This is a genomic window from Clostridium uliginosum, from assembly GCF_900112485.1.
Taxonomy (GTDB): Bacteria; Bacillota; Clostridia; order Clostridiales; family Clostridiaceae; genus Clostridium; species Clostridium uliginosum.
The window spans coordinates 57,672-113,169 of the sequence record NZ_FOMG01000010.1 but is presented as its reverse complement, the minus strand read 5'-3'; the positions used below and the strand labels follow the sequence as shown (position 1 = coordinate 113,169).

Here is a 55,498-nt window from a genome sequence, read left to right as displayed (position 1 = left end):
AAAAAAGAAATAGAAATAACATTTGTGGAAGAAGCATTGAAAAATAAGCTTAGAGTTTCTTCATTTGAAGTTGTTCCATAAATGATTGTCCTAATGCATATTAGGAGCAATCTTTTATGGGTACAACTTTAAATGTTAGAAAATTTCAGGCATATTCAACAAAATAACAAGTCAGTATGTTAGTCTATTTTGAGTGATACTGCGTCAGTAATATTAGCTAATAGTCTACTATTAGCTAATATTACTTCCTTGTCTGACTCAAAATATACATCACATCTTTGACTTGTTATTTTGTTTCATATGCCTTAGCGAAATTTTTCTAGTCTTCTTTAATAAATGTTATTTCTATTTCTTTGTTATTAATTCACTTGGTAATTTTGATGCAGCCCCTTTTTCCTTATAATTCAATAGCTTCTTTAAATGAATCTATTAAATCTTTAATATCTTCAAGTCCAACAGAGACTCTAATTAATGTATCTGTAACTCCTAATTTATCTCTTTCCTTTTTTGGAATTGATGCATGACTCATCTTAACCGGATATGAAACTATTGTTTCAACCCCACCCAAACTTACTGCAACAGCTACATTTTTAACATTATTTAAAAATATTTTAGTTCTCTTTAAGCTATTAAATTTAAAAGATAATACGGCTCCTCCTCCATCTGCTTGTGATAAATGAACTTCTCTTCCTTCATGCGATTTAAGTGCTGGATAGTATACTTTTTCTACTTCTTTTCTTTTATCAAGCCAATTTGCTAATTTATCTGCATTATTTTGAGCTGCATCCATTCTAACCTTTAATGTTTTTATTCCTCTAATTATAAGCCAACAATCTTGTGGTCCAAGTATAGCTCCAAATGTATTTTGTATTTGATAAACTCTATCTCCTAATTCCTTAGTTTTTGTTACAACAAGTCCTGCTATAACATCACTATGTCCTCCTAAAAATTTAGTTGCACTATGAACAACTATATCGGCACCAAGCTCTAATGGTCTTTGAAGATATGGTGACATAAAAGTATTATCAACTATTGTAATTGTTCCATGTTCTTTAGCTAACTTACTTGCAGCTCTTAGATCAGTAACTTTTAATAATGGATTTGATGGAGTTTCTAAATAAAGACCCTTCGTATTTTCTTTAAATGCATTTTTTATTTCTTCAATATTTGATGCATCAACAAAAGTAAATTCAATATTAAATCTTGAAAATAATTGTGTTGAAGCTCTATATGTTCCACCATACACATCTCCACAAATTATAATGTGATCTCCCGCAGAAAATATTGATAGCACTGAAGAAATTGCAGCCATTCCTGATGAAAACGCAAGTCCTCTTTGTCCACTTTCAAGTTCTGCTATTAAATTCTCCAAAGCATCTCTAGTTGGATTTCCTGATCTAGAATAATCGTACTTTCCAAAGTTGTCTATATCAAATTGATGAAATGTTGATGTTTGATATATAGGTGTACTTAATGCACCTGTGTTTTTATCTATATCTCCACTTCCATGTAATAATCTAGTTCCAAAATTCATATTTTACACCCCAATCACTCTTTTTAAATCTTCTATTAAATCATATATATTCTCTACCCCAACAGATAATCTTAGTAAATATTCATCTATACCTAGTCTTTGTTTAATTTGCTCTGGAATATCAGCATGAGTTTGTGTATATGGATAAGTAATTAATGTTTCTACTCCACCTAAACTTTCTGCAAATGTTATAACTTTAACTTCTTCTAATATTTTAGGTACTAAGTTCTTATCTTTAAGCCTAAACGATAATGTTGATCCAAATCCTGTTGCTTGAGATTTATTTAATTCATATCCTTCAAAATCTTCTAATCCAACATAATATACTTTTTCTACATTAGTATTATTATTTAAAAACTGTGCTATTTTTATAGCATTTTCTTGAGCTCTATCTAATCTTATATGCAAAGTCTTAATTCCTCTTAAAATTAACCAAGAATCAAATGCAGATAAAACTGCTCCTGTAGACATATTAATATTTCTTAATCTTTCAATTAGTGATTCATCATTTGCTACTACAAATCCAGATAATACATCATTATGTCCACCTAAATATTTAGTTCCACTATGTATTACTAAATCTGCCCCTAAATCTAATGGTTTTTGATAATATGGTGTTAAAAAAGTGTTGTCTACTATTAATAACAGATTATTTTTTTTACATATTTTAGCTACAGCACTTATATCTGTTACCTTCATTGTTGGATTAGATGGAGTTTCTAAAAATATAGCCCTTGTTTTTTTAGTTAAAGCATTAAGTATATTGTTAGTATCTGTTGTATCTACAAAAGTAGAATTAACCTCAAAATTCTTAAATGTTTGATTAAATAATCTAAAACTTCCTCCATATAGATCATCTGACAATATCACATGATCTCCAAATTTAAATAAGTAAATGCATGCTGTAATAGCTGCAACCCCCGAAGAAAATGCTATTGCCCCTTTCCCATTTTCCAATAAAGCTACTGTCTTTTCCAATTCTTCTGTTGTTGGATTTTTAACTCTTGAATAGTCATATCCAGTACTGTTATTTAATCCAGCATGTTTAAATGTTGCCGTTTGATAAATTGGATAACTTATTGATCCAGTAACATTATCCCCGCAAGATGCCCCCCTAACTGCATATGTTTCAAAATATTTTTTATTGCTCATACTATTAGCCCCCTATTTAGTTTAAAATTTTCTAAAAATAAAAAAGTCACTTCTTAATTAAATAAGAAGTGACTTAAAAATTTCAATATACGTTTAATAACGTTTAAATTTCTTCTTATTTTTCAGGATAAACTCCTGCAGGAATTAGCACCAACTAAAAACATTAAATCAAAATGTTTTTTAGGTTGCCGGGTTTCAAAGGGCCAGTCCCTCCACCACTCTTAATAAGATTAAATTGTCAAAATATTAATTTGTTAAATATTATTATACACGCTTTAATATCTATGTCAATAAATAACTAGTATTTTTATCAACTTTCTTTATTTTTGTAATTTTTAGACATATTATCTTCTTAAGCACTTATTTAAACTATTATTTCTTAGGAAATATTACATCCTATTATGTAATTAAATGTTGTAATATTAAATATAAAAAGATTTATACAATAAAGGAGCTGTCTCATAATACAAATCATTTAATGATATGATGTATATTCAAAAAAAGAAATAGAAATAACATTTGTGTAAGAAGCATTGAAAAATAAGCTTAGAGTTTCTTCATTTGAAGTTGTTCCATAAATGATTGTCCTAATGCATATTAGGAGCAATCTTTTATGGGTACAATTTTAAATGTTAGAAACTATTAGCGAAATTTTTCTAGTCTTCTTTAATAAATGTTATTTCTATTTCTTTGTTATTACTTCACTTGGTAATTCTGAGACAGCCCCTTGCTAGCTACTATATTATATCTCTAAGGTAACTTCAACCCCATAGTGATCAGAGATGATTTCTTTATTCTGACCATTAAATATTACCTTTGAACTTATAACATTTACTGACTTATTTGAAAAAATCAAGTCTAATCTAAGTTCTTCTTTGTTTTTATCCCATCCATCTATTTTCCCTTTTGCAGTGATACCACAATCTACTTCTTTTGATAAATTAAAAGTATCTATTAATCCACTATTAAGTAGATAATCATATCCTTCTCCTCTAATGAATGCATTATTGTTGAAATCTCCCATAAAGAAAGTAAGTGTATTAGTATTAATCGTTTTTATAAGCTTATCAACTTGATACTTAAATGTTTCTTCTTCATCTTTCCACCAACCTAAGTGACAAGAATACAAATCCAAATTTTTTCCTTTATAGTCAATTGTAACTTTAACAACTTTTCTTGTTTTCCAATAATTTATATTATCACTTTTTGTAATAAAAAATGATTTTTTATTAATTATCTTATGCTTTGTAAATATAGCAAGACCTTCTTCATATTTATCATAACCAATATGTGAATAGTCCCAATGAAAATCATATTCATTCAAAAGATTTTTTAATATTACTGCAAAATTATCCTTTTTTAAATTTCCAGAATAAGTTTCTGAATCTATTAATTGACTTACTTCCTGTAATGCTATTACATCATATTTTTTTTCATTTATTACTTTTGCTAAATATTTAATCTTTTCTAATTGGTTATCTTCTTGCCATGAATGACAATTTAAAGTTAGTAACTTCACCTTATATTACACTCCTAATATATCTTGAATATTTGATTTTAATACATCAGCTTTAGGACCATAAATTGCTTGAACGCCCTTATCCTTAACAACTAATCCTATAGCACCATTTTTCTTCCATTCATTTACATTAGCAACTAAACTTAAGTCCTTAACCGTTACTCTTAAACGAGTCATACATGCATCAACTTCTACAATATTTTCCTTTTCCCCTAATAATGAAATAGCCTTTACTGCAACTGCATCCCCTTTAGTATCTCCACTATTATTTTTCATTTTGCTGTCTGCTGTATCATCTTCCCCTTCCATTTCAATATAATTTCCTTTACGTCCTGGAGTTGGAATATTAAATTTCTTAATTAAAAAGTTCATTACAAAGTAATTTATTAAAAAGAATACTATACATGCTATTATAAAGTTAATTAAATCCATAATTAATCCTGCTTTAATTAGTAAAGGTGTACGACTTATTAATTCTATCGCTCCAAATGCATGAACTCTTAAGTTTATAATATCTACTAATGCAAATGCTATACCAGTTAAAACTGCATGTACACCATAAAGAATTGGTGAAACAAACATAAACATAAATTCAATCGGTTCACTAACTCCAGTTAAAATTACTGCTATAGCAGCTGATAAAAACATTGATTTATATTTTTTTCTCTTATCTACATCAACGTTTCTGTACATTGCAAATGCTACACCTATTAAGGATGCTGAAGATAATATAACTTGACCTGCTTTAAATCTAGCCGGTGTAACTGTATTTAATAAGTTAGTATATGCTGCTGTATCTCCTGAATTTTTTAAATTTATTAAGTCTGTTATCCATGCTAACCATAAAGGATCTTGTCCAGCAACTGCTGTTCCTGCTGCTGTTCCTGTTATTACATGATATACTCCACCTAACTCTGTATAGTTTACTGGTATAGTAAGCATATGATGTAAGCCAAATGGCAAAAGTAAACGTTCTAATGAACCATAAACAAATGGTGCTAAAATTGGAGCTGTATCTTTAGATGTAGCTATCCATTGTCCAAATGAATTTAATGCACTTTGTGCAAAAGGCCAAAATATTGCAAGTATTATTGCTGTAATTGTTGAACCTATTATTACAACAAACGGAACAAAACGTTTACCATTAAAGAATGATAATGCATCAGGTAATTTATTGTAGTTATAATACTTATTATATAAGCATCCACCTAAGAAACCTGAAATAATTCCTATGAATACTCCCATATTTAAAGCTGGTGCTCCAAGTATTGATGTAAAGTAATTTGGTACTTGTAAAGTTCCTCCAAATAATGAAGTTACAGTAGCATTTGGATCAGTTAACATAGTTCCAGTAACACCAAATAGTGCCCCTGTAATACGATTTGTAAGAATGAATGCTATAAGTGCGGCAAATGCTCCACCTGCACGTTCTTTTGCCCATGATCCACCAATCGCAACTGCAAATAAAATATGTAAGTTACCAATTATTGCCCAACCTATGTCTTCCATGACTTTTGCAACAGTATGCATGAAGTTTGCATCAAATGACATACCTATCAGTTTTCCAAATGAGATCATTAATCCTGCTGCTGGCATTACTGCAACAACAACAAGTAAAGATTTTCCAAGTTTTTGCCAAAATTCAAATGATACTAAATTATTTTTTTTCATTACTCATCCTCCAACATTTCATTAAGTCACATGAAATAAAATAACAGACCAAATATGTGTCATATATTTAGTGTCAGACAATGAGGTAAGTTTAGTTAATAGCGAGCTATTAGCTGAACTTTCCGACGTGAGTAGATAAGTGAGAGTCCAAATTTTATATTTGGTTGCTCAAACTTTCTCTGTGAGCATTCTACATTTGATTTCTCGAACTTAGTTAACAACCAAAGGGCGTTAACCTTATTGAAAAATGATTTTGTGTGAATCACTTACTCAGCAAGTGTATACGAGTCGAGCTTCCTTATGGCGCAAAATAGACAAGCATACTGGTCTGTTATTTTTTCAAATGTGCCTAAATTTTATATAGTCTAGCTTCCCAAGGTTTTAATAAGATTTTGTTTATAATATTATGTTCTTTTACTTCATAATTTGATAATAATAAGTTAGAATAATTTAACTTTTCATCTTTATAACAATATTCAGACTCATCATCTGAAAGATTACATATAATTATGTATTTATCCCCTTCAAATTCTCTAATATATGAATAAATATGTTCATCATTTTCTAATATAAGTTTATAATTCCCATATATTAGCGTTTCACTTTGTTTTTTTATTTTTATCATTTTTTTATAAAAATTAAGTACTGAATTTGGATCATTATGTTCTGTTAAAACATTAATTTGCTTATAATTAGGATTTATTCCAATCCAAGGTTTAGCATTAGAAAATCCTGCATACTCACTATTATCCCAGTGCATTGGTGTACGTGCATTATCTCTTGATGTAGCCCATACTTGCCTCATTGCCTCTTCTTCAGATACACCGCTTCCAATTTTTTCTTTATACTCATTAATGCATTTAACATCATCATACTCATCAATATTTTTAAATTGAACATTTTTCATTCCTAATTCTTGTCCTTGATATATAAATGGTGTTCCTTGCTGCATAAAATATGTTAATGCAAATGCTTTCGCACATTCTACTCTATATTCTTTATCATTTCCCCAACTTGAAACTGCTCTTGGAATATCATGATTTTCTATAAATAATGCATTCCATCCTACCCCATTTAAATTATATTGCCACTTTGTTAATGCATCCTTAAATGCTTTAACGGAAAATTTTAAATCTGAATCATAATCCCATAATTCAAGATGTTCAAACTGAAATACCATATTAAACTTTCCATCTTCTTCTCCAACCCAAAGTTCAGCTTCTTCTGAATCAACACCATTTGCTTCTCCAACAGTCATTATGTCATAGTTCTCAAAAGTATTATCTGCAAGTTCAGCTAAAAATCTATGAATTCCAGGAAAATTCATGTGCTTATCAAATGAAGAAACATATCTTTCATTATTTGGATTTGGCATATCTTCAAAAGTTTGATCCTTTTTTATATGACTTATTGCATCAACTCTAAACCCATCAATACCTTTATCAAGCCACCAATTTATCATCTTATATACTTCATTTCTCACTTCAGAATTTTCCCAATTCAAATCCGGTTGTTTTTGGGTAAATAAATGTAAGAAATATTCTTCTGTAGTCTCATCATATTTCCAAGCTGAACCTTTAAATATGCTTTCCCAATTGTTAGGTTCTTTACCATCTTTGCCTGTTTTCCAAACATACCAATCTCTTTTAGGATTATTCTTTGAAGATTTTGATTCTATAAACCACTCATGTTCATCACTTGTATGATTAACAACCAAATCAATAATTAATTTCATTCCTCTTTGGTGAACTTGCGTTAGAAGTTCATCAAAATCATCTATGTTCCCAAGCTCGTCCATTATATCTTTATAATCACTTATGTCATATCCATTATCATCATTAGGTGATTTGTACATAGGGCATATCCAAATTACATCTATGCCTAAATCTTTTAAATAATCCAACTTAGATATTATTCCTTGTATATCTCCAATACCATCACCATTAGAATCTTTGAAACTTCTTGGATAAATTTGATATCCTACTGCTTCTTTCCACCAAATCTTTTTCATAAAACACTTCCTTTTTTCGCAACCGTTTGCATAATTTAAAAAATAAATTCAATAATATTTATATCATTGAAAGTATGTAAATAGTTTGCCTCTTTATTTGATTATACTTTACTATAATCATACTATGCTCCTATTCTTCATCTTTGCTTAAATTATAACAATTTAAATAGCTAATTACAAAACTTATATAAGCATTAATTTAAATAAATTTAAGGTTTATGCTTACGTTTTCATAGTATTTTCTTCTATTTACAAAGGATTTCACGCAATCGGTTGCGTAGATTGCATAAAACCCTAGAACACTTACTCCTGAAAAAAATATAATTCTATCTTAATGATTCTCTTTCTATTAATTTAGTATCAACTATATAATGATTAATATTTGTTTGTTTATCTTCTAAAGCATCAATTAAAATTTTGCTTGCATAATATCCTAATTCTGAAGCATTAATATCTATTGATGCCAATGGTGGTGTTTGAAATTCTGCTAATTTAGTATTATTGAATCCTATTAATGATATATTGTTAATATTTCTCTCATTAAACACTTTTAAAGCTCCAAATGCTAAAATATCATCTTCAGCTACAACTGCTGTTGGCATTACATGTTCTAATAACTCATTAGTTGCATCTACTCCTTCTTTTTCAGTAAATTCTGATTTTATTATTATATTTTTATTACTTATTAAAACTCCATTCATTTCACATGCAACTTTAAACCCATTTATTCTGTCTTTAGTCATATTCCAGTCTTGTCGTGCTCCCAAAAATGCAATGTTTCTATGCCCTTTTTCAATAAGTTTACTTACCAAGTTATAAGTAGCTTTAAAATTATCATTATCCACCCATAATACCCCTTCCGTTTTTTCTGGTCTTCCTATAATTACAAATGGAAAGTTTGTATCTTTTAAATATTTTATGCTACTATCATTTTCTTTAGCTCTTAATAAACATATCCCATCAACTAAATTACTACTTATAAAATCCTTTACATGGTTTACTTCAGTTTCCTCATCTTGGCTAAAGGCATATGCTATATAATAGTTCTTACTCTGAGCATAAAGACTCATGCCCTTCATTGCTTGAATAAAAAATTGATTTTTCACTAAATCTTGTGCTTCATTGGGTAATACTACTCCTAATATTTTTGTTTTATTATTAGCTAAACTTCTAGCTATTGCATTAGGTTTATATTTTAATTTTTTTATAGTTTCTCTTACTTTCTCTTTAGTTTCTTCACTTATCTGTGGACTATCAGATAATACCCTTGATACAGTTGATGTTGAGACATTTGCTTCTTTAGCAACCTCTTTAATTGTAACCTTCATTTTCTCCCACCCCGCAATACCTTATTTTTTGTAATTTTGGATTAACAATTGTTTTTTATTCCTGTTCAGTTGTTTTATTTCATATTCTCTCTTCATAGCTTGTGTCTTTTCTTGAAACTCTTCATAATACAAGAGTTTTACTGGTCCTCTTCCCCTTGTGTATTTTGCGCCTTTTCCCGTTGAGTGCATTTCCATCCTTTTGGTCAAATTATTTGTCCATCCAGTATAAAAAGTTCCATCAGAACACTCTACAATATAAACATAATTCATAAACTATCCCTCAAAATATCATTATATAAGGCATCTCCAAATAAATAACTAATCTTAAAAATTAATATACAATTATATTACCATAAAATTATATATTAGTACTAATACTTAATATACTAATCATTTTAAAGATGTGAGTTATTTGTCTCATTAGAATTTATAATAAGTTTATATTATTTATCCACAATTTTATAAATTTAAAGTCATCTGTTAACAAAATGTGTGAATAATATTGGGTATAAAAATGGGCTGTCTCAGAATTATCAAGTGAAGTAATAACAAAGAAATAGAAATAACATTTATTAAAGAAGACTAGAAAAATTTCGCTAAGCTTATTTTTCAATGCTTCTTCCACAAATGTTATTTCCATTTCTTTTTTTGAATATACATCATATCATTAAATGATTTGTATTATAAGACAGACCCTTTTTATATGTTAAAGCATTTATATTAGTCTACTTTAGCTGTGTCTATCCAGCTCATCATTCCTCTTAATTCCTTACCAACCTTTTCTATTGGATGTTCTGCTTCCATTCTTCTAGTTGCATTAAAATTTGGTCTTCCTACTTGGTTTTCTAATAACCAATTCTTTGCAAAAGTACCATCTTGAATTTCAGTAAGAACTTTCTTCATTTCTTTTTTTGTTTCATCTGTGATGATTCTCTTGCCAATTTGATAATCTCCATATTCAGCTGTATCTGATACTGAATATCTCATTAAGCTTAATCCACCTTGGTAAAATAAATCAACAATTAATTTCATTTCATGCATACATTCAAAGTAAGCATTCTCTGGAGCATATCCAGCTTCCACTAAAGTTTCAAATCCAGCTTTAATAAGTTCTGAAACTCCACCACAAAGTACTGCTTGTTCTCCAAATAAATCTGTTTCTGTTTCATCTTTAAAAGTAGTTTCAAGAACACCAGCTCTTGCTCCACCTACTGCATTTGCATATGCTAAAGCATATTCTTTTGCTTTTCCTGATGCATCTTGATGTACAGCTATTAAACAAGGTACTCCGGCACCTTCAGTATATGTTCTTCTTACTAAATGTCCTGGTCCCTTAGGTGCAACCATGAATACATCAACAAATGCTGGTGGAACGATTTGTCCAAAGTGAATATTGAATCCATGAGCAAATACTAATGCATTTCCTTCTTCTAAATTTGGAGCTATTTGTTCATTATAAATTTTACCTTGTTTTTCATCTGGCAATAATATCATTATGATATCTGCTGCTTTTGATGCATCTTCAACAGTTGCAACTTTTAATCCAGCCTTTTCAGCTTTTGCCCAAGATTTACTTCCATTATATAAACCAACAACAACATCTACTCCACTTTCATGAAGATTTAATGCATGAGCATGTCCTTGGCTTCCATATCCTATTATAGCAACCTTCTTTCCTTTTAATAAATTCAAATCTGTGTCTTTTTCATAATACATTTTTGGCATTTACATGACCCCCTAATTATTATTTATGTCTTCTTCGCTTATTATTTGATTAATGGGTGCACCAGGTGCAACCATAGGAAAAACTTTTTTGTCACAGTGTATTACATAATCTATTAGAACTGGTTCTTTTGATGCAATAGCTTCCTTAAGAACATCTTCAACTTGACTTCTTTTATTTAATCTAAATCCTTTAGCGCCAAAAGCTTCTGCTAACTTAACAAAATCTGTTGATCTATCAAGAGTTGTTTCAGAATATCTCCCATCATAAAAGATAGTTTGCCATTGTCTAACCATTCCCAATGCATTATTATTCATTATTATTACTATCAACGGTAGTTTATTTTTTACTACTGTAGCTAATTCATTACAGTTCATTCCAAAACTTCCATCTCCAGCAATATTAAAAACTTGTTTATTGGGTTTACCAATTTGAGCCCCAATAGCTGCTCCAAGTCCATAACCCATTGTTCCTAATCCACCTGAACTTATGAAACTTCTTCTATCTTTAAAATTAAAATATTGAGCTGACCACATTTGATGTTGACCAACCTCCGTAGTAATTATGAAACTTCCATCATTTAATTTATTTAACTTATCAAATAAAAATTCTGGAGTTAGTTCATCATCATCACTATTTATTTCAACACTTTTAATTTCTTTAAGACTATCAACTGTTTCAATCCACTCTTTGTTTTCTTTTTCTTTAACTAATGGTATTAATTTATTTAATATGATTTTTAAGTCTCCTATTATATAGGAATTAACTTTTACATTTTTGTTTATTTCAGCCGGATCAATATCTATATGAATAATTTTAGCATTTTTAATATGATTTTGATTACTTATAACCCTATCACTAAACCTAGCTCCTAGTGTTATTAATAAATCACATTTAGTTGCTGCTATATTAGATGCCTTAGTTCCATGCATTCCAATCATTCCTGTATATAATGGATGATCAAATGGGAATGCTGAAGTACACATTAATGAAGTTGATACAGGTGCATTTATCTTTTCTGCAAAATTTACAAGTTCCTGTGTAGATTCTGAAGAATTAATTCCTCCTCCTGCATATATAAACGGTCTTTCACTTTCATTTATATACTGTATTAATTCACTTAAAATATCTTCTTTAAAAGAAGTGCTATTTTTCTTTAGTTCCTTAGGAATTAGCTTCGTATAAACTGCCTTATTTGCAGTTATGTCCTTAGGAATATCTATTAGCACTGGTCCTTGACGTCCCTCTTGTGCTATAAAAAAAGCCTCTCTAATTATATTTTGTAGATCGTCTACATTCTTTACAATGTAATTATGCTTTGTAATGGGCATCGTAATTCCAGCTATATCTACTTCCTGAAAACTATCTTTACCAAGCAATGATTTAGGTACATTTCCTGTGATAGCTACCATTGGAATTGAATCCATATAAGCTGTAGCAATACCGGTTACTAAATTAGTAGCTCCTGGTCCTGAAGTTGACAAGCAAACTCCAACCTTACCTGTTGCTCTTGCATAACCATCTGCTGCATGTGCCGCCGCTTGTTCATGACAAGTTAATATATGATGAATTTCATTTTTATACTTATATAGTTCATCGTATATATTTAAAACGGCTCCTCCTGGGTATCCAAATATAGTGTCTACACCTTCATCAACTAGAGACTTTATTAATATTTCAGCCCCTGTTAATAACATTGATTTCCCTCCTTCACTTTTAAGGTTAGGCATATTAAAGAAATACTTACTTTATTATTTTATTTATAATATTTTTTTAAAATTACTTTAGTATAGCTCCTTCACTTGCAGAGCTTACTAATTTAGCATATCTAGCTAAATATCCTTCTTTAATTTTTGCTTCTACAACTTTTAGGTTTTTTCTTCTTTCTTCTAAAACTTCTTCGCTTACATTTAACTCAAGTTTTGCATTATTTATATCAATTGAAATAATGTCTTTATCTTCAACTAATCCAATAATTCCACCATCTGCAGCTTCTGGAGATACATGACCTATTGCAGCACCTCTAGTTGCCCCACTAAATCTACCATCTGTAATTAATGCAACTGATTTATCTAATCCCATTCCAGCAACTGCTGCTGTTGATGAAAGCATCTCTCTCATTCCTGGACCACCCTTAGGTCCTTCATATCTAATTACTATTACATCTCCTGAATTTATCTTCTTCCCAAAAATTGCTTCTATTGCTTCTTCTTCAGAATTAAACACCTTTGCTGGACCTTCATGCTTTAGCATTTCAGGAACTACTGCTGATCTTTTTACAACAGCTCCATCTTTAGCTAAATTACCTCTAAGTATTGCTATTCCACCAGTAGGACTGTATGGTTTATCTATTGACTTAATTACATTGTGATCTTTAGCCTCTATTCCTGCTATATTCTCCTTTTGAGTTTTTCCTGTAACTGTTATACAGTCCAAATCTAAAAGATTCTTTTTGGAAAGTTCGTTCATTACAGCTGCAACTCCACCAGCTGCATATAACTCTTCAATTGGAGTATCTGATGCAGGTGATAGTTTACATAAATTTGGAGTCTTAGATGAAATATCATTTATTATATCCAAATTCATTGGAACTTTTGCTTCATTAGAAATTGCTGTTAAATGAAGTACACTATTTGTAGAACATCCTAATGCCATATCAACTGTCAATGCATTTTTAATGCTTCGCTCATTGATTATATCCCTTGGTTTAATATCATTCTTCAATAATTCCATTACAGCCATACCAGCTTTTTTAGCAAGTCTTATTCTCTCTGAGAATACAGCTGGAATTGTTCCATTCCCAGGTAGCCCTATACCTAGTACTTCACATAAACAATTCATTGAATTTGCTGTAAACATACCTGAACATGATCCACATGATGGACATGCACTTTCTTCTAACTGGTGTAAATCTCCTTCTGACATTGAACCATTCTCATAAGCACCAACAGCTTCAAACATAGTTGAAAGTGAAATAGATTTTCCATTAAACTTACCAGCAAGCATTGGTCCACCGCTGACAATAACAGATGGAATATTAAGTCTAAGTGCTGCCATTACCATTCCTGGCACTATTTTATCGCAATTTGGTATAAATACTAATGCATCAAAAGCATGTGCTTTTGCCATACATTCTGTTGAATCTGCTATAAGTTCTCTAGTAACCAAAGAATATTTCATTCCTTCATGTCCCATAGCTATACCATCACATACTCCAATTGCAGGAAATACTAAAGGTGTTCCTCCAGACATTAATATACCCTTTTTAACGCCTTCAACAATCTTATCTAAATTAACATGCCCTGGAATAATGTCATTTTGTGAAGTAACTACACCGATTAAGGGTCTATCTATTTCTTCATCAGTTAACCCAGATGCCTTAAATAGTGATCTTTGTGGAGCCTTTGTAGGGCCTTTTTTTACTATGTCACTTCTCATATAACTACTTCCCTTCTTGTAGTTTCTTACAAACTAATTTTCCCATTTCAACTGTTCCAGTTAACTTCTTACCAGAGGTCATTATATCCCCTGTTCTATATCCCTCTTCAAGTACTTCAAGTACAGCTTTTTCAATTGATTTAGCTTCTTCTTCTAATGAAAAACTATATCTAAGCATCATTGCTGCTGAAAGAATAGTTGCAAGCGGATTTGCAATTCCTTTTCCTGCTATATCAGGTGCACTTCCATGTATTGGTTCATACATACCTAATGTTCCTTCCCCTAAAGATGCTGATGGTAGCATTCCTATTGACCCAGTAACCATACTAGCTTCATCTGATAAAATATCTCCAAAAATATTAGAAGTTACTATTACATCAAATTGGTTAGGATCTTTTACTAATTGCATTGCAGTATTATCAACATATAAATGATTTACTTCAACCTCTGGGTATTCCTTAGCCATCTTATTAACAACACTTCTCCAAAGTCTTGAACTTTCTAATATATTAGCTTTATCAACACTTGTAAGTTTCTTTTTTCTCTTCATTGCTGTTTCAAATCCAATTTTAGCAATTCTAGTTATTTCATTCACATTGTATCTTTCAGTATCATAAGCGCTTTTTATCCCATCTATAACTTCTGATCCTCTGTCTCCAAAGTAAATTCCCCCTGTTAATTCTCGTACTATGCAAATATCTATTCCATCTTTAACTATGCTATCTTTAAGTGGTGATTCATCTTTTAGTGGAGCATATAATACTGCAGGTCTTAAATTACAGTAAAGATTTAATGCCCCTCTTAATCCTAATAATGCTTGTTCTGGTCTTATCTTAGCAGTAGGGTCATCCCACTTTGGTCCTCCTACTGCACCTAATAAAACTGCATCACTTCTCTTACATACATCTAAAGTTTCCTGTGGAAGTGGTGTACCATATTTATCTATTGCACATCCACCAGCTAATAAATATTCATAATCAAATCTATGATCAAATTTTTCTCCAATTACCTTTAAAATCTTAATTGTTTCCTCTATTACTTCTGGACCTATTCCATCTCCAGGTATTACAGCTATATTATATTTCACTTTAAAGCCCCCTCTTGCTGAGTTTACAATTACAATTGTTTAACTCTCATTTATTCTGTATTGCTTATATTATTGCTACTTCTTATTTATTCCTTGCTACTTATTAGCTCTTGTTTTTTATATATCCTATTAATCCATCATTATCTATAATTTTTTGCATGAATTCTGGAAATGCTTCTCCTTGATACTCCTGATTCTTAGTTAAATTCTTAATAATACCATTTGAAAAGTTCACCTCTAATTCATCTTCTGCATCAATATGTTTTACAGCCTCATCACATTCTAAAATGGGTAATCCAATATTAATTGCATTTCTGTAAAATATTCTTGCAAAAGTTGATGCAATAACACAACTAACTCCAGCTGTCTTAATTGCTATTGGCGCATGTTCTCTTGAAGAACCACAACCAAAATTCTTGTTTGCAACTATGATATCCCCATCTTTTACATTGTTTACAAAATCCTTATCTATGTCTTCCATACAATGCAGTGCAAGTTCCTTATGATCTGATGTATTTAAATATCTTGCTGGAATTATTACATCCGTATCTACATTATCTCCATATTTAAATACCTTACCTTTTACATTCATTACTAAATACCCCCTAGACTAATTCTGGATCAGTTATTTTTCCTGTTAAAGCAGATGCTGCTGCAACTGCTGGACTTGCAAGATATACTTCTGATTCCACATGTCCCATTCTTCCTACAAAATTCCTATTTGTTGTTGATAGTGCTCTTTCTCCTTTTGCTAATATCCCCATATGTCCGCCTAAACATGGTCCACAAGTTGGTGTTGAAAATATTGCTCCAGCTTCAACTAAATCCTTGATTATCCCTTCTTCCAGAGCTTGTAAATAAATCTTTTGAGTTCCAGGAATAACTATGCATCTAAGACCTTTCTTAATATGCTTTCCTTTAATAATATCCCTAGCCACTCTTAAATCTGACATTCTACCATTTGTGCATGAACCAATTACAACTTGATCAAGTTCTATGTCCCCAACTTTATCGATTGTTCTTGTATTATCAGGTAAATGTGGAAATGAAACTGTTGATTTTAATGTACTTAAATCAATTTCAAACACTTCATCATATTCTGCATCGTCATCAGCCTCATATACTTTCCATTCTTTAGTTGTATGTTCTTTTAAATATTCAGTAGTCTTATCATCAACAGGAAAGATTCCATTCTTCCCACCAGCTTCAATAGCCATATTTGCCATTGTAAATCTATCGTCAATTGTAAGGTATTGTAATCCATCTCCTACAAATTCCATTGATTTATATAATGCCCCATCAACACCAATCATTCCAATTATGTGTAGAATTATGTCTTTTCCACTAACCCACTTAGCAGGTTTATTCTTAAGAACAAATTTTAAAGCTGACGGTACTTTAAACCAACATTTTCCTGTAGCCATTCCAGCTGCCATATCAGTTGAACCAATACCCGTTGAAAATGCTCCAAGAGCTCCATATGTGCATGTGTGTGAATCTGCTCCAATAACAACATCACCTGCAACAGCTAGTCCCTTTTCTGGAATCAAGCAATGTTCTATTCCCATTTCTCCAACTTCAAAATAATTTTCTATTTCCATATCATGAGCAAACTCCCTAATATATTTAACTTGTTCCGCTGCTTTTATATCCTTATTAGGAGTAAAGTGATCTGGAACTATTGCTATTTGGCTTTTACTAAAAACCCTATCTGTTTTAAATTTTTTGAATTCAGTTACAGCTACAGGAGTTGTAATATCATTTCCTAAAACTAAATCAAGATTAGCTTCAATTAATTGTCCAGCCTTTACATTATCTAACCCTGCATGTGCCGCTAATATTTTTTGTGTCATTGTCATTCCCATTTTGAATATTCCCCCTTAAAAATACGCTTTTACTTTTCTTTCTATATCTTTTATTAATTTATATTCTATTGAATCAACTAAAGCTATCCAACTAGCTTGAATTACATCGCGAGATACCCCAACTGTACTCCAATTTTCAATTCCATCTGTTGATTCAATCAAAACTCTAACTTTTGCTTCTGTTGCACTTTCTGAATCCAAAACTCTAACTTTATAATCTACAAGTCTTACTGCTTTAAGTTCTGGATAAAATACCTCAAGCGCCTTTCTAATTGCTTTATCTAATGCATTTACTGGTCCTTCACCTTCTGCTGCTGTCATCTCGTTCTTACCATCTACTGTAATATTTATTACTGCTGTAGAAATAAATTTTTCTGAATTATAAGGTTGTTCACCTATTATTTTAAAATGATTTAACTTAAAAAATGGTTTATACTTCCCTATCGTCTTTCTTATTACTAATTCAACAGTTCCTTCTGCACCTTCAAATTGATATCCCTCATATTCTAATTCTTTTAATTTATCTGTGATTTTTTGAACTTCATTGTTATCTTTTGAGATACTAGGAAATATCTTTTTAACTTCTTGAAATATTGTACTTTTACCACTTACTTCTGAAACTAAAAATCTTCTTCTATTTCCAACAACCTCTGGGTTAATATGTTCATATGACTTTGGTGATTTAGTTACTGCATCTATATGCATTCCACCTTTGTGTGCAAAAGATGAATTTCCTACAAAAGGACTTTGATCTTGGAGTGTGATATTGCATATTTCTGCAATATATCTTGATATTTTAGTTAAGTTTGCTAATTGTTTATCATCTATAATATCATGTCCAAGTTTCAACTTAAGTATTGGTATTATTGTACTAAGATTTGCATTTCCACATCTCTCTCCTATGCCAATAAATGTCCCTTGAACATGCTTTGCACCTACATTTACTGCCATTATTGTATTTGCTACAGCCATCCCCATATCATTATGAGTATGCACACCTACATCTATTACTAATTGATTCATAACATCTTCAGTTATGTTTTTGATTTCTTCTGGTAAAGTTCCACCATTGGTATCACATAATGTAACAACCTCTGCACCCGATTCTTGCGCAAATTTTAATGTTGATATTGCATAATCTTTATTTGATTTATATCCATCATAAAAATGTTCTGCATCAAAAATAACTTTTTTTCCTTCTTTGCAAAGATAAGCAATTGTATCTTTTATCATATTTAAATTTTCTTCTAATGATGTTTTTAAAATATCTGTCACTTGTATATCACATGACTTTCCAAAGATTACAACTACATCTGTCCCTGCTAATAAAAGATTTTTTAAATTTTTATCATCTTCAACCTTACTCTTTTGTCTTCTAGTTGATCCAAATGCTACTATATTTGAATAATTAAGTTTTACATTTTTAATTTGCTTAAAAAACTCCATATCTTTAGGATTAGATCCTGGATTACCAGCTTCAATATAATCAACTTGAGCTTCATCTAAAATTTTGACTATTTTAATTTTATCCTCTAAAGAAAAGGAAATCCCTTGTCCTTGCGCTCCATCTCTCAAAGTAGAATCAAATATTTTTACTGCATGTTCAGACATAGCTTGCCCCCCTTCTCTTGTCAAATCATTACTTATAGTTCATCATTTTCTAATGAACTTTTTATTGTTGAATCTCCTCTTTGAAGAGCTGTAACCCCAGTTCTAACCAGCTCCTCTATTCCATACTCTTCCATAAGTTTTATCAATGCTGATACTTTACTTTCATCTCCTGTTAATTCAATTGTTAATGTATCACTAGATAAATCAATTATTTTACATCTAAAAATTTTAACTGTTTCATTTATTGCCGCTCTGTCTTCACAATTTGCTCTTACTTTAATTAATACCAATTCTCTATAGACAGAATTATCAGGTGTAAAATTTATTACTGTTATAACTTCTTGAAGCTTATTTAATTGTTTCTTAACTTGTTCTAATATGTCCTCATCACCTTTAAGAGTAATTGTCATCCTTGAAACTAAAGGATCTTCAGTTCTTCCAACTGTTAAGCTATCAATATTGTAACCTCTTCTTGAAAACAACCCACAAACTCTACTTAATACACCAGATGAATTTTTTACTAAAATGGATAATACATATTTCCCCATAATTTTCTCATCATCCCCTTATAAAAAATTGTAAAAAAAACCACTCTTAATGATATACATCATAAGAAGTGGGATAAAATTCCGCTTACATAAATATCACTAGGTTCTAACAAACCCTTGCATATAACGGATGCACACCGGATGTCAATTACTCAAGAAATATTTCTCTTTCTAGACTCTGCTCAGGAGTGATAATTATAAAGCTAAAGTATCGATTTTCACCAACCATCGACTCTCTAAAAACTTAACTGCTAAACAACCTTCTCCATCTCAGCATTTAATAACTAAGGACCTATTAATTTTTACTTTCCTAAAGTTTACTATTATAAATTTCCAATGTCAACGATATAAGATTACTTTTACAAAACTTATATTTTAATGAATATATTTATTATTATAATTTCCATTTAATCAATCAATTCGCATATTTATTGATAATTTATTATCTGTTTACATATTATATTATCATTATATTTTATTAATGCACTTATTATTAACATACTATCAATAGTATGTTTTTTGCTATATTTCTAAATTTATGAATTAAAAATAGCCTGTATTCTCTAAAAAAGAATTACAGACTATTTTAATTTATATTAGGCATATGAAATAAATTAACAAGTGAAATATGCCTTAGTTATATTTTTTTTCAATTAATTGTGCTAATCCATGAGCCATCTTATCTATTTCTTCTTGATTTTCTCCTTCAAGCATAACTCTAACTAATGGTTCTGTTCCTGAAGGTCTTATAAGAACTCTTCCAACACCATTTAATGTATCTTCTATTTTTTTTATTTCTCCTTGAATTTCATCATCAGATAAATATAATTCCTTTTTGTCATTTGGAATTGTAGCATTAGCTAATACTTGAGGTAATTCTTTCATTATAGAACAAAGTTCTGATAATGATTTTCCTTTTTTCTTAACTATTGATGCTATTTGAAGTGCTGTAACTAAGCCATCTCCTGTTGAATTATAATCTAAGAATATAACATGACCAGATTGCTCTCCACCTAGGACATAATTATCTTTAATCATTTCTTCAAGAACATATCTATCGCCAACTTTAGTCTTTTCAAGTTTTATTCCTTGTTTCTTGCAAGCAATATCTAATCCAAGATTGCTCATTACTGTTACAACTAGAGTATCATCTTTTAATTTACCCATTTCTTTTAAATAATTTGCACACAGCATTAATATGAAATCTCCATTTATTAGTATACCTTTTTCATTTACTGCTAAGCATCTATCTGCATCTCCATCAAATGCAAATCCTAAATCACATCCTTTTTTAATTACATAGTCCATAAGTTCCTCTGGATGTGTTGATCCACAATTTTGATTTATATTAGTTCCATCAGGATTATCGTTAATTACAAATACATCAGCGCCTAAATCTCTAAAGGCTTTTACTGCTGATTTATAAGATGCACCATTAGCACAATCTAAAGCTATTTTTAAACCTTTCAAGTTATACGGAATTGTATTTTTAGCGAATTCTGTATATTCTTCTAATGCTGCTACTTCTACTCTCTCTCTACCTAAATCCACTCCAGTTGGATTTGGAACCCCTTTAAAATCACTTTCAATTACTCTTTGAATGTCATCTTCTAATTCATCTGAAAGCTTATATCCTTTATCATTAAAAAACTTAATTCCATTGTATTCTACTGGATTATGAGAAGCGGAAATCATAACACCTGCATCAGCACCATATTTTCTTGTTAAATATGCAACTGCTGGTGTTGGAACTACTCCTAATATTACAGCTTCAGCCCCAACTGATAATATTCCTGCTACTAATGCTGACTCTAACATATCTCCTGATATTCTTGTATCCTTAGCCACTAATATTTTAGGCTTATGTGCTCCCTCTGTTAATACATATGCTCCTGCTCTTCCAAGGTTATATGCTATTTGAGATGTTAATTCTGTATTAGCAATTCCTCTAACCCCATCCGTTCCAAACATTCTATCCATATTCTTACCTCACTTTTTTTAATTATCTCATATACATTCAATTACTATATTATTATAAAATAATAGTAAATTTGCTAAATATCTAGCTATAATGATAATTTTTCAATTTTATTTTCTTTAATAGTATAGTATTTTTTATTCATATTGACAATGTTTAAGTATTTTTTTATGTTTATTTGCACATACTTAAAATTATTTAATAAATATTATTAATTTTCTCAGTATGGTATTTTATTTATAAGTTAAATTATTGCTTTTCTATCTTTCCCAATATTAGCTTATAACCATCACTACCATAATTCAAACATCTATTTACCCTACTTATAGTAGCAGTACTTGCCCCTGTTACATGTGCTATTTCTGTATATGTTTTTTTATTATTAAGAAGCATTGCAACATGCAGTCTTTGTGCTAGTGCTTTTACTTCATTTATTGTTGCTACATCTTCAAAAAATTTATAGCATTCTTCTATATCTTTAAGTTGTAAAATTCCTTTAAAAAACAAATCTAATTCTTTACTTTTAATTTTTGAATCTATGGAACCCATCTTTTCACCTCATTTTTATTTTAGGCACATAAAAAAATAACAGACCAAAGATGCACCTTCTATCTTTATATTATAGCGTTCCCTTCTATTCTTTACAACTTTAGTATGTAAGAGCATAAAGCCATCTTTTAAAAATAACTGGTCAATATATATAGAATTTAACTGTTATTTTTTCAGATACTTAAACCTCAGTATTCCTTTCTTCACTTAACTCACTCATAACCTTTAGTCCCTTACTTTTTATATCTTCATAAACACTTTTAGTAGGAATTAACCAAACTTCTCCTGTTCCTCTATATACATTAACAAATCCCTCACCACTTGTTAAAGATCCCATAATAGATTTTGTTGATTTTTCTACTGAAAAATTAATATTACCTGTTCTTAAAATCGCAAAGTTACCGTCTACCTTTAAGGTATCATCAATTAATGTACACTTAAATATTTCATTTTCTGGCACTGGGATTTCAATCACTACTATTCCACTACCGTGTATTTTAGTTTGACATACTCCTTCATTTCCCAAAAAGGTTGAAGATATATTTTTTTGCATTGCTGCCCCTACTTGTACATCCTCTTCACATGCACAAAAAAGTCCATCATCTACTATTATTTCATCATCTTCTAATTCTAATAATGCAAAATGTCCAAATGAAGGCTCTAAAAATATTTCACCAGTTCCTTTATAATTACTTTTAAATATAGTTTCTCCTGTTAATTTACTTACAAGTAGCTTTTTTCCTAATCCAACTACCCCTCCAATTTTACTTTTTATCTCTATATCACCTTTCATATAACTTAAAGCACCAGGCTCCAATTTAACTGCACTATCATCAAGTATTATTCTTATTTGTTTTAATTTTATTCCACTTTCGTTAATTACATTTAATCCAAAGGCTGTTTCAACATCTGTTGCACCATTTAAAGTATTATATTCTAATATTTGAAATTTCGAATCATTTTCCATTTCACTTATCATTGTTAACTTATTAGTAAACTTTAATGAACTTCTCATAAACCCACTCCTAAATCAATAAATTCTTTTATATACTTACTGTTATCATCTTCTTCAATATTATAACGTTTCTTTACTATTTAACCATTAAATTTCTGCTACTATATTATATAACTTTTATCTCTTATTGGTAAAAGTATACATGTAAATTCAAAATCCCCTAAAAATCTTTGACTAATTATTTATTTTACAATGTCTTGATTCAACTTCTTCCAATAAAGTAAATATTCTTTTATTAATTACAGGATGCATAAGATATGGTGCTATTTCATTTAATGATTTTAATACAAATTCTCTTTCATGCATTCTTGGATGTGGAAGAATTATTTTTTCATTCGATGAAATTACATCATCATACATAAGTATATCTAAATCAATTATTCTAGGTCCCCACTTTATTAATCTTTCTCTCTTTAACTCTAGTTCAATTTTAAGTAATAAGTTCATAAGTTCTTCTGGTTCTAGAGTTGTTTCTATTTCTATAACTGCATTTAAAAAATCTTCTTGATCTAAATATCCCCATGGTTCTGTTTCTATAAATGAAGATTGTTTTGTTATTACAGTATTTTTTTCTTTTGATATCTTATTTATTGCTTCTTTTAAATTCTCTTCTTTATCACCAATATTAGATCCTAGACCTATGTATACTTTATGTCTTCTTCTTTCAATCATTATTTCTATAGTATCCAAATGTTTTCTAACTGGTGCCCAAGGTTTTTTTAAGAATACCTTTACTCCACTTATTATTTTATATTCCTTGAGAATGAAATCTGCTAAATTTAATGATACAGTTTCTATAAGATCATAAGACTCTCTTAAAAATTCTTTTTCTACCTTTTCACATAATTCACCGTAATGCACTGATTTTGTTAAATCTTCAGTTCTTCCTGCTGCTTTTAAATCCAAATCTAATTCCAAAGATAATATAAATTTTTGGCCTAGTCTTTTTTCTTCTTCAAAAACTCCATGAAAACCAAAGAGTTCTAAATTTTTTATATACATTTTATCCAAAATTCATCCATCCTATCTTCTTACAATTGCATCAGTCATTTTTGCTGCTCTTGAATTTTCTAATACATCATGAACTCTTACAAAATCACAAGCATCTTTCATTATTCCAATAACTGTTGTCGCCACGGTTCCTTCTACTCTCTCTTCTACTGGTAAATCAAGAGTAAGTCCTATCATAGATTTCCTTGATGTACCTAGTAGTATTGGATAACCTAATTCCTTAAAGATTTCTAGTTTATTCATAACTTCTAAATTTTGTTCATAAGTTTTTGCAAAACCTATACCTGGGTCTAATATTATATTTTCATCTTTTACTCCAGCTTCTTTAGCTATCTTTATACTTTCTTTTAAATCGCCTAATATATCTTGCATTAAATTTTCATAATTTTTATTATCTCTGTTATGCATTAAACAACAAGGTACATCATATTTTGCTGCAACCTTCGCTATACTTTTTTCTCTTTTAAATCCCCATACATCATTAATAAGATTAGCTCCAGCTTCTAGTGCCTTTTCTGCTACTTTTGCTTTGTATGTATCTATAGATATAGGAATATCAAATTTTTCTCTTATAGCTTTTATTATAGGAATAACTCTGTTTATCTCTTCTTGCTCGTCTACGCGTGTATGACCTGGTCTTGTAGACTCTCCACCAATATCTATTATATCTGCGCCATGCTCTATCATCTTTTTAACATGCTCTAATGCAATATCAGTATTATTAAATTTTCCACCATCAGAAAAAGAATCAGGAGTAAAATTTAATATACCCATAATATATGTTTTTTTTCCGATTTTAAATTCTTTAGTTCCTATTTTCATTATGTGATGCCCCCTAATAATATATTTTCATATTTTTCTTTTCATTGCTCCAATTACATTTATCTATAGCATTACAATTAATGCACAATCTAGAAAATTTATCTGACTTATACATAAGTTCTGAAAATCCTTTACTTTCTCTATCTCTATGTCCTAATATTCCAAGCTTTATAATTTCAATTTCTTCTTGATTAAAGTTATACTTCTCTAGTAAATGTTCCCCAATTTCCCAAGAAGCTATTTCATGAGGTGTACCATTTTCATACTGAAATGATCTACCTATATCATGTAATATTGCAGTTGCATATATAATTTCCTTTGAAAAGCCTAATTTTTCTTCTAAATTTATCTCTTGAGCAATTCTAGCTACATCCAAAAAATGTTCTAAATTGTGTTTACAAAATTCTCTGTTCTCTTCATACTGTTTATTCTTTTCTAAATAATAAACATATTTATCATCATTTAAAATACAATTTACTCTCTTCATAATCTACCCCAATTATTCTAATACTTTCACTAATTATTTTTTAATATCACATATCTATTTTATTATTATATAATTTCGTGATTATTAACCATTGTAATATAAGTTTATTCTATACTACTTTATTTTTCATATAAAAAAAAGAGGATATCTCAAAATGATTTTATTAAACCATTAAATGAAACATCCTCTTCTAATTTTTCTAATATTCTTTAGCTTTTTCTTCTCCGCTAAGCACTCTTATAGCACCTTGTGCTAATGCTAATAATTCGTCTTCTCCTGGATAAACAGTAACTGGAGCTATCCATTCAACATTTGCTTTAAGGTCTGGAACAAGTGTTGGTGAATATGCAATTCCACCAGTAAGGATTATTTGATCAACCTTACCATTTAGTGCTGCTGCCATTTCTCCAATTGTCTTTGTGATTTGATAAAGGAATGCTTTGTAAATTTTTTCACATTCTTTATCTCCTGCTTCCATCTTATCTATAGTTCCTTTTACATCATTTGTATTTAAGTATCCAACAAATCCACCTTTTCCTACTGTCTTTGTGTATACTTCTGATTCACTATATTTTCCACTAAAGCACATTTTTATTAAATCACCTACTGGTACTGTTCCAGCTCTTTCTGGTGAAAATGGGCCATCGCCATCTAAAGCATTGTTTACATCAATAACTTTTCCATGATTATGAGCTCCAACTGAAACTCCTCCGCCCATGTGAACAACTACAAGATTTAAGTTTTCATATCCTTTTCCAGTATCTTTTCCGTATCTCTTAGCAACTGCTTTTTGATTTAAAGCATGGAATTTGCTCTTTCTTGGAAGTTCTGGAACTCCTGATAATCTAGCTACATCAGCTAATTCATCAGTAACAACTGGATCTACTATAAATGAAGGTACTTTTAATTCATCTCCAATTGACTTAGCAATTATTCCACCAAGATTTGAAGCATGTGGTCCTTGAACACCAATTTTTAAATCTTCTATCATAGAATCATTAACAGTATAAGTTCCGCCTTCTACTGGTTTAAGCATTCCACCTCTACCAACAACTGCGTTTAAATTTTTTATATCAAAGTTCTTTTCTTTAAGAACATCTAAAATAACGTCTTTTCTAAATTGAAATTGATCATATATTGTATCATATCTCTTTATTTCTTCATTTGTATGTCTTAATGTTTCTTCAAATAATTCTTTTTCTCCATCATATACACCAATCTTAGTTGATGTTGAACCTGGATTAATAATTAATAATTTGTATGACATTACTTAACCTCCTAATAATACTTATTTTCTATTTATCCTTCTCAGCAACTAAAGCAGCTAATGCTATAGAATTCACCTTTGTTTCAAAGCTATCTGCTCTTGAAGTTAATATAACTGGTGCTGAAGTTCCTACTAATAATCCACCATTTTTGCTTTTTGCTGTATAAGTTAAACACTTGTACATTACATTTCCAGTTTCTATATTAGGTAATAATATTATATCAGCCTTTCCTGCAACTGGTCCTGTTATACCCTTATGATGTGCTGCTTCTTCTGATAAAGCATTATCTAATGCTAAAGGTCCATCAACTATACATCCCTTTATTTGTCCTCTATTATTCATTGTTGTAAGTAATGAAGCATCTACTGTTGCTGGCATATCTGGATTAACAACTTCAACAGCACAAACTGGTGCCACCTTTGGAATTGCTATTCCACATGCATGAGCTACGCTTACAGCGTTATTTAGAATTTGGATCTTAGCTTTTAAATCTGGATAAGTGTTAAATGCTGCGTCTGTTAAGAATATTAATCTATCAATTCCTTCAATCTCAAATACAGCTACATGAGACATAACTTTTCCTGTTCTAAGACCTATTTCCTTATTAAGAACACTTCTTAAAAAAGTAGCTGTATCTACCAATCCCTTCATTACCATATCAGCTCTTCCACTTGATACTAATTGAACTGCAAATAATGTTGCTTTTTTAGAATCTTCTTCATGAATTATTTCAAATTGAGTTAAATCCATATTAATTTTATCTGCTATTGCTCTTATTTTATCTTTGTCTCCAACTAAAATTGCATCAGCTATTCCTTTTTCTTTAGCTGCCATTACAGCTTCTAAAACTGGTTCATCTTGTGCTACTGCAACTGATAGCTTTTTCTTTTTTGTAGATTTTAGTTTGGATAATAAATCGTCAAAGTTTTTACTCATTTATATGCACCTCTCACTCTTATAATAAATTTCATCTTAGTATATATTAATTATAATTTTATGTTAATAAATTTACTTGCTAAATATCCTTAATAACAATATTATTTTTGTTTTATTAAGTTCCTTCTTATTGTAACAAAAAAAAAATTAAAATGCTCTTTTTTTAGAATATTGAAATTATTTAAATTACGCACATAAAAGAAAGTAATAGACCAAAAATGTGCCTTAATACATAAATTTATTTATTATGCTTTCTGCTACCTTAATTCCATCAACTGCAGATGATATTATTCCTCCTGCGAATCCTCCACCTTCTCCTGCTGGATAAACTCCTGATATTGTTATACTTTCAAAGTTCTTGTCTCTATGAATTTTAAGAGGAGCTGAAGTTCTTGTTTCTATACCTGTCAATACTGCATCTTCTCTTCCATATCCACTTATTTTGTTTGCAAAACTGTTAATACCTTCTTTAAGTCCATCTACAACATAGCTTGGTAAACAATTTTTTAGTTCTTTAAATTCATATCCTGGTAAATAACTAGGCGTAACCTCTCCTAATTTAGTACTAGGCCTATCATTCATAAAATCTCCAAGTAATTGTACTGGTGCTTTATAATTTCCTCCTCCTAAATCAAATGCTAATTTCTCATAATATCTTTGAAATTCCATTCCTTTTAAAGGTGAATCTCCCTCAAAATCATCTGGAGAAACTGTTACAACTAACGCTGAATTAGCATTTTTTAAATCTCTTGCATGATAACTCATACCATTAGATACAAGTCTTCCTTCCTCTGATGCAGATGCGACAACTGCTCCACCAGGACACATACAGAAAGAATAAACTCCTCTTTTCAATTTTTCACTTTGATAAGTTAATCTATACTCAGCTGCTTTTAATTTAGGATGATTATGATATTTCCCATATTGACTAACATTTATCAATTCTTGAGGGTGCTCTATTCTAAGTCCTATTGCAAAAGGTTTCGCTTCCATTGAAACTCCATATTTATATAGTAACTCATATGTTTCTCTAGAACTATGACCTATAGCTAGTACTAATGCCTGACATGGTATTTCTTTTCCATTAACAACTATACTTTTTAACTTATCATCTTTGTAATTTATATTCTCTAATTTAGAATTAAAATATACCTCACCACCAAGGCTTTTTATTTTTTCTCTTATATTTTTAACAACATCTTTTAAAATATCTGTTCCAACATGAGATTTACTTAAATATTTAATTTCAGGAGGTGCCCCTGCCTTTATAAACTCATCTAAAATATAAGCACATCTACTGTCTTTAATTCTTGTAGTTAACTTTCCATCTGAAAATGTCCCTGCTCCACCTTCACCAAATTGAACATTAGACTCAAGATTTAATTTTCCACTTTCCCAAAATTTTTTTACAGTCTTTAATCTATTATCAACATCTTCTCCACGTTCAAATACAATAGGTTTATATCCTTCTTTAGCTAAAGTCAATGCTGCAAAAATTCCTGATGGTCCAAATCCTATAACCACTGGCCTATAATTAAGTTTTTCACTTCCCTTTTTAATAACTACTTTCACATTATCTTTTTCAATCTTTATATCTTTATCCTTTATATTAGATAAAATTTTCTTTTCTTTATCACAAACTACATCTACACAATAATTAAATTTTATTTCATTTCGTTTTCTCGCATCAATGCTTTCCTTTATAATATTTAACTCTTTTATGTCTTCTTTTGATATCTTTAATTTTTTACATACTTTGTTTTTTAATATATCTATTTCATCTTCATCATCTATATTTAAAGTTAAATTATTTATTCTTATACTCATAATATTATCACCTATATTCCCTTATATATTTCTTTAAGGCATTCAAAAGAAATAATGCCTTAAGCATATTCTAATTTTAACCGATTATATCATAAAATAGCCACAGTTTGTTTAACTGTGGCTATTTTTTATACTTTCTTTTTAACCGATATCTCAACATTTCCAACTGATGCTACTGTAACGCCTTCATTTTGTCCTAGAATCGTTGCTGTAGGTGTCTGTTGTAATTTTCCCTCTACAGATATGTTTGCTAAATCTACGACCACTTTAACATCACTTGACGAAATTTTTTCTAATATAGACTGTAACCCCGAAATAGTTATTTTTGTTGTTTCAGTTGAAGATTCCAATATAAATTTTTCATTTAGATTTATATATTCAACTTTACATGAGATATCTTTAGTTGTATTTGTATCTTTAATTGTACTTGTATCATTATTTAATGTAATCTTAGCCTTAATACTCTCATTACCTGCTTGTACAGTAACTCCTTCAGGTAACATGAGTTTTAAATTCAGTTCTTGGTCTGACTGCAAATCTGTTAAATTAACAGCTTCAGTATCTATTGAGGTTATTTTACTCAAATTTTTATTATCCCCTATTATATGAATCTCTTTAGGACTTAACTCCATACTAGCTATTGATAAACCTTTATTTAAAGAACCAGTTGTTTGAATATTAATAGGAACAGTTTTGCCGTTACTTACCGTAATTAATAATTCACCTTCATTATAGTTAGACTTAACTCCCGCAACCTCTTTCCCATTATTATCCAAGAAACTTATATTATATTTTTTTTGAAAATCTTTTGCTATATCCTTTGCGTCTCCAATAAGTACTCCCTCAGAAACTCTATCTATAGTGCTTTTAGGTCCAGAAATTGTTATCTTTTTGGGAGATATACTTTGATTTTGTTGATATATATTTTCTTTATATGAAACACTAACTTGTGATTTTAAACTAACATCTTTTGATATTAGTGGCTCTAACTTAACTTTAATTCCTAAAAAGCCATTATTTTTAACAGTAACATTTTCAGGATAGCTTACAATCTGAATTGGAACTACGTTGTCTCCATCTTTTAAAGCATATGCACTCATATCTGCTGTCAATTTAAAAGATTCTTTTTTAGCTTTAGTTATATCACTTGAAGCACCTTCTAATTTTAAATCTACTGTAAAACTTTGATTTTCAACAATTGCAAGATTAGCATCCGAAATACTGCTTTGATTTATTAGCTCCACAGGTACTCCTTTTAATTCGTAAGTTCTTACTGGATTTTCAACATTTGATATATAGAGCCATAAACCAAAGGATAGAAATAAGCAAATAAATTTAACTATTAATGATTGATTTTTATTCCCTTTACCCATGACTTCACCCTTTCTCCAGCAGTTTTCATATTCTTATTACTTCTATTTTCAATTATATTCAATAATATATTTCTCAATCTTTCCTTATCATATTTTCTACTTAACTTCCCATTTATAGCTAAAGAAACTACTCCTGTTTCTTCTGATACAATTATTATTAATGCATCAGAAACCTCAGATAATCCCATTCCAGCTCTATGTCTAGTTCCTAATTTTTTGCTAATTGTATTATTATTAGTTAACGGAAGAACACATCCTGATGCTAGTATCTTATTGTTTCTTATTATTGTAGCTCCATCGTGCAATGGAGTGTTTACTACAAAAATGTTTTCCAAAAGATTTGAAGTCACATTTGCATCTAATATTGTTCCTGACGAAACTACTTCTCCAAGTCCTGTGCTTTGTTCCATTACAATTAATGCACCAGTCTTGCTTTCAGATAAATTTTGCACAGCATTTACAACCTCATTAATAACAATATTTCTAGTTTCTTTATCGTTCATATTGTGAACATCTTCAAATGCTGATCTTCCCAGATGCTCTAACCCTCTCCTAATTTCTGGTTGAAAAATTATAATTACAGATAATACCCCGATTGTTAAAGTCTTATTTAATATAAAATTCAACATATCTAGTTTTAATAAATAACTAATAGGAATAAGAACAATAATTAATAATATTCCTTTTAATAGCTGTTCTGCTCGCGTTTCTTTTATCAGCATATATCCCTTATAGAAAATAAAAGATACTACTAAAATATCTACTACTGACCATAGTGACATATTGCTAATACTTTTCATTATTAGTGATATAAAATCTTCCACTGCCATCACCTCACTTATTTGTCTATATAAAATTATACACTAAATCTTTGTCCTCTTACTATAAAGACAATTACTATTTTATTAATTTTTAATTATTTTTATAATAATTTTTCACATTACTTAATATAACTAATATTAAGTAATATTAAATTATATTTATTAGTTATATCACCTTTCTTTTACTTAGGCATATTTAAAAATATTTATTTAATACTAAGGAGGGCTTATGTTTAATATATCTGTTGATAAAAAACTACTTAAAATTCTACTTCCATTAACTGCTTGTATAATATTTATATTAATATTGTTGACATTATTCATAAAAAATAATGACATAAATAAACTTAATAAAATCTCAAAAAATATAGTACATGTGAATGCTTCTTTAAAGTTCATAGAAAAAGATGGTGTCTTTGACTCATTAAGTGCTTCTGAATTATTACAAGATAAAAAATCTTCATTAAATGACTTAATTAATAATTTAAATGAATTGAAGTTAAATAATTCAAACTTAGAGCCATTAAAAAAGGATTTATCTAATTATATTAATTTAAATCTAAATCTTTATGATTGTAGTTTAGACATTTTAAATAACAAAAATCCAGAAAATTTTGAAACTAGTTATAAAAAATTAGTTGACAATGAAAAAGCTATACTTATATCTACTCAGAATTTTTCAAAAACAAAACTAAGTATATCATTTCCAAAAGAAGCAAATACTTTTTTTGCTAATCTAAATAAGTATGTTAATAATTTATATAAATTAACTAGAGAAAAAGATATTAAAGATGAACAAAAACGTGATTTTATTCTTAATATGAATAATATCTATGATAGCTTTTCAAATTTAAAGCAAGACTTCAAACCTGCTCTAATAAAAATCAGAGAAGATAATAGAGATTTATCTGTCTTACTTTATGATATAAAGGATAAAAAATCTTCTTTTAGTGATATTAAAAACAAATCTTATTCTGTTTCTATTCCTATTGGTGGTGAAAGTTGCTATGAAACTTTAGAAGAAATGTTAAATTCATATAATTCATATATAAATTCATTAGAACAAAGTGTTAAAAATGAAATTGCACTTTTAAATGAATCTAGTAGTAAGAAAAATATAGATGATATATACGAAGATACATTTAATAAATACTCTGATTTTTTAGATTATCTTGAAGCATTTGAAACGGCTATAAACTTGTATAAAAACTAGAATGTGTATATAACTATCTTTTTTGGCAATAATATTATTGGATTTAACTATGCCAAAGGAGGATTTTTAATGAAAAAAACATATAGCATTTTTATAATTGCTTTAGTGTTATATCTTTCCGTTATTAATTGTACCACTGCTTACGCACAAGTATTAGGCAACAGTTTTTACAATAGTATTCCTGTTGAAAAAGCAGTAAATGAAGTTTATTTAAATAGCATACAATGTAAATCACTATATAACCAAGATGACAATGTTTTAGAAGTTTTCAGTCACAATACACAAAAATTATATATAACGGAAGCAGATATTCAATTAATGGCAAAACTGGTATACGCCGAAAGTATTGGTGAACCATATGAAGGAAAGGTTGCTGTAGCTTCAGTTGTCTTAAATCGTACTATTAACCCTAAGTTTCCAAACACAATTAAAGATGTTATATTACAAAAAAATGCATTCTCATGTGTTAAAAATGGTGATATAAAGGCTACTCCAAATCAAGCTTGTTATGATGCTGTTTATGATGCAATAAAAGGAGCAGATCCCACAAATGAAGCATTATTTTTTTATAATCCAAGTACTGCAACATGTGCATGGATGCATCAAACTGAAAAGCAAGATATGACAACAATAGGACACCATACATTTTTTAAAATTAAATCATAATTAAATTTAGGCATATTCAAAAAAGAAATAGAAATAACATTTGTGTAAGAAGCATTGAAAAATAAGCTTAGAGTTTCTTCATTTGAAGTTGTTCCATAAATGATTGTCCTAATGAATATTAGGAGCAATCTTTTATGGGTACAACTTTAAATATTAGAAAATCTTAGCGAAATATTTCTAGTCTTCTTTAATAAATGTTATTTCTATTTCGTTGTTATTACTTCACTTAGTAATTCTGAGACAGCCCCTTCCTATATTTCAAAGGTGCCCTTTATAATAGCCTCACCTTCTTGAACCATCTTTTTGCCTTTTGCAAACACCATGTCTATATCCAGCGACTTTTCATCTACTATGACTAAATCTGCATCTTTTCCCTTTTCTATTCTTCCTTTATTATTTAATTTTAATAAATCTGCTACATTAGAAGTTATAACTTTTATTGAATCTTCTAGTGATACATTATACACTTTTATACTTTCCTTTATTTCTCTATATAATGATTCTACTGAACAAATCCCGAGTCCTATTAGTTCTTTTTTCCTATTAAATTTAGGCATACTTCCGTTTCCGTCTGATGAAAATGTTATATGTTCAATCGGTAATCCTAAGTCCAAAAACCTTTTTAAGCCTTCTCCGGCTCTAATCTCCCCTTCTTCTAAAAAGTCTATATCACAACTTGTAGTTAAATCTATGAATCCACCTTTTTTTACATACTCTAAACCTTCTTCAAAAAGCTTAGTATTTCTATTAATGTGAGTAGGCAATAGTTGAGTTGATGGTATTTCTGTAGTTTCTAATACCTTAAACAAATACTCTATCCTTCTCCTACCATCTCCAACATGTACATTTACAATTCCAGCTTTGTTTGATAACATTCCTCCAACCCTAGCTTGAGCTACCAATTCAACAAAATCTTCATACGTAGGTTGTGAACTTCTATTATCAGATATGGCTATTTCTCCTACACCTATTATCTCTTGAATTAGCATTATATCTCCTTTAATAGAACTAGTTAATGTCTTAACAGGAACATCATATGATCCAGTGTAGCAATAAGCAGATATTCCTTCTTCATTCAATGATTTAACCTTAGCTATTAAAGCTTTAATGTCTCTACACTCGCCATCAGTTCCTATACATCCAACAACCGATGTTATTCCATATCGTGTTAAATTAGATAATTGAATTTCAGGTGTCCTTGTTTTATATCCACCTTCACCACCACCACCTGTAATATGAACATGGCAATCTATAAATCCAGGAAAGACAATTTTATTTTGTCCATTAATAACTTCTATTTCAAGAAAATCATTAGGAATATCTAAATTCTCATATATTCCTTCAATCTTTCCCCCTACTAATACAATATCTTTTATTCCAATATATTTAGGTGAATAAACTTTAGCTCCTTTAATTATTGATATCAATTTTATCACATCCTATTTATTTTTTAAGCTATTTAAAATCAAATAATTAACTCAATATACAAAAGTATAAATTTAACTAATTATGCTAATTAAATTTACGAATCACATTATAAGCATACAAAGTAATAAAATGTCATATATAATTATGAGATAGGCATTGAAAATTTGTGCTTACAGTTTCATTGTTTTAAGTTGTTCCGTTTTTGATTGTCCAAAGCCCTGTATTTGGAGCAATCGATAATGGGTACAACTTAAAACAATAGAAACTGTTAATGCAATTTTTATAGTACTGGAGAGTAATTATATATGATATTTTCAACTTTATAACATCATTAAAAAACAATAAGTCAATGTGTTAATATATTTTGTATCATATGCCCAACTAATGATTAAGTATAGATGTAATATTGTTATTAAGATAAATTGAATTAGGAAAATCATCTCTTAACTTAGTTGCATAATATAAACTTTTATCCTTATCAATATTACTAATTAATAATGCTACATTATACAATGCATTATCTGTATATACTCCCTTAGGATATTCATTATAGTATTCTTCATACATTTTCACTGCTTCTTTAGTATTTGAAAGTTTATCTAAATTAACTGCGCTATAAAACAATACATGTTCTTTTAAATAACTACTCCCTACATAAGCATATGCTTTTTCAAATTCAAGCATTGCCTTTTCATAATTATTTGAGTTAAACTCCTTCATAGCTCTTTCATAAAAATTTTCTACTCCACTTGTTTTTAATACATCAGTACATTGCCTATATATTGCTTTATCCTCATCTTTTAAATTTTTTTCATTAACATTATTTAATTCTAAGTACATAGAATCAAAATCATTTTTAGATATTGCCTCCATTATTTTTTGGGAATTAAATGTAGTTTTAGAAACATCGTTTTTACTTGCTTCTTGTAAGTTTTCTTGTTCCTTGTTAGCTTGAACTTCTTCATTTTGATTAGTTTGTAAATCTCCTGTTGTTTTATCTTGTGATGAAACTATACTATTATAATTTGTGTCTTTATTACTTTTAAAATATTTAGGTAAATTATACGCAATTCCACATATTAAACTTATTACTACTAATGATATCAATGGCAATAAAATTTTCTTTGATGAATCCTTGTATGCTTTAACTTCTATCAATTCTTTCTTAATTTGTTTTGCCATTTTTGAATTTTTATCTATACTAAGTGCTTTATTCATATGCTCTATACTTTTTTCGAATTGCCCTTTTTTTTGATAGCATAATGATAATGCTGTATTTACTTTTATTGAATTAAAATCACTTTCTGCACACTTCTCAAATAAAGTTATTGCTTCTTGTATATTTAATTCTTTTAACTTTTTTTCCCCAAGTAAATATAATTGACCTCTTGTCTGATCTTCTTTTGCATCATTTATGTAATTAAAAGCGATAACGTCATTATTAAAATCCTTATTTATCTTCCAAACAGTAATTGCTCCCTCTAAATTTCCTTTTTGATATAGTAAAAGTCCTTTTAAATTTAATATTGCTGAACTTTTTAAACTATATGATAACCCTAATTCACATATTTCTAATGCCTTATTAATTTGTCCACTTTGGTAATATTTTATAGCCTTATTATAAAATTTATTGTTTTGCTTTTTCATATTATTCCCCTTTTTTATTTTCGCTATATTTTAGAAGAGCGTTGATATTATATATAATATCGAAATTTCACCGTCCATAAGCTTTATATAGTAATATCAACATGGTTTTAAAACAAAGACTTTATTTTCAGTAATTTTAATATCCAAAAATCATTTCTATTTTAAAATAAACTTTATTCATTATTAAACCTATATACTAAAATTAATCCTTACCATAAAATTTCTTAGGTTATAATAATTAGACATATTCAAAAAAATAACAAGTCAGTATGTTGATTTATTTTGTCTTAAATAAGGTTGTTATAATTAATAGTATAAATACATTCCAAAAATAATGTAAGGTGTAACAGTTAGAAACTCCAAAAAATAATTCCTAAAACAGCAGATAAAGCAATTGATACTATTGGATGAAATTTTTTAGATAAAAGCATTCCACCAATAATTAAACTAATAATCACTGATCTAACATCAATATAAGCTTCTTTTGACAAATTAAAAAATGCTTGAATTATTAAAGCAATTAAGACAGGTCTCATTCCAATTAATGCTCCCTGCAATACCTTAGAATCTTTAAATTTACTTAATGCCCTTGAAACTATGCTCACTAATATAAAAGAAGTTGTTATAACTCCTAATGTTGCAAAAATGCTACCATTAACTCCTGCAACTTTAAATCCAACAAATGTTGCAGAGTTGATAGCTATTGGTCCTGGGGTCATTTGGGATAAACCTATAATATCCATAAACTCATTTAAGGTAAGCCAAGAATTATTATCAATAATTTCTTTTTGAATAAATGGTATCATTGCATATCCTCCACCAAAACTAAAAGTTCCGATTTTTAAGAAAGCTAAAAATAATTTAGTAAGTATCATATCTTTTATACCTTCTCTCTTAAAAATATACTTCCATATATAGCCGAAACTAAAATGACCACTACTGGATGTATCTTGAAAATAATTAATGCTATAAGAGCCATTGATATTATTATAAATGTCCTCTTATTCTTTTTTAATCCCTTTGATAAACTTATAACGCCAACCAAAACTAACATTGGTACAGCTGCATTAATTCCTTTAAATGCTATATTAACAAAATAGTTTTCCCTAAACTTAATAAATACACTTGCGATAATAAGTATTATAAAAAAAGACGGTAACGTCACAGCTAAAGTTGCTACAATTTGTCCCGTCATACCTCCAATTTTCTGTCCTATAAATATTGAACAATTAATTGCTAAAGCGCCTGGTAAACTTTGAGAAACTACTAAAATATCCATAAATTCATCTTTGCTTAACCATTTTTTATTTATTACAACCTCTTGTTCTATTAAAGGAATCATTGCGTATCCCCCACCAAATGTAAAAGCTCCTATTTTAAAAAATACAATAAACATTTCTAAAATTGTTTTCATAGTTCAGCCTCCTTATTTTCTTTTGAAACTCTTAAAAACTATAAATTCTTAGATTTTATCTTTACTTAAGCATATTAAAGAAAATAATAGACCATATACAGACATACTGGTCTATTATTTTTTTAAATATGCCTTATACTTTAGGCTATGTTTTAAGTGAATGTTGATATTGTAAAACATAGCCATACTTTAAAATCAATAAGACTTAAAAACATAACAATAGCTTTAATCTAATTTTCAACTCTAAATATATTGTTATATTTTCAACTTTATAATTTTGTATAAAAAAAGGTGGATTTTACTCCACCTAAATTTTTAATATTATTCTTGCTCTAACATAATCTTCTTTGCATTTAAAATTGATGTAGAACTCATTGAAAATTCATCTAATCCATATTCAACTAATGTAGGAATAGCTACTTCATCTCCAGCCATTTCTCCACACATTCCAACCCATTTACCATGCTTATGAGCTCCATCTATAGTCATCTTTATTAATCTTAATACAGCTGGGTGCATTGGATTATAAAGATATGAAACTTTTTCGCTCATCCTATCTGCAGCTAAAGTATATTGAATCAAGTCATTTGTTCCAATTGAGAAGAAATCAACATGCTTAGCTAATTCGTCAGCATATACTGCTGCTGCTGGAATTTCAACCATGATACCCCATTGGATATTTTCTGAGTATTCTTTTCCTTCAGACTTTAACTCAATCTTGCATTCTTCAACAACTTCTCTTGCTTGTTTAAATTCTTCTAATCCTGAAATCATAGGAAACATAACTGCAAGTTTTCCATAAATAGAAGCTCTTAATAATGCTCTTAATTGAACTTTAAATACTTCTTTTCTATCTAAGCAAAGTCTTATTGCTCTGTATCCTAAGAATGGATTCATCTCTTCTGGTAATGGTAAATAAGGAAGAGTTTTATCTCCACCAATATCTAATGTTCTGATAACAACTTGCTTATCTTCCATTTTTTCAAGAACGAATTTATAACTTTCAAATTGCTCATCTTCTGTTGGAGCACTTTCTCTATCCATATATAAAAATTCAGTTCTAAATAATCCTACTCCGTCTCCACCATTTGCTAAAACTCCAAGAACATCTTCTGGCTTACCAATATTTCCACAAACCTCAAGTCTTCTACCTGATTTAGTAGTTGTTTTAACGTTTATTAATTTCTTTAACTCTTCTTGTTCTTCTTGGAATTTTTTTTGCTTAGCTCTATATTCTGCTAAAACTTCTTCTGAAGGATTTATAATGACATCACCTTCTATTCCATCAGCTATAATTGTATCACCAGTTTTAACTGATGTAGTTATATCACCTAATCCAAGTACAGCTGGAATTTCTAAAGTTCTAGCCATTATAGCTGCATGTGAAGTTCTTCCACCTATGTTTGTAATAAATCCTACTACTTTACTTCTATCTAATTGTGCTGTATCAGATGGAGTTAAATCATGCGCTACAATTACTGTATTATTCTCAGTAATTGCAAAAGCATCTCCACCATTTCCTGTTAGATTTAATACTATTCTCTTAGAAACATCTTTAATATCTGCAGCTCTTTCTTTCATATAATCATTATCCATAGATTCAAATATAGCTACAAAGCTATTTGTAATGTTATCTACAGCCTTTAACGCATTAAGACTATTTCCTTCTATTTCATTTATCATAGCACCAGTAAATTCTGGATCATCTAATAATGTAATATGAGCTTCAAAGACAGCTGCCTTTTCTGCTCCCATTTCTTTTTCTGCTTTAACTTTAATAGCTTGTAATTGTGTTTTTGAAGCCTCTAAAGCACTTTGTAGTTTTTCCTTTTCAATAGATACATCTGCAACCTTTGCATCTGTTATAACTATTTCTTGATGTTCTTTTAAAAATATTTTTCCTATTGCATATCCTTTAGAAGCAGCAATACCTTTTTTCATATTCAAAACTCCTCCTTGAAATTAAAATCTATTCTATAAAATAACTTAATTTTGCATTAGTTAAATTAATAACAAAATCTATGATAACCTTTAACTTTATGACATTAGCCTTAACTATTATAACATAATTTTTAAAAAAATTAACATATTTTAATGTTTTTTGTTGAAAAATTGCTGATTTTTTTATAAAATTTCCTGTAAATCATCAATTAAAGCATAAACTTTTGCATAAGCTGTGGATTTTGCTTCAAAAAAATCTGTCTTTACAGAATTTGAATCTACTACTGTATCAACCCATGTTGCTAGATTATTATCATGCCCCACAAATAAAGTTTCTAAGTTTATTTCTCTTAATCTTTTATTTCCTAGATACTTTATATAATCTTCAATTAACTTTTTATTTATACCTTAAGTCTTATCTCATATAACATAATTGCCCTAATTAACCTCTTAATTAATATAGTTTATTTGTTTATATTATTTATTAATAACAGGAAGAATAACATAAATTTTAAACATATCACCTTCATGTTCTATTTTAATCTTACCTCCATGAAGTTCAACTATACTTTTAGTTATTGCAAGCCCCAAACCTGATCCTTCAATACTTGAGTTTCTAGATTTATCTGCCCTTGCAAACCTTTCAAATATTTCTTCTTCATCAAAGTCCATTTCATAATTTGAAATGTTTTTCACGATAATATTTACATAATCTTCCTGCAATTCTACATTAACATAAACCCGGGTATTTTCTAAAGAGTATTTTAATGCATTAATAATTATATTCTCTAGTGCCCTAGACATCATCTTTCCGTCAAGTTCTATACATATTTCATCTTCTTTTGTTATAACTTTAAATGAAATATTTTTCTCTTCATATAAAAAACTATATTCACCTATTCCTTGATGTATTAAAGAGAGGATATCTATCTTTTCTTTATTTAATATTATTTTTCCACTATTAATTTTAGACATTTCAAATAAATCCTCAATTAATGATTTTAGTTTCAGTGATTTTTTATCTAATATTGATAAATATTCGTTTCTCTCTTCATCTGTTATGTTTCCATTCTTTAAGATATTTACATAATTTATTATTGAAGTTAATGGTGTCTTTAAATCATGAGATACATTAGATATTAATTCTGTTTTTAATCTCTCATCTTTTACTCTTTCATCTAAAGAACCCTTGTATCCTTCCTTTATCAAATTAATATTCCCAATCAATTCTTGTACGGTTGGTGAACCTGTTACTACAATATCCTCATCTAAATTTCCCTCATTTAATTTTTTTAATCCATCATTTACTACTGCTATATCCAATGTCTTTTTTAATGTGAATATAACACTTAAAAGTAATCCAGTAATTATTAAGACAGTACCTTTAAAAGGATATGTCTTAAAGAATCTAACAAATATATTATTTTCATATCCACCGGTTGCAAGAAAATATAAATATGTAATTAAAAGTATAATGGATACTCCTATTGATAATACTAATGTACCTCTTGTTTCCTTATACCTAAATCCATTTTTAAGTACAAATATAATATTATTAATGATTCTCGACTTAACTTTAGGCTCTCCCGTATTAACTTTTAATATAAATATTAATTTTATAATTAAAGCTATATAAATAATTGATAATATTAATATAGTGATAACTTCTTTTTTTATTGCATTAACTTCTTGATTGTATGTATCTTTAGGTGTGTAATACACTTCTTCAAAGTTCTTAATAGTATCATCTATATAATTAACACTTCCATTGCTTACTAAAGAGTTGTAACTGTTTATATTATCAAATTTAACAATTATACTTTCTTGTCTTTTGAATCTATTATTTAATAGATCATCTATCTCATTTTCTTTAATATACTTAATTGAAGAATCTAAAAAAGGATCATTTGTAAATAATTCTTTGGTTTGCTTATTTCTAATTATAAAATAAATATCCTTTTTTAAATTAAAATCTTTAATATAATTTTGTGAATCAATATTAAAAGACTTCATCTTTTGACTTAATTTTTCTTTATTTTCATTATTAGCTGTTAATAGCTGATATAAACCATCCGTATTGTTATATATTATTGAAGAAAAGGCTTTAGTATCATCATAAAGTCTTTTGGTTTCATATTCATCTGTATTAAAAACCGCATTAATTATACTTCCATGATTTTTTACTTTATTAAAATTTGTATAATCTTCAAAAGTAGAAAATAAAACACCTGTTATTAAAACTAATAATAGTACATCAACTAACCAAATGCTTTTAAAATAGATTTTAACTTTCTTTTTCAATCTTATATCCAATACCCCACACCACCTTAATATATTCAGGCTCTTTTGTGTTTATCTCAACCTTTTCTCTTATTCTTCTAATATGAACAGTCACAGTGTTTTCACTTTTATAAAATGGTTCTTCCCATACCTTCTCATATATTTCTTTTATTGAAAATACCCTTCCTAAGTTTGAAGCTAAAAGATAAAGTATCTTATATTCTGTTGCTGTAACTTTTACTTCTTCACCTCTTAAATTAATATTTTTTGCAACAGTATCAATTATCAAATCCTTAACCTTAATAATTTCTTCTCCCTCTTCAATATTTAATGGTTTATCATATCTTCTTAACTGAGATTTGACTCTAGCAACTAACTCTAAGTGATTAAATGGTTTAGTTATGTAATCATCAGCACCTACATTAAGTCCTAAAATTTTATCAGAATCTTCTCCTTTTGCAGACAACATAATTATAGGTAGATTTTCAGTTTCTCTAATCTTTAAACATGTTCTTATTCCATCTAACTTTGGCATCATTACATCCAAAACAATTACATGTATCTTTTCATGTTGAAGGATCTCTAAAGCTTGTAATCCATCTGCTGCTTTAAACACCTTCAAATTTTCTCCTCTTAAATATATCTCAATAGCATCTCTTATTTCCTTTTCATCATCAGCTACTAATACATTAAACATAATTTATCACTCCTAATATTTTTATTTATCCTATAGCTAATAGCAAAGAACATTAAAAATCTTTATTTATATAATATTAGTCATATTCAAAAAAATAACAAGTCAATATTTTAGTCTATTTGGTATCATATTACGTCATCATATTCGCCTAATAATAAGCTATGATCCAAACATACATCCTAGTCTAACACAAAATATACATCTATATCTTTGACTCGTTATTTTCCTTTGTATGCCTTATCTGATCAATTCTTTAAATTCTTTTAAATCTCTAACCGGATCAAAATCTGCTTCTGCTTTTGCTTCATTTTTAACAGCTTCATCTATATCTATAGCCTTTTTTAAATATATAATAGTATTTTCAGCATCTCCTCTTCTTCCATAAATGGATGCTATGCCATAATAAGTCCAAACATAATTTTCAACTTCTAAATCTTTATTATACCATAATAAAGCCTCATCAAATTTGTTATATAATTCATAAGTTAATGCTTTATTAAAAATTGCATATCCATAATTTGGTTCAATATCTAAAGCCTTATCTATGTCTCTCATTGCATAATCAAAACTACCGTTATATGCTTTTGAAATTCCTCTTATATTATACCCCTTTGCACTGTTTGGGAAATCTACTATAATCTCATTTGCTTTATCAATAGCACTATCATATTCATGTGAAAAAAAGAATTTATATGCCTCATTATATAATAGTGTTTCTCTTTCATCCTCTTTTGCCAATTGCTCTTTATCATTCTTATCATTGTTTTCTTTTTTAATACTTATAAGTTCTTGTTGTGAATCTAGTGATTCTATCTTCTTTTCTTGACTTCCATCATTAAGATCAAGTGTTTTCTTATAATTTTTAATACCTTCAAAAATTAATACTAAAATTGCTAAAATAACTAATGCTATTAATATTATTTTTTTAGTCTTTTTTTCCCCTGGTAATTCAATTCTACTCATATGTTTCTCCTCATCGTTATTACTTTAAGCATATTAAAAAATAATAAGTATTATGTTTTGTGTCCTACTACATCAGTATGATAAGCTAATAGGTAAGCTATGAGCCAAATATACCTCCTAGCCTGACTAAAATATAGATCACATCTTTGACTGGTTATTTTCTCTTATATGTCTTATAAAAATATTATCTCCTATAATAATTTTTTTTTCAATTATTACTCACATCATTATAAAAGAACTTACTAATTATATATATTCTAAAAATCATTGTTCATTTGAATTTATTCAATATCTCTATTATTTCTTTAGAGATTAACCATATAAATAATGAATTATATTAAATAGAACATATATATTACATAAAAGCTTGATTTTTTCTCTATAAAGTGTATTAATATTATATTGTACTTATATATTTCAAAGGAGAAAAGTAATGAATAAACTTTATAAATACAAAAATATTGTAATTGATACTTTGTTTATTTTTATAGGATGTTTTATTGCATCTTTAGGAGTAAATCTGTTTCTATCCCATGCTAAACTTTTAAGTGGCGGTGCTACAGGTATTGCACTTATATTAGAATATACCGTTGGTTTACCATCTGGTATTATAGTATTTATACTAAATCTTCCATTATTATTATTAAGTTATAAGAAACTCAATAAGGATTTTACAATATATACAACAATAGGAATGACATCTTTATCTTTATCGCTTATCTTAACAAAACCATTTAAAAATATTATTTATGTTAATGATATTCTTCTTTATTGTATATATGGTGGAGTTTTATGCGGAATAGGATATGGATTAGTGTTTTTAAGAAATGGTTCTACTGGCGGTACCGATGTTATAACTATGCTTATACGTAAAAAATACTCAAACTTTAACATTGGTAGTTTAGGATTTGCCCTTAACTGTATAATTATTGTAATAGGAGCACTTATTTTCGGATTACCTCAAGCTCTTTACACCCTTATCTCATTGTTTACTCAAAGCGTAGTTTTAGATAAGATGTTAAAAGGATTTAACACAAAAAAACTACTGCTTATTTTAACAGGAAAAGAGCAAGAAATTATTAATTATGTAATTACTGATCTTCATAGAGGTATAACATCTCTACTCGCTGAGGGAGAATATACTCATGATAGAAAAAAAATGCTTTACTGCATAGTTACATCAAGACAGATGATTGAACTACAAACTTCTATTCATAATATAGATCCATCTGCTTTTATTACTATTGTTGATATATCAGAAGTTAGAGGAAAAGGATTTAGAAATATCTAAATATACATAAAAATAGCTTATGGAAATTGTTGTTTCACAAGCTATTTTTTATGCCTTCTAATCAAGCGCTTACTTATTATTTTTTCGAATATACTTTAATTGATTCTAAATATTTTGTTTGTCCTAATTCATAAAGACTATTACCCTCTGAATCTATTATAACAACTAATGGCATATCTTTAACTTCCATTCTTCTTATAGCCTCAGCTCCCAAGTCTTCATATGCAATTATTTCGGATTTAACTATACTCTTAGCTATAAGTGCTGCTGCTCCGCCAATAGCACCAAAATATATTGATTTATTTCTTTTAATTGCTTCTATAACCTCTTGATTTCTTGCACCTTTCCCTATCATTCCCTTTAAACCTAAATCTAATAATGTTGGTGCATATGAATCCATTCTGTAACTTGTTGTTGGTCCTGCTGATCCTATAACTTTCCCTGGTTTTGCAGGGGAAGGTCCAACATAATATATAATTTGATCTTTTATATTCATAGGTAATTTCTTTTCATTATGAATTAGCTCTGTTAATTTCTTATGTGCTGCATCCCTAGCTGAATAAATAATCCCACTTAATAAAACACTGTCACCAGCCTTTAATTTTGATGTCTTATCAACCGTAAGCGGTGTACATAACTTAATTTGCATTTTCACTATTCCCCCCTATATTATAACTTCTTTATGACGTGTTGCATGGCAATTTATATTGACTGCTACAGGTAACCCTGCAATATGAGTTGGGTATGTTTCTATATTTAATCCTAACGCTGTAGTTCTTCCACCAAAGCCCTGTGGCCCTATTCCTAATTTATTAACCTTTTCTAGTAATTCAATTTCTAAGTCTTTATAAAACTCATCCTTATTTCTTATGTTAATAGGTCTTATTAATGCCTTCTTAGCCAAATATGCTGCTTTATCAAAAGTTCCCCCTATTCCAACACCAATTATCATTGGAGGGCATGGATTTGGTCCTGCTGCCCTAACAACACTTAAAATAAAATCCTTAACTCCCTCTAATCCATCAGATGGCTTTAACATTCCTATCTTACTCATATTTTCAGAACCAAATCCTTTTGGTGCAAGAGTAATTTTAATCTTATCTCCAGGTACAATATCATAATAGATTACAGCAGGTGTATTATCCTTTGTATTAACTCTTCTTATTGGATCGCCTACTACTGACTTTCTTAAAAATCCCTCTTCATATCCCCTTCTTACGCCTTCATTAATAGCCTCTTCTAAATTTCCACCTATCAAATGAACATTTTGTCCTATTTCCAAAAAGACACAAGCCATACCGGTATCTTGACACATAGGCATTTGTTCATTATCTGCAATTTCAGAATTAAGAATTATTTTATCTAAAATATCACCTGCTAACTCCCAAGTTTCTTCTTTTCTAAACTTTTTCAAGGCATCTTTAACATCTGATCCTAAAAAATAATTTGCTTTAATAGATAATTCCTTGACTGCATCCCTAATTACCTCTACATTCACTTCCCTCATCTTAACAACTCCTCTAAATCTTTTACTAATTATAGTTTAAATTATTTTTTATTATTTACAAGAACAAAAATCTCATATTTAATGACTTTCCTTACTATAATTAAAAATAAACACTTTTAATTATTAAGGAGTATTATCATGAAATCAAATAATTTAGATAAAATATTTAGCACTATCATCTATGTATTAACTATTTTTTTAATAGGTCTTATCTTATACAATATATTTTTAATATTAAATAAAAATTTGATAAGTAAATCACCATCTAACAATAGTGTTAAAGTTAGTCCTATCTCCGAAGAAAGTATCTATGTTATACCTAATATGAACTCTATTCACAATGTTACTTTTAAAGATACTAACTTTGATAGAATGACTTCTCTTTCAAAGGCAATCATTCTCTATGAGAATGATAATGATTCAAAACAATCCACAATATATTCTGCATTATTTTCAGATAAAAACTTTACTAAAGATTTATCCTCATATCCTATTTCCACGAATATAGATACTCAATTAATGATTAATTTAAATTAGCCTCATACTTATTTGAGGCTAATTTTATATATGTTAACATAACAACTATAATTTTGTTCATTACTAACTATTCATTACTAACTATTGATTAATTATTTGAAGCTTCAAAATATAAATTAACTCCACTTAAAATTCCTTTAACTATTTTATTTTGGTGTTCGTCACTTTTAAGTCTTTGTTCCTCTTCGTAATTAGATAAAAAACCACATTCTACTAGAACACATGCACCTTCATATCCATCTCTTAATATCTTATATTGATTTTTTGCTGGTTTAGAAATCCTTTTATTGTTATCATTTATATTCTCTTTAAGCATATTTTGTATATTACTAGCTAAGACCTCACTTTTATCATTGTCTGAATACCATACTTGAGCTCCAAAGCATGCTTTTTGAGGGAAAATATTCTGATGAATAGAAATAAAAACATCACAATTATTTTCCTTTTTCATTCTACATCTTGCATTTAAATCATTCACTTTTTTTGAATCTAATTGATTATCATCTTCCCTGGTCAAATATACAATATATCCTTCTTCATCTAAAGCATTTTTTAATTTTAAACTTATAGCTAAATTTATATCTTTTTCAACAGTACCATTTTTAGATTTTGCACCTCCATCTATACCTCCATGACCAGGATCTATTAAAATTACGTGCTGAGATTTCTCCTCTATTGCTTTAACAGGCATTCCAAATACTAAAAATAGTATACAAAACACTGCCAAAATCCTTTTAATTTTCATTATTTTACCTCCTCATCTTCTTTAAACTTTTATACAAATTATTATTTGTTATATATTTTACGATTATTCAAGTAAGTCCACATATTTAATATTAAACTTTAAGATATACAAAAAAGGAGAGAAATAACTCTCTCCGCCTTCATTGATACATACTATATCTTTTAGCATTTATACTATTGATAAATCGTTAGTTAAGCACATTTTGTTAATTATGTGTTAGTTATACATATAATTAAATATGTATTTAAAAAATTTTAATATATATTCTAAAAGTCATTGTTCATTTAAATTTATTTAATATATCTAGAAACTCTCTACAAGTTAACCTTATAAATAATGAATTATTTTAATTAAGACATAATCGCTTTACAACTACTGAAAAAATTTATACTACAAAGATATAAAAGAACTTAGAAAAGCAATTGAATTAATATAGATATTTGTTACTTATGTGTTACTTGTGTGTTACTTATAGATAAAAAATAGCCTGTTTTTATATATTTTAATATAAAAAAAAATCCCACAAACATTGTGTTTGTGGAATTTCTTTTACTCCAAATATTATCTCTTTGAGAATTGTGGAGCTCTTCTTGCTTTTTTAAGACCGTATTTCTTTCTTTCCTTCATTCTAGGATCTCTTGTTAAGAATCCAGCCTTCTTTAATTCTGGTTTTAAAGCTTCATCTGATTTAACTAATGCTCTAGTTATACCATGTCTTATAGCTCCTGCTTGACCTGTAAATCCACCACCATGAACATTTACTAAAACGTCAAACTTATCCTTAGTTCCAGTTAAAACTAATGGTTGGTTTACTATAACTCTTAATGTTTCTAAACCAAAAAATGTTTCTATTTCTCTTTTATTTATAACAACTTTACCATTACCTGGTACAAGTCTTACTCTTGCAACTGATTTCTTTCTTCTTCCAGTACCCATGTATTGAACTTTTGCCATTTTCTATTTCCTCCTCCCGAGACTGTATTAGTACTTTAATTCAAGTACTTCTGGTTGTTGAGCTGCATGATTATGTTCAGCACCTCTATATACATTTAATTTCTTTAACATTTGTCTTCCTAATACACCCTTTGGAAGCATTCTTCTTACAGCTTCTTCAAATGCGAACTCAGGTTTCTTAGCTAATACTTCTCTATAAGGAGTTTCCTTTAATCCACCTGGATAAAGACTATGCTTTCTTAACATTTTTTGATCTAACTTTTTACCAGTTAAAACAACTTTTTCTGAATTAATTATTATAACAAAATCTCCACAGTCAACATTTGGTGTAAATGTTGGCTTATTTTTTCCTCTTAGAATTGAAGCAACTTGGCTAGCAACTCTTCCTAATGGCTTATCTGCAGCATCAACTACATACCATTTTCTTTGAACTTCTTGTGCTTTTGCAATGTATGATTTCATCTCTTTCCCTCCCTGAACTTACATTGTGCTATACTTTTTTGAGTATGCACTTTTATGTCAAGACCCGGGGCTAGTGGATCTTATATACATAAATGTTTTAACAAACAAACTTATTATAATACACGCACACGGGCGTGTCAACAATTTTTGCAATATTTAATAAAAAACTTTTTCTAAAATTAGACCATTAGGAGGTACACACATCCCTGATTTTTTCCTATTTCCTTCGTTAATTATACCTTCTATGTCTTCTATCTTTATTTTTCCATTTCCAACCTTAATTAATGTTCCGACTATTATCCTTACCATATTATATAAAAAGCCATCAGCACTTATAAATATTTTTATCATATCATCTTCTTGTTCTATATAAAACTCACTAATAGTTCTTATTGTGGTTTTTGCTGAACTTCCTGGTGACATAAATGCTCTAAAATCATGTGTTCCTATAAAATATTCACAAGCCTTCTTCATATCTTCAACATTTAATTTATATCTTACATGGTATAAATATTGTTTTCCAAGTGACAACTTCTCATATCTATTTACAATTGTATATGAATATCTCTTGCCCTTTGATGAGTATCTTGCATGAAAGTCCATATCTACTTCCTCTGATTTTATTATAGCAACATCATCTGGCAACTTAGTATTTATGGCTTCTCTAAATTTATTTCCTGGTATCTTACTATTAGTAAAGAAATTTGCTACAGTCCCTCTAGAATGAACTCCTGAATCTGTTCTAGAACTACCATTAATTAAACTTTCTTCACCTGTAATCTTTAATATAGCCTTCTCTATACAACCTTGTACCGTTCTACCTTCTTTTTGTCTTTGCCACCCTAAAAAATTAGTTCCATCAAATTCAATTAACAATTTTATATTTCTCATATGTTTCCTCTTAACTATAAAATAAATCTAACTACAGCACTCCATAATACAAGCAATCCAAACATAGCAAAAGCAATTGTATCTCTAGACGTAAACTTCAATACTTTCATTCTAGTTCTACCAGCTCCACCTCTATAACCTCTCGCTTCCATGGCCATAGCTAATTCATCAGCTCTTCTAAATGAACTAATAAACAATGGAACTAATAAAGGAATTAAACTCTTTGCCTTCTTAATTATATTTCCAGATTCAAAGTCTGCACCCCTTGCCTTTTGAGCCTTCATTATTTTATCTGTTTCATCCATCAATGTAGGAATAAATCTTAACGCTATTGTCATCATCATAGCAAGTTCATGAGCCATTTCCTTACCAATTGGTCTAATTAACTTTTCTATCCCATCTGTGAGCTCTATAGGTGATGTAGTTAATGTTAATAATGATGTTCCAATTATTAAAAATATTAACCTTAATCCCATAAAGCCAGCTATTTTTAAACCTTCTGTATAAACTGATAAAAATCCAAATTTAAATATTAATGTATCTGTAGTACCTCTTATCATAAATATATTTAATACTGCTGTTAATGCAATTAATAAAAATACAGGCTTTAACCCATTAAATATAAATCTTGGAGGTATCTTTGCTATTATTATTATTCCTATTAAAAACAAAACAATAAAACTATATCCTATAAACTTATTTATTATAAACAAACATACAATAAAAAGTACTGATATTATTATTTTTGTTCTTGGATCTAATTTATGAATGAAAGAATCTCCTGGTAAATATTGTCCTATAGTAATATCTTTTAACATATTTATTACATTGTCAAAACTATATAAAAACTCATAAATTTTATTTAACTTACTTTAATTTTTATATGCTTACTTGTTCTGACAAATTTCCTCCTCTCTTTGTTTTAGAATATTCATATAATATCTTGTATTACAATCATACAAATAAATATAAATTATAAATCTTTACTTATCTTCACCTAAGACATATTCAAAAAATAACCAGTCACTATACTAATCTATTTTATTATTCTTTAATATCCCTATAAGTTCTTTTTTAGCCTCTTCAATTGTAAATATATTATCTGAAATTGAAAAACCTTTTTTTCTCAACTCTCTAACTAAATAAGTAACTTGTGGTACTCCTAATCCTATTTCTTCTAATGTATCTACTTGCTTGAACACCTCAGCTGGTGTTCCTTGTAATGCTAACTTGCCATGATTCATAACAATTATTCTTTTTGCAATTTTAGCAACGTCCTCCATACTGTGACTAACTATAATAATGGTCATATTATATTCTTTATGCAGTTTACCTATTTGTTCTAGTATATCATCTCTTCCTTTAGGATCTAATCCAGCTGTAGGTTCATCTAAAATCAAAGTAGTAGGTTGCATTGCCACTACTCCTGCTATTGCTACCCTTCTCTTTTGTCCTCCACTTAAGTCAAATGGAGATTTATCTTTATAAGTTTCATAATCAAGTCCAACCATTTTCATAGAATTAACAACTCTATTATGTATTTCTTCTTTATTTAATCCTAAATTTTTAGGGCCAAAAGCAATATCTTGTTCTATTGTTTCTTCAAAAAGCTGATACTCTGGATATTGAAATACAAGCCCAACTTTTTTCCTTACATCAGTTAAATTTATAGATTTAGAATTTATATCTACACCGTCAATAATTATCTTTCCACTAGTAGCTTCCAATAAACCATTAAAATGTTGGATTAATGTAGATTTACCTGAGCCAGTATGTCCAATTAGTGCTACAAACTCACCATCTTTTATTTCCATATTTACATTATCTAAAGCTATTTTTTCAAAAGGTGTTTTAGGCATATATACATGTGTTAAATTTTCTACTTTAATTGACATATCTCATTCACCATCTCATCTACATTTAATATTTCTCCACTAATATTTATTCCTTCTTTTCTTAACTCATATGCTAATTCTGTAACTTGAGGAACATCTAACCCGATTTTTTTCATCATATCTACTTGAGGAAAGATTTCTTTAGGTGTACCCTGCATCCTAACCTCTCCAGCATCCATGACTATAATTCTATCTGCTTGAGCTGCTTCATCCATATAGTGGGTAATTAATACTATAGTAATACCATAATTTTTGTTTATTTCTTTCATGGTTTTTAAAACATCTTTTCTTCCTGATGGATCAAGCATAGCTGTTGGTTCATCAAAAATTATACATTTAGGTTGTATTGCAAGTATTCCTGCAATAGCAACTCTTTGTTTTTGACCTCCAGATAAAAGATGTGGTGCGTGTCTTTTATATTCACTCATTCCAACCTTTTCTAAACTTTCATCAACTCTACGTCTTATTTCTACAGAATCAACACCTAAATTTTCAGGTCCAAATGCCACGTCCTCTTCAACTATTGTTGCTACTAACTGATTATCTGGATTCTGAAATACCATGCCAGCTCTTGCTCTAATCTCCCATAAATTTTCCTCATTACTTGTATCTAGTCCATCTACTATAACAGTACCAGTACTGGGTGTTAATAATGCATTCATATGTTTAGCTATTGTAGATTTTCCTGATCCATTATGTCCTAGAATTACTAAAAATTCTCCCTTCCTAACTTTTAGATTAACATTTTTTACAGCATATTTTTCTTCATTAATTCCTTCTTCATTTCTTATATATTTGAAGGATACATCAACACAGTTAATCATTTCCTGATTCATTATCTAACCTCCATAACCTTATAATTCCTAATACATTATACAAAAGTTTTATATCAATTACTTATGTGTGTATACATCTTTTAACTAAGTTAATTATATACTAAAATAGTATAAGTTCAATAAAAAGCAATAGATTCTTTACCTTCTCTAGGCAAAAAACCTCTCTACAATATATTAGTTTTATATTTTTATATGTTAAAATAGGGACTAAGTTTAAACTTAGTCCCTATATTAATTATACTAATTCAAGTATTACTATTTCAGCTCCGTCGCCTCTTCTAGGACCTTTTTTATAGATTCTTGTGTATCCGCCGTTTCTTTCAGCGTATTTTGGAGCTACGTTATCAAATAAATTTTTAACAACTAATTCTTCTTGTACAAAAGCTAATACTTGTCTTCTAGCATGAAGATCTCCTCTTTTTCCAAGAGTAATCATCTTTTCTGCAATAGATCTAGTTTCTTTAGCTCTTGTTACTGTTGTTTCTATTTTACCGTGTTTTAACAAACTTGTAACAAGATTTCTTAGCATAGCCCTTCTTTGGTCTGTAGGAAGACCTAACTTACGATAACCTGGCATATGGACTTACCTCCTTACTCATCGATTAGTTTTAAGCATAAACCTAATTCTTTAAGCTTTCTTTCTACTTCTTCTAAAGATTTCTTTCCTAGATTTCTAACTTTCATCATATCATCCATAGATTTTAGAGCAAGTTCTTGAACTGTGTTTATTCCTGCTCTCTTTAAGCAGTTATATGATCTAACTGATAAATCAAGCTCTTCTACAGTCATTTCTAGGACTTTTTCTTTTTTATCTTCTTCTTTTTCTATCATTATTTCAACATCGTTAGTATTATCTGTTAACGACATAAATAATTTAAAATGTTCTATAAGGATTTTTGCTGATAAACTAATAGCTTCATCTATCCTTATAGTACCATCAGTCCAAATTTCTAAAGTTAATTTATCATAATCAGTAATTTGACCAACTCTAGTGTTGTCAACAGTAAAATTAACTCTTTTTACTGGTGTGTAGATAGAATCAACGGCAATTGCTGAAATTGGTAATTCATCACTCTTATTTTTATTTTGAGTAACATATCCTCTTCCTTTATTAACTGTTAATTCCATATAAAGTCTTCCATCATTATCTAAAGTTGCAATATGTAAATCCTTATTAACAACTTCAACATCACCATCAGTCTTTATATCTGCTCCAGTAACCTCACCAGGACCTTTTGCATCAATATAAATAACTTTAGGACCTTCACCATTCATTCTTAAAGCTAATGATTTAATGTTAAGAATTAATTCAGTAACATCTTCTTTAACTCCTTGAACAGTAGAAAACTCATGAAGCACTCCATCAATCTTAACAGAGGTAGTTGCTGCTCCCGGAAGAGATGATAATAATATTCTTCTTAAGGCATTCCCTAATGTAATAGCATATCCTCTCTCAAGTGGTTCAACAACATATTTACCATAAGTACCGTCTTCATTAGCTTCTATACATTCTATTATTGGCTTTTCGATTTCTAACATCCACAAACCCTCCTTATTTTATAAATGGCAACCTTATTCTGAGGGCAACTGATTCTATATTTGCATATATTGTGATAAATTTGCCTAACAAATATAAATATATTATTTACTGTATAACTCAACAATAAGTGTTTCGTTAACAGGCACATCTATATCTTCTCTTGATGGCGCTGCAACTACTTTTCCTTCATAATTATCCACGTTAGCTTCTAACCATTTTGGTAAAGTTTTTGGATTTTCAACAAAAGTCTTAAACTTTTCACTTGATCTGCTCTTTTCGCATACAGTAATTGTATCATTAACTGAAACATTATATGAACAAATGTCAACCTTCTTACCATTTACTAAGAAATGACCATGAGTTACTAATTGTCTAGCTTCATTTCTTGATGAACCATAGCCTAATCTATAAACTACGTTATCAAGTCTCATTTCTAGTAATCTAAGTAAGTTTTCACCTGTGATTCCCTTTATGTGTTCAGCCTTTTCATAATATGTTCTAAATTGGCTTTCTAATATGCCGTAAATTCTTTTTGCTTTTTGTTTTTCTCTCAATTGAACACCATAGTTTGACATCTTCTTCTTGCTTGCTCCATGTTGTCCTGGTGCATAACTTCTTCTAACGAAAGCACATTTATCTGTAAAACATCTATCCCCTTTAAGGAATAATTTCATACCTTCTCTTCTACATAATCTGCATGTAGCTCCAGTATATCTTGCCATTAAATCACACCTCCTATTATGGTTATACTAGACTCTTCTTCTCTTTGGTGGTCTACAACCATTATGTGGGATTGGAGTAACGTCTTTAATTAGAGTTACTTCTAATCCTGCTGCTTGTAAGGATCTTATAGCTGCTTCTCTTCCTGAACCAGGTCCCTTAACGTAAACCTCGATACTCTTTAAGCCATGTTCCATTGCTGTCTTAGCTGCTGTTTCAGCTGCCATTTGAGCTGCAAATGGTGTACTCTTTCTTGATCCTCTAAAGCCTAGTGCTCCTGCACTTGACCATGATAAA

The 55,498-nt window shown here is 29.1% G+C and carries 51 protein-coding genes, 1 pseudogene and 1 riboswitch (1 of these 53 running past the window's edge); of the genes and pseudogenes, 4 read left to right on the top strand and 48 right to left on the bottom strand.

Annotated elements, in window-relative coordinates; translation table 11 throughout:
* Positions 1 to 397: 397 nt before the first annotated feature.
* The 26 genes from BM027_RS08820 to cdaA all read right to left on the bottom strand — a co-directional run bounded on the left by BM027_RS08820 (position 398) and on the right by cdaA (position 31,583).
* Positions 398 to 1,534: a trans-sulfuration enzyme family protein gene (locus tag BM027_RS08820; protein ID WP_090090946.1), complete on the bottom strand. Its 1,137-nt coding sequence runs from the start codon at positions 1,532 to 1,534 to the stop codon at positions 398 to 400.
* Positions 1,535 to 1,537: 3 nt separating this feature from the next.
* Positions 1,538 to 2,686: a trans-sulfuration enzyme family protein gene (locus tag BM027_RS08815; protein ID WP_090090944.1), complete on the bottom strand. Its 1,149-nt coding sequence runs from the start codon at positions 2,684 to 2,686 to the stop codon at positions 1,538 to 1,540.
* Between the two features lie 112 nt (positions 2,687 to 2,798).
* Positions 2,799 to 2,917: riboswitch (SAM riboswitch) on the bottom strand.
* A 511-nt stretch (positions 2,918 to 3,428) separates the two neighbouring features.
* The gene (locus BM027_RS08810; protein WP_090090942.1) at positions 3,429 to 4,205 is read right to left on the bottom strand and encodes an endonuclease/exonuclease/phosphatase family protein; all 777 of its coding nucleotides are present in this window, start codon (positions 4,203 to 4,205) and stop codon (positions 3,429 to 3,431) included.
* Positions 4,206 to 4,211: 6 nt separating this feature from the next.
* Positions 4,212 to 5,876, bottom strand: coding sequence for a PTS transporter subunit IIBC (locus tag BM027_RS08805; RefSeq protein WP_090090940.1), 1,665 nt, complete (start codon positions 5,874 to 5,876; stop codon positions 4,212 to 4,214).
* Between the two features lie 349 nt (positions 5,877 to 6,225).
* Positions 6,226 to 7,887 (bottom strand): glycoside hydrolase family 13 protein, encoded by a 1,662-nt coding sequence (locus BM027_RS08800; protein ID WP_090090938.1) that lies wholly within the window; start codon positions 7,885 to 7,887, stop codon positions 6,226 to 6,228.
* Positions 7,888 to 8,213: 326 nt separating this feature from the next.
* Entirely contained in the window at positions 8,214 to 9,215 is a 1,002-nt protein-coding gene (locus BM027_RS08795) for a LacI family DNA-binding transcriptional regulator (RefSeq protein WP_090090937.1), read from the bottom strand.
* A 21-nt stretch (positions 9,216 to 9,236) separates the two neighbouring features.
* A complete protein-coding gene (locus BM027_RS08790; RefSeq protein ID WP_090090935.1) occupies positions 9,237 to 9,485 on the bottom strand; it encodes a GIY-YIG nuclease family protein in 249 nt (82 codons plus the stop codon).
* A gap of 450 nt (positions 9,486 to 9,935) precedes the next feature.
* Positions 9,936 to 10,940 (bottom strand): ketol-acid reductoisomerase, encoded by a 1,005-nt coding sequence (gene ilvC / locus BM027_RS08785; protein ID WP_090090933.1) that lies wholly within the window; start codon positions 10,938 to 10,940, stop codon positions 9,936 to 9,938.
* Positions 10,941 to 10,952: 12 nt separating this feature from the next.
* A complete protein-coding gene (ilvB, locus tag BM027_RS08780) occupies positions 10,953 to 12,635 on the bottom strand; it encodes a biosynthetic-type acetolactate synthase large subunit (RefSeq protein ID WP_090090932.1) in 1,683 nt (560 codons plus the stop codon).
* An 82-nt stretch (positions 12,636 to 12,717) separates the two neighbouring features.
* Entirely contained in the window at positions 12,718 to 14,376 is a 1,659-nt protein-coding gene (gene ilvD, locus BM027_RS08775) for a dihydroxy-acid dehydratase (protein WP_090090930.1), read from the bottom strand.
* 4 nt (positions 14,377 to 14,380) lie between these two features.
* Positions 14,381 to 15,463, bottom strand: a complete 1,083-nt coding sequence (gene leuB, locus BM027_RS08770; RefSeq protein ID WP_090090928.1) for a 3-isopropylmalate dehydrogenase — start codon at positions 15,461 to 15,463, stop codon at positions 14,381 to 14,383.
* A 103-nt stretch (positions 15,464 to 15,566) separates the two neighbouring features.
* On the bottom strand, positions 15,567 to 16,055 hold the full coding sequence (leuD, locus tag BM027_RS08765) for a 3-isopropylmalate dehydratase small subunit (RefSeq protein WP_090090926.1): 489 nt from the start codon (positions 16,053 to 16,055) through the stop codon (positions 15,567 to 15,569).
* Between the two features lie 13 nt (positions 16,056 to 16,068).
* On the bottom strand, positions 16,069 to 17,328 hold the full coding sequence (gene leuC, locus BM027_RS08760; RefSeq protein ID WP_090090924.1) for a 3-isopropylmalate dehydratase large subunit: 1,260 nt from the start codon (positions 17,326 to 17,328) through the stop codon (positions 16,069 to 16,071).
* A gap of 15 nt (positions 17,329 to 17,343) precedes the next feature.
* Positions 17,344 to 18,939 carry a citramalate synthase gene (gene cimA, locus BM027_RS08755; RefSeq protein WP_090090922.1) on the bottom strand — a complete coding sequence of 532 codons (1,596 nt, stop codon included), beginning with the start codon at positions 18,937 to 18,939 and terminating at the stop codon, positions 17,344 to 17,346.
* Between the two features lie 32 nt (positions 18,940 to 18,971).
* Positions 18,972 to 19,487 carry an acetolactate synthase small subunit gene (gene ilvN, locus BM027_RS08750; RefSeq protein ID WP_090090920.1) on the bottom strand — a complete coding sequence of 172 codons (516 nt, stop codon included), beginning with the start codon at positions 19,485 to 19,487 and terminating at the stop codon, positions 18,972 to 18,974.
* A 633-nt stretch (positions 19,488 to 20,120) separates the two neighbouring features.
* Entirely contained in the window at positions 20,121 to 21,467 is a 1,347-nt protein-coding gene (gene glmM, locus BM027_RS08745) for a phosphoglucosamine mutase (RefSeq protein ID WP_090090918.1), read from the bottom strand.
* 247 nt (positions 21,468 to 21,714) lie between these two features.
* Positions 21,715 to 22,014: a YerC/YecD family TrpR-related protein gene (locus tag BM027_RS08740; protein ID WP_090090915.1), complete on the bottom strand. Its 300-nt coding sequence runs from the start codon at positions 22,012 to 22,014 to the stop codon at positions 21,715 to 21,717.
* A 181-nt stretch (positions 22,015 to 22,195) separates the two neighbouring features.
* Positions 22,196 to 23,029: an AIM24 family protein gene (locus BM027_RS08735; RefSeq protein ID WP_090090913.1), complete on the bottom strand. Its 834-nt coding sequence runs from the start codon at positions 23,027 to 23,029 to the stop codon at positions 22,196 to 22,198.
* Positions 23,030 to 23,203: 174 nt separating this feature from the next.
* Positions 23,204 to 24,040, bottom strand: coding sequence for a 2-amino-4-hydroxy-6-hydroxymethyldihydropteridine diphosphokinase (folK, locus tag BM027_RS08730; protein ID WP_090090911.1), 837 nt, complete (start codon positions 24,038 to 24,040; stop codon positions 23,204 to 23,206).
* A gap of 12 nt (positions 24,041 to 24,052) precedes the next feature.
* A complete protein-coding gene (gene folP / locus BM027_RS08725; RefSeq protein ID WP_090090909.1) occupies positions 24,053 to 24,862 on the bottom strand; it encodes a dihydropteroate synthase in 810 nt (269 codons plus the stop codon).
* Between the two features lie 13 nt (positions 24,863 to 24,875).
* On the bottom strand, positions 24,876 to 25,349 hold the full coding sequence (locus BM027_RS08720; RefSeq protein WP_090090898.1) for an HD domain-containing protein: 474 nt from the start codon (positions 25,347 to 25,349) through the stop codon (positions 24,876 to 24,878).
* 199 nt (positions 25,350 to 25,548) lie between these two features.
* On the bottom strand, positions 25,549 to 26,616 hold the full coding sequence (buk, locus tag BM027_RS08715) for a butyrate kinase (RefSeq protein ID WP_090090896.1): 1,068 nt from the start codon (positions 26,614 to 26,616) through the stop codon (positions 25,549 to 25,551).
* 28 nt (positions 26,617 to 26,644) lie between these two features.
* Positions 26,645 to 27,553: a phosphate butyryltransferase gene (gene ptb, locus BM027_RS08710; protein WP_090090894.1), complete on the bottom strand. Its 909-nt coding sequence runs from the start codon at positions 27,551 to 27,553 to the stop codon at positions 26,645 to 26,647.
* Positions 27,554 to 27,778: 225 nt separating this feature from the next.
* Positions 27,779 to 29,380 (bottom strand): NAD(P)/FAD-dependent oxidoreductase, encoded by a 1,602-nt coding sequence (locus tag BM027_RS08705; protein ID WP_090090892.1) that lies wholly within the window; start codon positions 29,378 to 29,380, stop codon positions 27,779 to 27,781.
* A gap of 128 nt (positions 29,381 to 29,508) precedes the next feature.
* Positions 29,509 to 30,753 carry a CdaR family protein gene (locus tag BM027_RS08700; RefSeq protein ID WP_090090890.1) on the bottom strand — a complete coding sequence of 415 codons (1,245 nt, stop codon included), beginning with the start codon at positions 30,751 to 30,753 and terminating at the stop codon, positions 29,509 to 29,511.
* On the bottom strand, positions 30,723 to 31,583 hold the full coding sequence (gene cdaA, locus BM027_RS08695) for a diadenylate cyclase CdaA (RefSeq protein WP_423230328.1): 861 nt from the start codon (positions 31,581 to 31,583) through the stop codon (positions 30,723 to 30,725). Before cdaA ends, BM027_RS08700 begins: the two co-directional genes overlap by 31 nt.
* 220 nt (positions 31,584 to 31,803) lie before the next feature.
* On the opposite strand from cdaA, the gene BM027_RS08690 reads away from it, so the two are divergent.
* Together BM027_RS08690 and BM027_RS08685 are read left to right on the top strand one after the other, a co-directional pair.
* On the top strand, positions 31,804 to 32,787 hold the full coding sequence (locus tag BM027_RS08690; protein ID WP_090090886.1) for a hypothetical protein: 984 nt from the start codon (positions 31,804 to 31,806) through the stop codon (positions 32,785 to 32,787).
* Positions 32,788 to 32,856: 69 nt separating this feature from the next.
* Complete coding sequence (locus BM027_RS08685; RefSeq protein WP_090090884.1) at positions 32,857 to 33,453, top strand: cell wall hydrolase; 597 nt, start codon at positions 32,857 to 32,859, stop codon at positions 33,451 to 33,453.
* Positions 33,454 to 33,704: 251 nt separating this feature from the next.
* Here BM027_RS08685 and iadA read toward each other — a convergent pair whose 3' ends face one another.
* The 9 genes and pseudogenes from iadA to BM027_RS08640 all read right to left on the bottom strand — a co-directional run bounded on the left by iadA (position 33,705) and on the right by BM027_RS08640 (position 43,823).
* Positions 33,705 to 34,880, bottom strand: a complete 1,176-nt coding sequence (iadA, locus tag BM027_RS08680) for a beta-aspartyl-peptidase (RefSeq protein ID WP_090090883.1) — start codon at positions 34,878 to 34,880, stop codon at positions 33,705 to 33,707.
* Between the two features lie 382 nt (positions 34,881 to 35,262).
* Positions 35,263 to 36,528 (bottom strand): tetratricopeptide repeat protein, encoded by a 1,266-nt coding sequence (locus tag BM027_RS08675; RefSeq protein WP_090090881.1) that lies wholly within the window; start codon positions 36,526 to 36,528, stop codon positions 35,263 to 35,265.
* A 350-nt stretch (positions 36,529 to 36,878) separates the two neighbouring features.
* A complete protein-coding gene (locus BM027_RS08670) occupies positions 36,879 to 37,403 on the bottom strand; it encodes a chromate transporter (protein WP_090090879.1) in 525 nt (174 codons plus the stop codon).
* Between the two features lie 5 nt (positions 37,404 to 37,408).
* Entirely contained in the window at positions 37,409 to 37,942 is a 534-nt protein-coding gene (locus BM027_RS08665; protein ID WP_090090877.1) for a chromate transporter, read from the bottom strand.
* 321 nt (positions 37,943 to 38,263) lie between these two features.
* The gene (gene ptsP / locus BM027_RS08660; protein WP_090090875.1) at positions 38,264 to 39,883 is read right to left on the bottom strand and encodes a phosphoenolpyruvate--protein phosphotransferase; all 1,620 of its coding nucleotides are present in this window, start codon (positions 39,881 to 39,883) and stop codon (positions 38,264 to 38,266) included.
* A gap of 183 nt (positions 39,884 to 40,066) precedes the next feature.
* Positions 40,067 to 40,291 (bottom strand): annotated as a pseudogene (locus tag BM027_RS18885) (ribonucleotide-diphosphate reductase subunit beta); the annotation flags it as partial.
* 69 nt (positions 40,292 to 40,360) lie between these two features.
* On the bottom strand, positions 40,361 to 42,196 hold the full coding sequence (locus BM027_RS18880; RefSeq protein WP_090090873.1) for a sensor histidine kinase: 1,836 nt from the start codon (positions 42,194 to 42,196) through the stop codon (positions 40,361 to 40,363).
* Positions 42,168 to 42,860: a response regulator transcription factor gene (locus BM027_RS08645; protein ID WP_090090871.1), complete on the bottom strand. Its 693-nt coding sequence runs from the start codon at positions 42,858 to 42,860 to the stop codon at positions 42,168 to 42,170. Before BM027_RS08645 ends, BM027_RS18880 begins: the two co-directional genes overlap by 29 nt.
* Positions 42,861 to 43,097: 237 nt before the next feature.
* Positions 43,098 to 43,823 (bottom strand): tetratricopeptide repeat protein, encoded by a 726-nt coding sequence (locus BM027_RS08640; protein WP_090090869.1) that lies wholly within the window; start codon positions 43,821 to 43,823, stop codon positions 43,098 to 43,100.
* Between the two features lie 433 nt (positions 43,824 to 44,256).
* On the opposite strand from BM027_RS08640, the gene BM027_RS08635 reads away from it, so the two are divergent.
* Positions 44,257 to 45,114: a YitT family protein gene (locus BM027_RS08635; RefSeq protein WP_090090867.1), complete on the top strand. Its 858-nt coding sequence runs from the start codon at positions 44,257 to 44,259 to the stop codon at positions 45,112 to 45,114.
* Positions 45,115 to 45,190: 76 nt separating this feature from the next.
* On the opposite strand, the gene BM027_RS08630 is transcribed toward BM027_RS08635, so the two are convergent.
* Both BM027_RS08630 and BM027_RS08625 read right to left on the bottom strand, forming a co-directional pair.
* Positions 45,191 to 45,763 (bottom strand): Fe-S-containing hydro-lyase, encoded by a 573-nt coding sequence (locus tag BM027_RS08630; RefSeq protein ID WP_090090865.1) that lies wholly within the window; start codon positions 45,761 to 45,763, stop codon positions 45,191 to 45,193.
* A gap of 15 nt (positions 45,764 to 45,778) precedes the next feature.
* Positions 45,779 to 46,621 carry a fumarate hydratase gene (locus BM027_RS08625; RefSeq protein WP_090090862.1) on the bottom strand — a complete coding sequence of 281 codons (843 nt, stop codon included), beginning with the start codon at positions 46,619 to 46,621 and terminating at the stop codon, positions 45,779 to 45,781.
* A 138-nt stretch (positions 46,622 to 46,759) separates the two neighbouring features.
* On the opposite strand from BM027_RS08625, the gene BM027_RS08620 reads away from it, so the two are divergent.
* Entirely contained in the window at positions 46,760 to 47,158 is a 399-nt protein-coding gene (locus BM027_RS08620) for a hypothetical protein (RefSeq protein WP_090090860.1), read from the top strand.
* Positions 47,159 to 47,246: 88 nt separating this feature from the next.
* Here the strand turns inward: BM027_RS08620 and cwlD are convergent, their stop codons facing one another.
* The 11 genes from cwlD to rpsK all read right to left on the bottom strand — a co-directional run.
* Entirely contained in the window at positions 47,247 to 47,903 is a 657-nt protein-coding gene (cwlD, locus tag BM027_RS08615) for an N-acetylmuramoyl-L-alanine amidase CwlD (protein ID WP_090090858.1), read from the bottom strand.
* A gap of 561 nt (positions 47,904 to 48,464) precedes the next feature.
* Positions 48,465 to 48,857, bottom strand: a complete 393-nt coding sequence (gene rpsI, locus BM027_RS08610; protein WP_090090856.1) for a 30S ribosomal protein S9 — start codon at positions 48,855 to 48,857, stop codon at positions 48,465 to 48,467.
* A 27-nt stretch (positions 48,858 to 48,884) separates the two neighbouring features.
* On the bottom strand, positions 48,885 to 49,319 hold the full coding sequence (gene rplM, locus BM027_RS08605; RefSeq protein WP_090090854.1) for a 50S ribosomal protein L13: 435 nt from the start codon (positions 49,317 to 49,319) through the stop codon (positions 48,885 to 48,887).
* A 156-nt stretch (positions 49,320 to 49,475) separates the two neighbouring features.
* Positions 49,476 to 50,210, bottom strand: a complete 735-nt coding sequence (truA, locus tag BM027_RS08600; RefSeq protein ID WP_090090852.1) for a tRNA pseudouridine(38-40) synthase TruA — start codon at positions 50,208 to 50,210, stop codon at positions 49,476 to 49,478.
* 14 nt (positions 50,211 to 50,224) lie between these two features.
* The gene (locus tag BM027_RS08595) at positions 50,225 to 51,028 is read right to left on the bottom strand and encodes an energy-coupling factor transporter transmembrane component T family protein (RefSeq protein WP_090090850.1); all 804 of its coding nucleotides are present in this window, start codon (positions 51,026 to 51,028) and stop codon (positions 50,225 to 50,227) included.
* Positions 51,029 to 51,241: 213 nt separating this feature from the next.
* Complete coding sequence (locus BM027_RS08590) at positions 51,242 to 52,105, bottom strand: energy-coupling factor transporter ATPase (RefSeq protein ID WP_090090848.1); 864 nt, start codon at positions 52,103 to 52,105, stop codon at positions 51,242 to 51,244.
* Positions 52,090 to 52,941, bottom strand: a complete 852-nt coding sequence (locus BM027_RS08585) for an energy-coupling factor transporter ATPase (RefSeq protein ID WP_090090846.1) — start codon at positions 52,939 to 52,941, stop codon at positions 52,090 to 52,092. The genes BM027_RS08590 and BM027_RS08585 overlap by 16 nt, the downstream gene beginning before the upstream one ends.
* Before the next feature lie 235 nt (positions 52,942 to 53,176).
* Positions 53,177 to 53,518: a 50S ribosomal protein L17 gene (rplQ, locus tag BM027_RS08580; protein ID WP_090090844.1), complete on the bottom strand. Its 342-nt coding sequence runs from the start codon at positions 53,516 to 53,518 to the stop codon at positions 53,177 to 53,179.
* A gap of 14 nt (positions 53,519 to 53,532) precedes the next feature.
* Positions 53,533 to 54,480: a DNA-directed RNA polymerase subunit alpha gene (locus BM027_RS08575; protein WP_090090842.1), complete on the bottom strand. Its 948-nt coding sequence runs from the start codon at positions 54,478 to 54,480 to the stop codon at positions 53,533 to 53,535.
* Between the two features lie 102 nt (positions 54,481 to 54,582).
* The gene (rpsD, locus tag BM027_RS08570; protein ID WP_090090841.1) at positions 54,583 to 55,203 is read right to left on the bottom strand and encodes a 30S ribosomal protein S4; all 621 of its coding nucleotides are present in this window, start codon (positions 55,201 to 55,203) and stop codon (positions 54,583 to 54,585) included.
* A 27-nt stretch (positions 55,204 to 55,230) separates the two neighbouring features.
* On the bottom strand, positions 55,231 to 55,498 hold the 3' portion of the coding sequence (rpsK, locus tag BM027_RS08565) for a 30S ribosomal protein S11 (RefSeq protein WP_090090839.1). 128 nt of this gene lie beyond the right edge of the window; 268 of the gene's 396 nt are visible here — the last part of the coding sequence; its start codon lies off the right edge, out of view; the stop codon is at positions 55,231 to 55,233.

What these genes read in the sequence shown, in the direction of transcription:
- BM027_RS08820 (WP_090090946.1), bottom strand. Translation starts at nt 1,534, where the DNA reads ATGAATTTTGGAACTAGATTATTACATGGAAGTGGAGATATAGATAAA.
- BM027_RS08815 (WP_090090944.1), bottom strand. Translation starts at nt 2,686, where the DNA reads ATGAGCAATAAAAAATATTTTGAAACATATGCAGTTAGGGGGGCATCT.
- BM027_RS08805 (WP_090090940.1), bottom strand. Translation starts at nt 5,876, where the DNA reads ATGAAAAAAAATAATTTAGTATCATTTGAATTTTGGCAAAAACTTGGA.
- BM027_RS08800 (WP_090090938.1), bottom strand. Translation starts at nt 7,887, where the DNA reads ATGAAAAAGATTTGGTGGAAAGAAGCAGTAGGATATCAAATTTATCCA.
- BM027_RS08795 (WP_090090937.1), bottom strand. Translation starts at nt 9,215, where the DNA reads ATGAAGGTTACAATTAAAGAGGTTGCTAAAGAAGCAAATGTCTCAACA.
- BM027_RS08790 (WP_090090935.1), bottom strand. Translation starts at nt 9,485, where the DNA reads ATGAATTATGTTTATATTGTAGAGTGTTCTGATGGAACTTTTTATACT.
- ilvC (WP_090090933.1), bottom strand. Translation starts at nt 10,940, where the DNA reads ATGCCAAAAATGTATTATGAAAAAGACACAGATTTGAATTTATTAAAA.
- ilvB (WP_090090932.1), bottom strand. Translation starts at nt 12,635, where the DNA reads ATGTTATTAACAGGGGCTGAAATATTAATAAAGTCTCTAGTTGATGAA.
- ilvD (WP_090090930.1), bottom strand. Translation starts at nt 14,376, where the DNA reads ATGAGAAGTGACATAGTAAAAAAAGGCCCTACAAAGGCTCCACAAAGA.
- leuD (WP_090090926.1), bottom strand. Translation starts at nt 16,055, where the DNA reads ATGAATGTAAAAGGTAAGGTATTTAAATATGGAGATAATGTAGATACG.
- leuC (WP_090090924.1), bottom strand. Translation starts at nt 17,328, where the DNA reads ATGGGAATGACAATGACACAAAAAATATTAGCGGCACATGCAGGGTTA.
- cimA (WP_090090922.1), bottom strand. Translation starts at nt 18,939, where the DNA reads ATGTCTGAACATGCAGTAAAAATATTTGATTCTACTTTGAGAGATGGA.
- ilvN (WP_090090920.1), bottom strand. Translation starts at nt 19,487, where the DNA reads ATGGGGAAATATGTATTATCCATTTTAGTAAAAAATTCATCTGGTGTA.
- glmM (WP_090090918.1), bottom strand. Translation starts at nt 21,467, where the DNA reads ATGGATAGAATGTTTGGAACGGATGGGGTTAGAGGAATTGCTAATACA.
- BM027_RS08740 (WP_090090915.1), bottom strand. Translation starts at nt 22,014, where the DNA reads ATGGGTTCCATAGATTCAAAAATTAAAAGTAAAGAATTAGATTTGTTT.
- BM027_RS08735 (WP_090090913.1), bottom strand. Translation starts at nt 23,029, where the DNA reads ATGAGAAGTTCATTAAAGTTTACTAATAAGTTAACAATGATAAGTGAA.
- folP (WP_090090909.1), bottom strand. Translation starts at nt 24,862, where the DNA reads ATGAAAATAGGAACTAAAGAATTTAAAATCGGAAAAAAAACATATATT.
- BM027_RS08720 (WP_090090898.1), bottom strand. Translation starts at nt 25,349, where the DNA reads ATGAAGAGAGTAAATTGTATTTTAAATGATGATAAATATGTTTATTAT.
- buk (WP_090090896.1), bottom strand. Translation starts at nt 26,616, where the DNA reads ATGTCATACAAATTATTAATTATTAATCCAGGTTCAACATCAACTAAG.
- ptb (WP_090090894.1), bottom strand. Translation starts at nt 27,553, where the DNA reads ATGAGTAAAAACTTTGACGATTTATTATCCAAACTAAAATCTACAAAA.
- BM027_RS08705 (WP_090090892.1), bottom strand. Translation starts at nt 29,380, where the DNA reads ATGAGTATAAGAATAAATAATTTAACTTTAAATATAGATGATGAAGAT.
- BM027_RS08700 (WP_090090890.1), bottom strand. Translation starts at nt 30,753, where the DNA reads ATGGGTAAAGGGAATAAAAATCAATCATTAATAGTTAAATTTATTTGC.
- cdaA (WP_423230328.1), bottom strand. Translation starts at nt 31,583, where the DNA reads ATGGCAGTGGAAGATTTTATATCACTAATAATGAAAAGTATTAGCAAT.
- BM027_RS08690 (WP_090090886.1), top strand. Translation starts at nt 31,804, where the DNA reads ATGTTTAATATATCTGTTGATAAAAAACTACTTAAAATTCTACTTCCA.
- BM027_RS08685 (WP_090090884.1), top strand. Translation starts at nt 32,857, where the DNA reads ATGAAAAAAACATATAGCATTTTTATAATTGCTTTAGTGTTATATCTT.
- BM027_RS08675 (WP_090090881.1), bottom strand. Translation starts at nt 36,528, where the DNA reads ATGAAAAAGCAAAACAATAAATTTTATAATAAGGCTATAAAATATTAC.
- BM027_RS08670 (WP_090090879.1), bottom strand. Translation starts at nt 37,403, where the DNA reads ATGATACTTACTAAATTATTTTTAGCTTTCTTAAAAATCGGAACTTTT.
- BM027_RS08665 (WP_090090877.1), bottom strand. Translation starts at nt 37,942, where the DNA reads ATGAAAACAATTTTAGAAATGTTTATTGTATTTTTTAAAATAGGAGCT.
- ptsP (WP_090090875.1), bottom strand. Translation starts at nt 39,883, where the DNA reads ATGAAAAAAGGTATTGCTGCTTCTAAAGGATATGCAATAGGAAAAATA.
- BM027_RS08645 (WP_090090871.1), bottom strand. Translation starts at nt 42,860, where the DNA reads ATGTTTAATGTATTAGTAGCTGATGATGAAAAGGAAATAAGAGATGCT.
- BM027_RS08640 (WP_090090869.1), bottom strand. Translation starts at nt 43,823, where the DNA reads ATGAGTAGAATTGAATTACCAGGGGAAAAAAAGACTAAAAAAATAATA.
- BM027_RS08635 (WP_090090867.1), top strand. Translation starts at nt 44,257, where the DNA reads ATGAATAAACTTTATAAATACAAAAATATTGTAATTGATACTTTGTTT.
- BM027_RS08630 (WP_090090865.1), bottom strand. Translation starts at nt 45,763, where the DNA reads ATGCAAATTAAGTTATGTACACCGCTTACGGTTGATAAGACATCAAAA.
- BM027_RS08625 (WP_090090862.1), bottom strand. Translation starts at nt 46,621, where the DNA reads ATGAGGGAAGTGAATGTAGAGGTAATTAGGGATGCAGTCAAGGAATTA.
- BM027_RS08620 (WP_090090860.1), top strand. Translation starts at nt 46,760, where the DNA reads ATGAAATCAAATAATTTAGATAAAATATTTAGCACTATCATCTATGTA.
- cwlD (WP_090090858.1), bottom strand. Translation starts at nt 47,903, where the DNA reads ATGAAAATTAAAAGGATTTTGGCAGTGTTTTGTATACTATTTTTAGTA.
- rpsI (WP_090090856.1), bottom strand. Translation starts at nt 48,857, where the DNA reads ATGGCAAAAGTTCAATACATGGGTACTGGAAGAAGAAAGAAATCAGTT.
- rplM (WP_090090854.1), bottom strand. Translation starts at nt 49,319, where the DNA reads ATGAAATCATACATTGCAAAAGCACAAGAAGTTCAAAGAAAATGGTAT.
- truA (WP_090090852.1), bottom strand. Translation starts at nt 50,210, where the DNA reads ATGAGAAATATAAAATTGTTAATTGAATTTGATGGAACTAATTTTTTA.
- BM027_RS08595 (WP_090090850.1), bottom strand. Translation starts at nt 51,028, where the DNA reads ATGTTAAAAGATATTACTATAGGACAATATTTACCAGGAGATTCTTTC.
- BM027_RS08590 (WP_090090848.1), bottom strand. Translation starts at nt 52,105, where the DNA reads ATGTCAATTAAAGTAGAAAATTTAACACATGTATATATGCCTAAAACA.
- BM027_RS08585 (WP_090090846.1), bottom strand. Translation starts at nt 52,941, where the DNA reads ATGAATCAGGAAATGATTAACTGTGTTGATGTATCCTTCAAATATATA.
- rplQ (WP_090090844.1), bottom strand. Translation starts at nt 53,518, where the DNA reads ATGCCAGGTTATCGTAAGTTAGGTCTTCCTACAGACCAAAGAAGGGCT.
- BM027_RS08575 (WP_090090842.1), bottom strand. Translation starts at nt 54,480, where the DNA reads ATGTTAGAAATCGAAAAGCCAATAATAGAATGTATAGAAGCTAATGAA.
- rpsD (WP_090090841.1), bottom strand. Translation starts at nt 55,203, where the DNA reads ATGGCAAGATATACTGGAGCTACATGCAGATTATGTAGAAGAGAAGGT.